The organism is Sulfurovum aggregans (genome assembly GCF_055385215.1).
In genome coordinates, this window is sequence record NZ_AP042387.1 from 1,838,736 (window position 1) to 1,896,406 (window position 57,671).

54 protein-coding genes and 2 riboswitches (2 of these 56 cut by a window edge) are annotated in these 57,671 nt (G+C 39.5%); of the genes, 44 read left to right on the forward strand and 10 right to left on the reverse strand.

What is annotated here, in order from left to right:
* The 3 genes in view from ACZ48W_RS09450 to ACZ48W_RS09460 are tightly spaced (at most 5 nt apart) and all read left to right on the forward strand, a layout consistent with a single transcriptional unit that may run on beyond the window.
* Nucleotides 1-163 carry the end of a thioredoxin family protein gene (locus ACZ48W_RS09450; RefSeq protein WP_464828162.1) on the forward strand. It extends 257 nt beyond the left edge of the window, so the window shows 163 of its 420 coding nt (coding positions 258-420); the start codon falls outside the window, past its left edge; its stop codon occupies nucleotides 161-163.
* Between the two features lie 5 nt (nucleotides 164-168).
* Nucleotides 169-660 (forward strand): thioredoxin family protein, encoded by a 492-nt coding sequence (locus ACZ48W_RS09455; RefSeq protein WP_464828163.1) that lies wholly within the window; start codon nucleotides 169-171, stop codon nucleotides 658-660.
* 2 nt (nucleotides 661-662) lie between these two features.
* Nucleotides 663-1,685 carry a sensor histidine kinase gene (locus tag ACZ48W_RS09460; protein WP_464828164.1) on the forward strand — a complete coding sequence of 341 codons (1,023 nt, stop codon included), beginning with the start codon at nucleotides 663-665 and terminating at the stop codon, nucleotides 1,683-1,685.
* On the opposite strand, the gene ACZ48W_RS09465 is transcribed toward ACZ48W_RS09460, so the two are convergent.
* Nucleotides 1,675-2,142, reverse strand: a complete 468-nt coding sequence (locus tag ACZ48W_RS09465) for a DsrE family protein (protein ID WP_464828165.1) — start codon at nucleotides 2,140-2,142, stop codon at nucleotides 1,675-1,677. The two genes, ACZ48W_RS09460 and ACZ48W_RS09465, sit on opposite strands and share 11 nt — an antisense overlap.
* 136 nt (nucleotides 2,143-2,278) lie before the next feature.
* On the opposite strand from ACZ48W_RS09465, the gene ACZ48W_RS09470 reads away from it, so the two are divergent.
* The 8 genes from ACZ48W_RS09470 to soxB all read left to right on the forward strand — a co-directional run bounded on the left by ACZ48W_RS09470 (nucleotide 2,279) and on the right by soxB (nucleotide 9,303).
* Nucleotides 2,279-3,385, forward strand: a complete 1,107-nt coding sequence (locus tag ACZ48W_RS09470; protein WP_464828166.1) for a hypothetical protein — start codon at nucleotides 2,279-2,281, stop codon at nucleotides 3,383-3,385.
* Complete coding sequence (locus tag ACZ48W_RS09475; protein WP_464828167.1) at nucleotides 3,382-4,041, forward strand: response regulator transcription factor; 660 nt, start codon at nucleotides 3,382-3,384, stop codon at nucleotides 4,039-4,041. Before ACZ48W_RS09470 ends, ACZ48W_RS09475 begins: the two co-directional genes overlap by 4 nt.
* Entirely contained in the window at nucleotides 4,031-5,185 is a 1,155-nt protein-coding gene (locus ACZ48W_RS09480; protein WP_464828168.1) for a sensor histidine kinase, read from the forward strand. The genes ACZ48W_RS09475 and ACZ48W_RS09480 overlap by 11 nt, the downstream gene beginning before the upstream one ends.
* 90 nt (nucleotides 5,186-5,275) lie before the next feature.
* On the forward strand, nucleotides 5,276-5,845 hold the full coding sequence (soxX, locus tag ACZ48W_RS09485; RefSeq protein WP_464828169.1) for a sulfur oxidation c-type cytochrome SoxX: 570 nt from the start codon (nucleotides 5,276-5,278) through the stop codon (nucleotides 5,843-5,845).
* Nucleotides 5,846-5,867: 22 nt separating this feature from the next.
* Nucleotides 5,868-6,344, forward strand: coding sequence for a thiosulfate oxidation carrier protein SoxY (gene soxY / locus ACZ48W_RS09490; protein WP_464828170.1), 477 nt, complete (start codon nucleotides 5,868-5,870; stop codon nucleotides 6,342-6,344).
* A 60-nt stretch (nucleotides 6,345-6,404) separates the two neighbouring features.
* Complete coding sequence (soxZ, locus tag ACZ48W_RS09495) at nucleotides 6,405-6,749, forward strand: thiosulfate oxidation carrier complex protein SoxZ (RefSeq protein WP_464828171.1); 345 nt, start codon at nucleotides 6,405-6,407, stop codon at nucleotides 6,747-6,749.
* A gap of 3 nt (nucleotides 6,750-6,752) precedes the next feature.
* Complete coding sequence (gene soxA / locus ACZ48W_RS09500) at nucleotides 6,753-7,517, forward strand: sulfur oxidation c-type cytochrome SoxA (RefSeq protein ID WP_464828172.1); 765 nt, start codon at nucleotides 6,753-6,755, stop codon at nucleotides 7,515-7,517.
* Between the two features lie 10 nt (nucleotides 7,518-7,527).
* Nucleotides 7,528-9,303, forward strand: coding sequence for a thiosulfohydrolase SoxB (gene soxB, locus ACZ48W_RS09505; RefSeq protein ID WP_464828173.1), 1,776 nt, complete (start codon nucleotides 7,528-7,530; stop codon nucleotides 9,301-9,303).
* Between the two features lie 330 nt (nucleotides 9,304-9,633).
* On the opposite strand, the gene ACZ48W_RS09510 is transcribed toward soxB, so the two are convergent.
* A complete protein-coding gene (locus tag ACZ48W_RS09510; RefSeq protein ID WP_464827685.1) occupies nucleotides 9,634-10,884 on the reverse strand; it encodes an IS110 family RNA-guided transposase in 1,251 nt (416 codons plus the stop codon).
* Between the two features lie 218 nt (nucleotides 10,885-11,102).
* Here ACZ48W_RS09510 and ACZ48W_RS09515 point away from each other — a divergent pair, with 218 nt between their 5' ends.
* From ACZ48W_RS09515 to ACZ48W_RS09580, 14 genes are all read left to right on the forward strand, one after another.
* Nucleotides 11,103-12,296, forward strand: coding sequence for a porin (locus tag ACZ48W_RS09515; protein ID WP_464828174.1), 1,194 nt, complete (start codon nucleotides 11,103-11,105; stop codon nucleotides 12,294-12,296).
* Nucleotides 12,297-12,416: 120 nt separating this feature from the next.
* On the forward strand, nucleotides 12,417-13,205 hold the full coding sequence (locus ACZ48W_RS09520) for a thioredoxin family protein (RefSeq protein WP_464828175.1): 789 nt from the start codon (nucleotides 12,417-12,419) through the stop codon (nucleotides 13,203-13,205).
* Nucleotides 13,202-13,648, forward strand: coding sequence for a DsrE family protein (locus tag ACZ48W_RS09525; RefSeq protein ID WP_464828176.1), 447 nt, complete (start codon nucleotides 13,202-13,204; stop codon nucleotides 13,646-13,648). The genes ACZ48W_RS09520 and ACZ48W_RS09525 overlap by 4 nt, the downstream gene beginning before the upstream one ends.
* A 26-nt stretch (nucleotides 13,649-13,674) precedes the next feature.
* Nucleotides 13,675-14,643 (forward strand): DUF302 domain-containing protein, encoded by a 969-nt coding sequence (locus ACZ48W_RS09530; protein WP_464828177.1) that lies wholly within the window; start codon nucleotides 13,675-13,677, stop codon nucleotides 14,641-14,643.
* Between the two features lie 255 nt (nucleotides 14,644-14,898).
* Nucleotides 14,899-15,657 (forward strand): 4Fe-4S dicluster domain-containing protein, encoded by a 759-nt coding sequence (locus ACZ48W_RS09535; RefSeq protein ID WP_464828178.1) that lies wholly within the window; start codon nucleotides 14,899-14,901, stop codon nucleotides 15,655-15,657.
* 1 nt (nucleotide 15,658) lies between these two features.
* Nucleotides 15,659-16,606, forward strand: a complete 948-nt coding sequence (gene nrfD / locus ACZ48W_RS09540; protein ID WP_464828179.1) for an NrfD/PsrC family molybdoenzyme membrane anchor subunit — start codon at nucleotides 15,659-15,661, stop codon at nucleotides 16,604-16,606.
* Between the two features lie 11 nt (nucleotides 16,607-16,617).
* Nucleotides 16,618-19,950, forward strand: a complete 3,333-nt coding sequence (locus ACZ48W_RS09545) for a molybdopterin-dependent oxidoreductase (protein WP_464828180.1) — start codon at nucleotides 16,618-16,620, stop codon at nucleotides 19,948-19,950.
* Between the two features lie 161 nt (nucleotides 19,951-20,111).
* Nucleotides 20,112-20,759 carry a TorD/DmsD family molecular chaperone gene (locus tag ACZ48W_RS09550; RefSeq protein ID WP_464828181.1) on the forward strand — a complete coding sequence of 216 codons (648 nt, stop codon included), beginning with the start codon at nucleotides 20,112-20,114 and terminating at the stop codon, nucleotides 20,757-20,759.
* A 3-nt stretch (nucleotides 20,760-20,762) separates the two neighbouring features.
* Nucleotides 20,763-21,920, forward strand: a complete 1,158-nt coding sequence (locus ACZ48W_RS09555) for a 4Fe-4S dicluster domain-containing protein (protein ID WP_464828182.1) — start codon at nucleotides 20,763-20,765, stop codon at nucleotides 21,918-21,920.
* Nucleotides 21,917-22,396 carry a hypothetical protein gene (locus ACZ48W_RS09560; protein WP_464828183.1) on the forward strand — a complete coding sequence of 160 codons (480 nt, stop codon included), beginning with the start codon at nucleotides 21,917-21,919 and terminating at the stop codon, nucleotides 22,394-22,396. Before ACZ48W_RS09555 ends, ACZ48W_RS09560 begins: the two co-directional genes overlap by 4 nt.
* Entirely contained in the window at nucleotides 22,389-22,850 is a 462-nt protein-coding gene (locus tag ACZ48W_RS09565) for a hypothetical protein (protein ID WP_464828184.1), read from the forward strand. Before ACZ48W_RS09560 ends, ACZ48W_RS09565 begins: the two co-directional genes overlap by 8 nt.
* A 65-nt stretch (nucleotides 22,851-22,915) precedes the next feature.
* Nucleotides 22,916-24,190 carry a malic enzyme-like NAD(P)-binding protein gene (locus tag ACZ48W_RS09570; protein WP_464828185.1) on the forward strand — a complete coding sequence of 425 codons (1,275 nt, stop codon included), beginning with the start codon at nucleotides 22,916-22,918 and terminating at the stop codon, nucleotides 24,188-24,190.
* A 12-nt stretch (nucleotides 24,191-24,202) separates the two neighbouring features.
* The gene (locus tag ACZ48W_RS09575; protein ID WP_464828186.1) at nucleotides 24,203-25,585 is read left to right on the forward strand and encodes a DUF2868 domain-containing protein; all 1,383 of its coding nucleotides are present in this window, start codon (nucleotides 24,203-24,205) and stop codon (nucleotides 25,583-25,585) included.
* Entirely contained in the window at nucleotides 25,570-26,979 is a 1,410-nt protein-coding gene (locus tag ACZ48W_RS09580; RefSeq protein WP_464828187.1) for a DUF3482 domain-containing protein, read from the forward strand. Before ACZ48W_RS09575 ends, ACZ48W_RS09580 begins: the two co-directional genes overlap by 16 nt.
* 146 nt (nucleotides 26,980-27,125) lie before the next feature.
* Here the strand turns inward: ACZ48W_RS09580 and ACZ48W_RS09585 are convergent, their stop codons facing one another.
* The 4 genes from ACZ48W_RS09585 to ACZ48W_RS09600 are packed head-to-tail and all read right to left on the reverse strand — an operon-like array spanning nucleotide 27,126 to nucleotide 30,802.
* A complete protein-coding gene (locus tag ACZ48W_RS09585) occupies nucleotides 27,126-27,617 on the reverse strand; it encodes a phosphatidylglycerophosphatase A family protein (protein WP_464828188.1) in 492 nt (163 codons plus the stop codon).
* Nucleotides 27,618-27,625: 8 nt separating this feature from the next.
* A complete protein-coding gene (locus tag ACZ48W_RS09590; RefSeq protein ID WP_464828189.1) occupies nucleotides 27,626-28,825 on the reverse strand; it encodes a sulfate adenylyltransferase in 1,200 nt (399 codons plus the stop codon).
* Nucleotides 28,803-29,684 (reverse strand): response regulator, encoded by an 882-nt coding sequence (locus ACZ48W_RS09595; RefSeq protein ID WP_464828190.1) that lies wholly within the window; start codon nucleotides 29,682-29,684, stop codon nucleotides 28,803-28,805. Before ACZ48W_RS09595 ends, ACZ48W_RS09590 begins: the two co-directional genes overlap by 23 nt.
* Nucleotides 29,681-30,802, reverse strand: coding sequence for a bifunctional 2-C-methyl-D-erythritol 4-phosphate cytidylyltransferase/2-C-methyl-D-erythritol 2,4-cyclodiphosphate synthase (locus ACZ48W_RS09600; protein ID WP_464828191.1), 1,122 nt, complete (start codon nucleotides 30,800-30,802; stop codon nucleotides 29,681-29,683). Before ACZ48W_RS09600 ends, ACZ48W_RS09595 begins: the two co-directional genes overlap by 4 nt.
* Nucleotides 30,803-30,970: 168 nt before the next feature.
* Between ACZ48W_RS09600 and ACZ48W_RS09605 the strand changes: the two genes are divergently transcribed.
* Nucleotides 30,971-32,152, forward strand: coding sequence for an Mrp/NBP35 family ATP-binding protein (locus tag ACZ48W_RS09605; protein ID WP_464828192.1), 1,182 nt, complete (start codon nucleotides 30,971-30,973; stop codon nucleotides 32,150-32,152).
* A gap of 162 nt (nucleotides 32,153-32,314) precedes the next feature.
* On the forward strand, nucleotides 32,315-32,569 hold the full coding sequence (locus ACZ48W_RS09610; RefSeq protein ID WP_464828193.1) for a hypothetical protein: 255 nt from the start codon (nucleotides 32,315-32,317) through the stop codon (nucleotides 32,567-32,569).
* 740 nt (nucleotides 32,570-33,309) lie between these two features.
* Here the strand turns inward: ACZ48W_RS09610 and ACZ48W_RS09615 are convergent.
* Entirely contained in the window at nucleotides 33,310-34,650 is a 1,341-nt protein-coding gene (locus tag ACZ48W_RS09615) for a KAP family P-loop NTPase fold protein (protein WP_464828194.1), read from the reverse strand.
* A gap of 175 nt (nucleotides 34,651-34,825) precedes the next feature.
* Nucleotides 34,826-35,305 carry an HNH endonuclease gene (locus ACZ48W_RS09620; protein WP_464828195.1) on the reverse strand — a complete coding sequence of 160 codons (480 nt, stop codon included), beginning with the start codon at nucleotides 35,303-35,305 and terminating at the stop codon, nucleotides 34,826-34,828.
* 630 nt (nucleotides 35,306-35,935) lie between these two features.
* Nucleotides 35,936-36,042, forward strand: a riboswitch (TPP riboswitch).
* A 98-nt stretch (nucleotides 36,043-36,140) separates the two neighbouring features.
* Between ACZ48W_RS09620 and thiC the strand changes: the two genes are divergently transcribed.
* The 11 genes from thiC (at nucleotide 36,141) to ACZ48W_RS09675 (ending at nucleotide 47,960) form a co-directional block, all read left to right on the forward strand.
* The gene (gene thiC / locus ACZ48W_RS09625; RefSeq protein ID WP_464828196.1) at nucleotides 36,141-38,021 is read left to right on the forward strand and encodes a phosphomethylpyrimidine synthase ThiC; all 1,881 of its coding nucleotides are present in this window, start codon (nucleotides 36,141-36,143) and stop codon (nucleotides 38,019-38,021) included.
* 40 nt (nucleotides 38,022-38,061) lie between these two features.
* Entirely contained in the window at nucleotides 38,062-39,162 is a 1,101-nt protein-coding gene (locus ACZ48W_RS09630; protein WP_464828197.1) for an FAD-dependent oxidoreductase, read from the forward strand.
* Nucleotides 39,159-39,362 carry a sulfur carrier protein ThiS gene (thiS, locus tag ACZ48W_RS09635; protein WP_464828198.1) on the forward strand — a complete coding sequence of 68 codons (204 nt, stop codon included), beginning with the start codon at nucleotides 39,159-39,161 and terminating at the stop codon, nucleotides 39,360-39,362. Before ACZ48W_RS09630 ends, thiS begins: the two co-directional genes overlap by 4 nt.
* Nucleotide 39,363: 1 nt before the next feature.
* Nucleotides 39,364-40,182 (forward strand): thiazole synthase, encoded by an 819-nt coding sequence (locus tag ACZ48W_RS09640; RefSeq protein WP_464828199.1) that lies wholly within the window; start codon nucleotides 39,364-39,366, stop codon nucleotides 40,180-40,182.
* Between the two features lie 109 nt (nucleotides 40,183-40,291).
* On the forward strand, nucleotides 40,292-40,927 hold the full coding sequence (locus ACZ48W_RS09645; protein ID WP_464828200.1) for a thiamine phosphate synthase: 636 nt from the start codon (nucleotides 40,292-40,294) through the stop codon (nucleotides 40,925-40,927).
* Complete coding sequence (thiD, locus tag ACZ48W_RS09650; RefSeq protein ID WP_464828201.1) at nucleotides 40,917-41,729, forward strand: bifunctional hydroxymethylpyrimidine kinase/phosphomethylpyrimidine kinase; 813 nt, start codon at nucleotides 40,917-40,919, stop codon at nucleotides 41,727-41,729. Before ACZ48W_RS09645 ends, thiD begins: the two co-directional genes overlap by 11 nt.
* 39 nt (nucleotides 41,730-41,768) lie before the next feature.
* A riboswitch (TPP riboswitch) is annotated at nucleotides 41,769-41,864 on the forward strand.
* 55 nt (nucleotides 41,865-41,919) lie between these two features.
* The gene (locus tag ACZ48W_RS09655; RefSeq protein WP_464828202.1) at nucleotides 41,920-43,980 is read left to right on the forward strand and encodes a TonB-dependent receptor; all 2,061 of its coding nucleotides are present in this window, start codon (nucleotides 41,920-41,922) and stop codon (nucleotides 43,978-43,980) included.
* Between the two features lie 18 nt (nucleotides 43,981-43,998).
* The gene (gene thiB / locus ACZ48W_RS09660; RefSeq protein WP_464828203.1) at nucleotides 43,999-45,003 is read left to right on the forward strand and encodes a thiamine ABC transporter substrate binding subunit; all 1,005 of its coding nucleotides are present in this window, start codon (nucleotides 43,999-44,001) and stop codon (nucleotides 45,001-45,003) included.
* Nucleotides 45,004-45,005: 2 nt separating this feature from the next.
* Nucleotides 45,006-46,637, forward strand: coding sequence for an ABC transporter permease subunit (locus tag ACZ48W_RS09665; protein WP_464828204.1), 1,632 nt, complete (start codon nucleotides 45,006-45,008; stop codon nucleotides 46,635-46,637).
* Nucleotides 46,621-47,262, forward strand: coding sequence for a thiamine ABC transporter ATP-binding protein (locus ACZ48W_RS09670; RefSeq protein WP_464828205.1), 642 nt, complete (start codon nucleotides 46,621-46,623; stop codon nucleotides 47,260-47,262). The genes ACZ48W_RS09665 and ACZ48W_RS09670 overlap by 17 nt, the downstream gene beginning before the upstream one ends.
* Nucleotides 47,259-47,960, forward strand: a complete 702-nt coding sequence (locus tag ACZ48W_RS09675) for a choline/ethanolamine kinase family protein (protein ID WP_464828206.1) — start codon at nucleotides 47,259-47,261, stop codon at nucleotides 47,958-47,960. Before ACZ48W_RS09670 ends, ACZ48W_RS09675 begins: the two co-directional genes overlap by 4 nt.
* 112 nt (nucleotides 47,961-48,072) lie before the next feature.
* Here ACZ48W_RS09675 and glmS read toward each other — a convergent pair whose 3' ends face one another.
* Nucleotides 48,073-49,881: a glutamine--fructose-6-phosphate transaminase (isomerizing) gene (gene glmS / locus ACZ48W_RS09680; protein ID WP_464828207.1), complete on the reverse strand. Its 1,809-nt coding sequence runs from the start codon at nucleotides 49,879-49,881 to the stop codon at nucleotides 48,073-48,075.
* A 1-nt stretch (nucleotide 49,882) separates the two neighbouring features.
* Nucleotides 49,883-52,348: a [protein-PII] uridylyltransferase family protein gene (locus ACZ48W_RS09685; protein ID WP_464828208.1), complete on the reverse strand. Its 2,466-nt coding sequence runs from the start codon at nucleotides 52,346-52,348 to the stop codon at nucleotides 49,883-49,885.
* A gap of 47 nt (nucleotides 52,349-52,395) precedes the next feature.
* On the opposite strand from ACZ48W_RS09685, the gene mqnE reads away from it, so the two are divergent.
* The 6 genes from mqnE to ACZ48W_RS09715 all read left to right on the forward strand — a co-directional run.
* On the forward strand, nucleotides 52,396-53,487 hold the full coding sequence (gene mqnE, locus ACZ48W_RS09690) for an aminofutalosine synthase MqnE (protein ID WP_464828209.1): 1,092 nt from the start codon (nucleotides 52,396-52,398) through the stop codon (nucleotides 53,485-53,487).
* A complete protein-coding gene (locus ACZ48W_RS09695) occupies nucleotides 53,487-53,951 on the forward strand; it encodes a phosphoribosyltransferase (RefSeq protein WP_464828210.1) in 465 nt (154 codons plus the stop codon). Before mqnE ends, ACZ48W_RS09695 begins: the two co-directional genes overlap by 1 nt.
* Nucleotides 53,952-53,954: 3 nt before the next feature.
* Nucleotides 53,955-54,524 carry an anthranilate synthase component II gene (locus ACZ48W_RS09700; protein ID WP_464828211.1) on the forward strand — a complete coding sequence of 190 codons (570 nt, stop codon included), beginning with the start codon at nucleotides 53,955-53,957 and terminating at the stop codon, nucleotides 54,522-54,524.
* Nucleotides 54,525-54,543: 19 nt separating this feature from the next.
* A complete protein-coding gene (locus tag ACZ48W_RS09705) occupies nucleotides 54,544-55,635 on the forward strand; it encodes a hypothetical protein (RefSeq protein ID WP_464828212.1) in 1,092 nt (363 codons plus the stop codon).
* Between the two features lie 123 nt (nucleotides 55,636-55,758).
* A complete protein-coding gene (locus ACZ48W_RS09710; RefSeq protein WP_464828213.1) occupies nucleotides 55,759-57,099 on the forward strand; it encodes an ATP citrate lyase citrate-binding domain-containing protein in 1,341 nt (446 codons plus the stop codon).
* 10 nt (nucleotides 57,100-57,109) lie between these two features.
* Nucleotides 57,110-57,671, forward strand: partial view of a citrate/2-methylcitrate synthase gene (locus ACZ48W_RS09715; protein ID WP_464828214.1) — the start only. It continues 1,253 nt past the right edge of the window; 562 of the gene's 1,815 nt are visible here — the first part of the coding sequence; it begins with the start codon at nucleotides 57,110-57,112; its stop codon lies beyond the right edge, outside the window.

Here is a 57,671-nt window from a genome sequence, read left to right on the forward strand (position 1 = left end):
AGATGCTGTAAAAGATCTTCCTATCATCGACGGTGTACCGACGATCTTCTTTATGACACCTCAAAAAGAGCTGATCGAGACCGTGGTCGGATATTTTAATGTTGAAGATTTCTTAAGTTATATCAGTGATGTAGAAAAGAAAAAAGAAAAAAGTAAAAAATAAATAAGATGAAAAATATTTTTTTGAGTATATTGCTTAGTATCCTGGTGGTATCATTAAGTGCTTATGGTGATTCAAAAAAAAGTGTCCGTGAAAATTCAAAAACAGAGAAGAGTAAGCTAAAAGAAGCTGTGAAGCCAAATACTCAAAAACTGGAACTTGTATGGCTGGATGATGTTCAAGCTGCTTTTCCATTGGCAAAGAAAGAGAAAAAAAGTGTGTTGGTGATGGTTGAAGACCCCAATTGTAGATGGTGTGTCAAGATGAAAGAAGAAGCACTTTCCAATGAAAGAGTGCAAAAGTATCTCCGTGAATATATATTGCTAAAGATAGAAAGAAGTGACAACAAAAGTATGGAAAGTCTACCCGGACTCAGAGGTCCGATCCCCAGTTTTCATTTTTTCACAGCCGACAAAAAGTTCATAGAGAAAGTGGCTGGATATTATAAAACAGAAGACTTTTTGGATTATATTAAAGAAATAGCAGAGGATGGTCTGTAAATATGATATTCAACCGTCCGCATTTTACAGAATATGTCATGGCAAGACTGGTAACGATAGCCATACTTCTGTTTATCATTTTTGCTGTACTTCTGGTCGTTGTTACTTCTGATAAAGAGGATGCGTTCCTACCCATCGGGCTGCTTGCGTTGGCTTTTTCTGTTTTTATTTTTTTTATCAATCGTGGTGCAAAACGTATGGAAAATGAGTTGTCCACGGTCAATAAATATCTCTCAAAGATCGAAGAGATAGATCAGATAGACTATCAGGCACATTTTTTTACACAAGAGTTTGAAGAGATCAACAAGAATCTTATCAAAGTACTGAAGAAATCTAAAAAAAGAGAAGATATCAAACAGCGGTATAATGCAAAACTCAAACTTAAGAACAGACAGCGTGCCGATATGCTTTCAGCTATCGCACATGAATTTCGAAATCCTATAGCATCGATCATGGGATATTCCCAAACCCTGCAGGATGATCCGGATATCCCCAAGCCTCTTCAGGAGAAATTTTTAGGCAAGATCTACAACAACGGCAATAAGATAGAATCACTTCTCAGCCGTCTCATACTCTGGAACAAGTTTGAGAGCGGTGAAGCAACGTTGCATAAAAGTTCTTTTGATATCTATACGTTGGCACAAGAGGTCAGACTGGCACTGGAAGAAGCATACAGGAACAGGGAGATACGTATAGAAGGAAGCCCGCGTATGGTGGATGCTGATCGTACACTTATAGAGATCATACTGAAAAATCTCATCGAAAATGCACTGAAGTATTCCAAAGATGCAGTGATCGTACAGATCGGCCCTGAGACTATATCTGTAACAGATAAAGGAGTAGGGATCAGTCAAAAAGACCTGGATAATGTGACGAAAAAGTTTTACCGTTCAGGTACCCACAGCTGGGATAACTCCATGGGACTCGGCCTTTCCATTGTTAAAACCATTCTTACACTGCATCAAAGCAGACTTGAGATCCAAAGCAAAGAAAATGAGGGATCGACTTTTTCATTCAATCTCTAATAGGAATATAGGCATATCCCTCATTTTGTTTGTCAATAAGCCCGATGGTTGAGTTGGGTATGATCTTTACAAAACTATACACATCTTTCGCTTTAAGTTCATTTTTAGGCATGGCTGCACCACACATGAGAAACTCTACATCATAGGTTTTGACCATGGACTCGATGCGTTTTGCCAGTGTTTTATGTGTCTCTATGAGTACTTTGTCCTTTTTGAACTTGGAGTGTGCAGGGTCTTTGGTAAAGAACCTGTATGCACCACCATGAATGACCACCACTACGTCTAACTCTCTTAAAGTACCTTCATAATGTGCTTTATTTGCTACGATACCTTTTAAAATCCTGAGTTCAAAACTTGTTAAATCTTTGGTAGTCAGATCATAGACCACCTTGGCTGATGCTTCTTCTGCCTGTGCCATGCCTAGACTTATCAGTAGGATGATGATATATTTTTTCATAAATGTCCTTTTATTTTATATTATAATTTCACATAATAGCATTACTATGTAAAAAAAATGTAAAAAATGATAATAATAAATTATTTATAGATAATACTTAAGCAAAAATATAGTGTTTGTTCCGTAGGATTCATGTATGAAACGATTTAATCAACTCTCTCTCTGGATCACTTTTTTTGTACTGGCTATGCTCCTTGTCTCAATTTTTTTCTTTAATAAACAGAGTAAGGAAGACAAATTGGAAAGTTTGGGTGACCACGTAGTGAGTAACTTTAGGGCCGGTCTTGCTTATGAGATGGCAGATTTGCTCTCTTTTTCGTTGGCACTTTCTGAAGATGGTGAGCTTAAAAATGCATTGATATCTGATGATGAGTCAAAAGGATATAGCATCCTAAGTAATATCACGCAGCGTTTTAAAAAATATACGCATCTGAAATCACTGCGTATTCAAGTCCTTACACCAGATTTTTTTATCTTTGCACGTAGCTGGAATGAAGGTTTTGAGGGAATGCCTATCTGGTGGTTTAGGGATGACCTTCAAAGGCTCAAACGGAATAAACAGCCTAAAGTAGGTATGGAAATAGGCAGATTACTTACATTCAAAGCAACGATCCCTATACGAAGTGGGAGGAAGTTGTTGGGATATCTGGAAGTGATTAAATTTGTAGATGAACTTGCATCTAAACTGCATAAAAAAGGAATAGAACTTTTTGCATTGATGGATGAACGTTATTTGAAGCAGGCAGAGTTAATGCGTGATTTCCCCCTTTTGCATGAACATGTGATAGCCAATCAGAATTTTAATCAGCAATTCAAAAAAGAGATCGAGGCAATAGACTGGGATATCCTTACTGCTAAAAGCTATGTATACAAAAATGACAGGCTGTATCTTTTGGAACCCATGTACAATGGAGAGGGAGAGAAGATAGGAGTTTATCTGATCACGCTTTCTGATGAAGCATTGAAAAGATATGAAGGATCGAATCAGAGTGTTTCGTTTTTCACCCAATTCTCAGATGCAGATATAGAACAGGTAGTTTCATCCTGGGAATATCCCTATGGGAGTTTCCGAAGCGGATATGACAAGGATCTGATAGGGCTTCTTTCCAAACTCAAGAAAGAGGATAAGGTAGAGTTGGAATCTGAGGCGAAAGAGATACTGGAAGAGTATAGTAAGGATGAGTTGATAGATATCATCCTCTCGAATGTGCATAATGAAAAGAAGATCGGGGTTATAGAATGAAAATACTTATCTTGGAAGATGAATCCATGCTTGCATTAAGCATACAGGAATTTTTAGAGGATTGCGGATATGAAGTAAACTGCTATTCCAGCTCGGAAGAAGCCTATGATGCCATCTATGACAGAGTGTATGACCTGTTACTTCTGGATGTAAAAGTATTAGGTGAAAAGAACGGGTTTGAAATGCTTGAAATGTTACGTAAAGAGGGTGTGATGATACCCGCGATCTTTATTACCTCTTTAACGGATATAGATGATCTGAGCCGAGGATATGAGTGTGGTGCCTGTGATTATATACGTAAGCCGTTTGATCTGGCAGAATTAAAGTTGCGTGTTGAGCAGGTGATCAAAATGCATTGTTTTTCTTCTGTGGATGAATGTCTAGCCCTTCCGTTCGGTTATAGTTACAATATTAAAAATATGAAGCTTACATTTGAGAATGAAGATACAGTACTTACAAAAACGGAAGCCAGGATCCTGGAATTGCTTATCAAACAAAGAGGGTGTGTCGTAAGTTATGAAATGTTTTGGGAAGAGGTATGGGGAGAGTGGATAGACCCGACCAATATAAGGGTACAGGTCGGTACTTTACGTAAAAAACTTAAACAGGATTTTATTAAAAATATTCGCGGTGTAGGATACAGTATTGATCTTTGATCCTAAAAAATTCGCCCGTAAATATGCATTGATCTATACTGCTGTACTGGCTGTACTGCTTATTGTTCCTCTTGTCACCTATGTGTTGCTTCTTTTGCAGATAGATGAAGCAAAAGTGAAACTCTCTCTTGAAGAACAGGCTAAAAAGGTCATTGTTTCTATGCAACGGTATAAAAACAGTGACAAAGTATATCATTTCCCAAGATATAAAGAGTATAAAGCGGCTCTTTACAATGATAAGTATCAAACGATCTTTTCCACCTTGGATTTCAAGCCTGATACTTTTACGGAGGGGTTTCATCATTCCGGTAACCGATATTATTATATCTATCCGCTTCCTGATGGTTATTATTTTGGTGCAAAGTATCTTTTGGTCGGGACGATCCATACATCAAGTGATATTTACCTTTTTGCTTTCTCTGTGATGATAGGTATTGTGATCGCATTATTCATTTTTTCACTTTTATTGCTGCGAAACTTCTCTGCACCTTTTGAAAAACTCAATACACAGTTGGATAACTTCATAAAAGATTCTATGCATGAGATCAATACACCATTGAGCATTATCAATCTCAATGTAGATCTTTTTGCCAACAAATATGGTGAAAATAAATATCTAAGGCGTATCAAATCTGCTTCCAAGACACTAGCGACCATCTATAATGATATGGATTATCTTATTAAACAGGGACGGGTGGAACATAAAAAAGAGATGATAGATTTTGGAAAATTCATTCAGAGCAGGGTAGATTATTTTCAAGAGGTTGCCAATCTCAAGAGTATTACACTGAATACCCATATTGAAGATGGATTAAAACACTATTGCTCGAAAACAAAACTGCAGCGTATTGTAGATAATACACTTTCAAATGCGATTAAATACAGTTACGACAATAGTGATGTTGATATTATGCTGCAAGTTGAATATGGGAATATTGTCTTTAAAGTGAAAGACCATGGTATTGGCATAGAGAATGTCCATAAAATATTTTCCCGATATTATCGGGAAAATGAAGCCAAAGGAGGTTTCGGTATAGGACTCAATATTGTTAAACAGATCACAGATGAAGAGGGTATCGGGCTTGAGGTTTCCTCTATTTTGGGCAAAGGAACAACCTTCCGATATACTTTTTTTACAAAATAATAAAATTTTATAACTACTTATTCATATTTTTACACTTTCTTTACACTTCTTTGTTAATATCGCTCTTGAAACTATATTAAAGGAGTGTGAATGCAAAGAAAAATCAAACTTTTAACTTTTGCAGCGATGTTGGTATCGACATCATCATTAGTGAATGCAGCAGATTTGACCAAAGCATACGAGATGCCAAATGCAAGTAAACTAATTGAGAAAGATCTACTTGCACCAGCAAAAACATATACCATGCCCAAAGGGTGTATTTCTTCAGATGCAACATCTATTGCAAGAGGAGAGTTTATTTTCCATAATCTTAATGGTAAAAAGGCCAAACAAACACCACCAAAAGGGTTGGCTAGATTCATTGAGGTAAAAGGTAAAGACGGCAAAGTAAAAAAGAAACCTAAACAGTATGGTAACTGTGTTGCCTGTCATAACATTGAGGGTGCCAAAGGTGCTGGAAACATTGGTCCGGATTTGACTGGATATAAGGTAATGTTTATCGATACGAAAGTAAGAGATAATCAGTTTGTATATCAAAAAATTGCAGATCCGAGAGTAGATAACCCTAAGACACATATGACAGTAAATCTTACAACAAAACTCTTTAATGAGCAAGAAATATGTGATCTTGCATCATATGTTGTTTCAGTAAAAAAGTAAAAAGTAAAAAGGAAAATAGAGAATGAAAAGAAGAAATTTTATTAAAAGTATGGTGGCAGTATCAGCAGTAGTTGCAACACCTATGGCATTAATTGCGAAAGAAGAAGCAGCTAAAGCCAAGAGAAAAGGTCCAAACGACTTAACATATGCAGCAGCAGTCGAAGCTATTACCGGTGGCAAAGAAGTGAAAGATAGCCAGAAAGTAAAACTCACTGTACCTGAGATCGCAGAAAATGGTGCAGTTGTACCCGTAAAAGTAGAGATAGATCATCCTATGGAAGAGTCAAACTATGTCAAAGCAATCCATGTACTCAGTACAAAAAATGGAAATGTAAGATGTGTGGATGTGATGTTGACCCCGGCAAACGGTAAAGGATACTTTGCAACAAGAATCAAACTCAGTACTACACAAGAAGTTGTAGCTTTAGCTGAGTTAAGTGATGGAACATTCATTAAAGCAGGCAAAAGTGTCAAAGTAACGATCGGTGGATGTGGTTGATTTTCGTCAATCCGGTAACCTAAGCAATATAAATAATTAAAAGTATAAAAAGGATAACAGATGGCAGAAAAAGAAGCACGAAAATCAATGATAAAAATCAAACCTAAAAAGTACAAAGTAGGTGATATCGTAAAGGTAGACTTTATTGTAATTCACCCTATGGAGACGGGTTTGTTAAAAGACAAAAAAACTGGAAAGATCAAGCCGGCACATTACATAGATAACATTACATTTAGTTTTGACGGTAAACCATTTACTACTATGAAGGTATGGGAAACAGTTTCTACGAACCCTTACTTTTCAGTGAACTATAAAGTAACTGGCAAAGGAAAGATCACTGTAGATTATACAGACAATACCGGTGAAAAAAACAGCAAAAGCAAGAAACTTAAGCCTAAAGGATAAGGGATGAAAAGAGTAATACTTCCAATGGTTCTCTTGCTGACGATGGCAACTGCAGGTGAGCAGTTTGCCATGAGTGATGCAGACAGAGCTATGTATAAAGAGATGTTAGAAAACAACCCTGCTGATATTTATGTAGAAGAGGGTGGTGAATTGCTTGAAGAACAATTGGGTGGTGAAGCAGCACTTGCTAAGTTTTTAGGTGTGAGTGAAAAAGAGTTACCTAAATATATTGCCGGTTTTCCAAGATATATCAAAAAACTGGGAAATGTTGTAGGGATTGACCAGGTACTTCAGGCAATGCAGGTAGAACAAGGTAAAGAGAAAGATAAACTTAAAAGCGAAAAAATGTTCTCTATGTTGGCATATGTAAAATCACTTGCCAATGATGAACAGATTGCTATCGATATCAATGCGGACAAGTATATTAAAGCATCTTATGATCTTGGTAAAAAAACATTTGAAACCGCAAGAGGCGGAAGAGGGCTTTCCTGTTTAAGTTGTCATAGTAAAGATATCGTAGGGATGGTGCTTAGAACACAGCCTCTTCCAGACCTGGGTGAAGCAGGAGCAGGTGCTACATGGCCTGCATATCGTATGACAAAATCCAGTCTTAGAACACTGCAAAGAAGATTTCAGGGATGTATGAAAAATGCATTGCTTAAAGTGATCCCTATAGGTTCTAAAGAGATGGTAGGGCTTGAAGTCTATGTTTCAACACTTGCACAAGACAAGAAACAACCTATCGCTATCCCCGGTTTAAAAAGATAAGGGGTAACAGATGGATATTAACAGACGAGACTTCCTTCAGATAGCAGCAGCACTTGGTCTGCTTGGTGCAACTGGAGGGACAAATCTTTTTGCAGGTGAAGCTGGGAAAGAACGTATTAAAAAGCTTAGCTTTTCTGATATAGTTGATTTTGAAGAAAAGGGTAAAGCTACCATATTGCATATTTGTGATCTGCATGCACATATCAAGCCGCTTTATTGGCGTGAGCCTTCTACGCTGATCTCTGCAAAAAACCTGGTTGGAACACCAGGGTTTATCTGCGGGGATAGTTTTGAGAGTTATTATGGTATCGAGTCCGGTTCGTTAGACCAGTATTTTGATACACATAACAATTTTGAAACATTGGCAGAGAAGTTTGGTAAGATGGGTGGTATCGCCCATATGAAACCTATTATAGACCACGTTAAAAAAGAGAGAGGTGAGAAAAATGTACTTCTCTTGGACAGTGGTGATACTTGGCAGGGAACAGCAGTAGCACTTAAAACAGATGGTGCGGCTATCGTTGAAGCGCAAAACTATCTAGGTGTGGATGTGATGGTCGGACACTGGGAATTTACCTATGGTAAAGAACGTGTGATGGAACTCATCAAGATGCTTGACGGTGAGTTCATCTCTCAAAATGTGATCGATAATGATCCTTTTTCAGATGAGTTTGAAGAGCTTATCTTCCCTCCATATACCATTAAAGAGATAGGTGGTGCGAAGATCGGTATTATCGGACAGTCTTTCCCGTTCACCTCTACAGCAAACCCTAAAAAGTTTACAGAGGGTTGGAGTTTTGCTCTGAGACATGAGTCACTTCAAGGATTTATAGATGAGCTTCGTAAAGAGAAAAAAGTAGACTGTATCGTTGTACTCAGTCATGATGGTTTCTCTGTGGATCAGGAGTTGGCTAAAAAGGTAACAGGTGTTGACTTTATTTTAAGCGGACATACACATGACCCAAGTCCTAAACCGATCATCGTGAATGATACAGTGATTTTGATCGCTGGAAGTCATGGTAAGTATGTAGGCAGATTGGATCTGGATATCAAAGATAAAAAAGTAGTTGATTACAGCTTTAAGCTTATGCCTGTAGCTTCAAATCTTATCCCTGCCGATAAAGAGGGTGAAGATCTGGTAGCCAAAGCCTATAAACCGTTTGACAAAGAGCTCAATGAAGTACTCGGTACAACCAAGGGACTTCTGTATAAGAGAGATACATTCTACTCTACATTTGATGCACTCATAGGTCAGGCGATCCAGGCCGAAATGGGAAGTGATATTGTCTTTACTCCCGGGTATAGATGGGGAACTACACTTCTACCGGGGGATAAGATACTCAAAGACAATGTCTATGAGATGACAGCGATCACTTATCCTGAAGTGTATACGTTTGATCTTAAAGGTGAAGTGATAGCCAATCTTATGGAAGATATCGCTGATAATGTTTTTAATGAGAATCCACTGCTTCAGCAGGGTGGGGATATGAGTCGTTTGACTGGTGCAAGTTATAGCATTAAAGTTGCGGCACCGTCAGGGAAACGTATTTTAGATTTCAAAATAGGAGGTAAACCCATTGATCTTAAAAAGACCTACAAAGTATCTTCATGGGGTGGAAACTTGCAAAATGCAGGTGAAAACCTGGATGAAAAGAAGATACGAGCTGTCTATGAAGTGGTCAGTGATTATATTCGTAAACAAAAAGTTGTGGATATCAGCATGACATCGAATGTAAAAGTATTGGATTATGATTGCGGATGCCCATCCAAAGGTGCCAAGTGCTAACGCTAAATTAAAACCGTGCCTCGTCTTTTTTAGTCCAAAGATCGTTGTAAGTCTCCTTTAAAGCAGACGGGGCACTCAAGGTTGTGATGAAATATCACAAAGAAATTATAGCAAAATATTATCTTTTAAAAAGATAGATAAAGATTAAAAAACCATCCTATAAAGAATAGCTTAAACCAATAGCTGTTTTTTATAGACAGAGGTATCCTGTTGGATTATTTGAGTATTTGAAAAGAATATTCAAATGATCAAATAGATACTAAAACAATATTTGGTCAATGTTCATTAAAAACTCATTGTTTTCACAAGTGCTAAAACTAACGGGAATATTTACCTGTTGGGGATAAATACTCTATGGGCTTGATAAGGTTCATTGTGTTTGACTATGGAATACATGATCGCTGCTATTTTCTTGGAGATAATGATTAAAGCTTCTTTCTTGGATTTACCCGAAGAGACTTTGTCTCGAAAGATCTTGTTTAGCTGAGGATTGTGCAATACAGATCCTACTGCAGCCATATAAAGTGCATGTTTGGCAATAGGTATGCCTCTTTTTGCAAGCCTGCCTATAGAATTGGAGTTGCCAGATTGATACTGTGTAGGATAAAGACCAAGATAGCCAATAAAAGCTTTGGCTGAATCAAATCGCCTGAGATCTCCACATTCTCCTAATATGGCAGAAATGGTTTTATCTGAGATACCGGGTATACTTTGGAGATTTTCAATAGAATTGTCAATTGTATTTATTTCTTCGGTAATAAGTTGTTTGATTTGTTCTTCAATATGCTTCTTTTCTTGACATAAAAGCTCTAATATCCTAATATTAGTAGTGATCATTAGAGATCTGGCTTCATAGGCACGACCAGCATATACTGAAGTATTGGCAAGATCGATCAGGAACTTGGCTTTATCTTCAGAGAAGTTGTTACCTTTGATATGACGGAATAGACGAGTCAGCTTCTTTGGCGTAGCTTTTTGCATATCTATTGCAGTAGGGTAGACTTTGATGATCGCAAGTGCTGTCTTGGTAAAGATATTTGGAAATACTCTGCCAATCTCAGGATTGACAGTCGCCATTACAGTAGAGATTTCCCTCTTGATGGTTTTTATCTTCTTCTCCAGTGAACGTTTGGTTCTGCCTAATACCTTGACTGAATGATAGGCATCATTGGAGATATGACTCTCTTTGTATTTACCGGTAGATAAAAGTTCCGCAATGACATAGGCATCAATCGCATCATTCTTTACTTTTCGTATGGTACGGAAATCACGAAACTTGGCAGTCTGATAAGCGTTTAGCAAAACGGCTTGGTAGTCATTGTCTGTAATATATTCATACAAATTCTCAGAAAAAGCTCCTGTTGATTCTATACCAATAATAAAATCATCATTGTCTAATGACAGGTTGGCAAACTGTTCAATCAGCCTTCTTAACCCAAGAATATCCGTATAGATCCAAAATGGTTTTACAGCAAATTCACCAGCATCATCCAGGATGCACACATAATGTTTTTTTTCAGCAACATCAATTCCAACATAATACATTTTAAACCCCTTGAGTGTTAGTTTTAAAGTTCTCATAGCTTCGTGTTATACAAGGTAGAAGTTCTTACACTCCTCCTTAGCATCCTATAGATGATTTTATAAAGCTAACACAAGACGTTTTATGTGCTGGTACCAAAGTCCAAAAAGGAAAAAAACTTGTTTACTGTTAGCTTTTGTGAAAACTATGAGTCTTTATTGAACTCAACCTTATTTTATCGATTTGGTTGATAAATAGATTATACGAAGGAAAGAGAATGAATAAGGGAACAATTAAAATAGGTACTGTAACAGCAGCAGTCATCCTTATGGGTACAGCAGTAATGGCTGGCGGTGATATCATGGAGCCGGTTGTACATACGGAAGAACCGGTAAAAGTAGTGGATTGGACAAGTAAACATAAATTTTTCGGTTTTTCACAGATCGGTGTCAAGTTTGGTGATGGGGCTAAATTAGGTGATGATGCTGAAATAGGGTTTGAAGCAGATCGTATTCGTTTAGGGTGGAAATACTTTTCCGGACCATTAGCAGCTAAAGTATTTTTGGATTTTGCAAAAGAGGGTACGGACAATGGTGGAATTGGTGTTCCGGACTTGGTAAAAGATGCATTTATCTCTTATAAATTTGATGATGCTGCTGTACTTAAAGCAGGTGTGATCAAAACTCCGGTAGGTATGGGTTTTACGATTCCTGGATGGAATCTTGATGTCATCAAGCGTGGTTTTGACAAAAAACTGGCATTTGAACGTGCATTTGGTCTTATGCTATCAGGTCGTGACATTGGATATGGAAACAACGGAAAAGTTGACGGTCTTGAAATGGGTCACGAGAGACCTTGGAAAGGGTTTGGATATGATTTGATGGTTTCTGGTGCAACTGGTAGATCCGGTGCAGTTAATGATCCCGGAAAAGCAAATCAAAGTAATGCGTATATGGGTCGTTTAATGTATGACTGGGGTCAAGAGTTGCATGCAGAAGTATCTTACGGTGTTACAGGAAATGCGGATGGTGACAATGATAGTACAACCGGTGAAGATTATAAAGTATTCAATGCAGGTATTGATTCCCACTTTGATAGAGCCAATGTAAAAGCGGAGTATTATGATGCTGAAAATATCAGAGGTGTGAAAGGTTGGGATATGCAAACTTTAGCATTAACAGGTACATATTATCTAACGGATACTCTTGAAGCAGCAGTTAAATATATTGGTGGTTCCGGAGACAAAGGTACTTTAAGTGCGGATGCTAGTAACACATACCTTGGGCTTAACTACTATATCAATCCTAAAAATAATAAAATGGACAGAAAAAGCAGAAGAGCTAGAAACAGACACCGTATTCAGGTTAACTACGTATTGGCAAGTGGTGATACCTCAGACTTTGATGATCTAGATGTTAGTGCTTTCTATGCAGAAGATGCTGTTCTTCTTCAGTACCAATTTAAATTTTAGAATCAAATCTTGTCAACAGCATTGTGCTGTTGGCATAGTTTGTAGAAGATATTTTGTTGATAGAATGTATAAGGCTATGAAAAAAGTATCTACACATTTGGGTAGAGAGAAAGAGGAAAGATGATAAAAAAGATCGTATTACTGTTTTTGTTCAGTATCATTTCAGTTCTTGGAAGCGAAGGAGAAGAAGTGTATCAAAAAAAGTGTGCCTCTTGTCATGAAGCATTTATTCCAGTAGAGACATTAATGGAAAATTTTATGGAAAAGAATAACACACTTTTGCATCTTAAAGCACTTTCACTCAATCAAATTTCGTTTAGACTCAAACAGCAAATCGGTGACCCTAAAGGCGATGAAGATATGCATCGTATGGAAGTAGGAGCATTTATTGCAGAGTATCTTGTGTATCCGGATAAACAAAAGAGTATCTGTATACCAGAAGTGATTCAATATTTTGAAACGATGCCAAGTATGAAAGGTCAGCTAAGTAAGGATGAGATAGAAGCGGTAAGTGAATTTTTATATGATTATGAAAATCAATTGATAAAAGAGAAGAGTATTAAGTATGAAGCGTTTGATGTAGCCCTGAAAAGGGCAGCTGAAGAGAATAAAATCATTATGATCAAAGCCACTTCTGCACATTGTCATTTCTGTATAAAAATGGATAGAGAAGTATTGGTAGAAGATGAAGTAGTTCAAGCACTTCAAAAAGATTTTATTTCTGTTTCTGTTGATGTAGGAAAAGAAAAGTTACCTTTGGGACTTAAAGCAAGTATGACACCTACGTTCTTTTTTATCTTTCCCAATAAAGATAAAACAAAGGTAAAGCGTGTACCCGGCGCCTGGAACAAAGAGGACTTTTTAGAGATACTCAAAGAGGCAAAAACAGTAAAAAGGAGACACAATTGAAAAGAGTAGTATTAAGCATTTTATTTATATGTAGTTTTATGGCAGCAGATACCCAATTTGCAGATCCAAAACCTAGCTTAGAGAATCCAAGACAGTTTATTTTTCCTATTACCTCAGGAGATGAACATGAAATCTCACATGTGCTTTCATCAGCAAGTAACGTAATGAAGTTTTATGGACCGGAGAAATGTGAAATAGTCATTGTATGTTACTCTCAAGGAATAAAAACGCTTTTAAAAAAGGCGTATTTTTTTGATAAGGATATTCAAAAAAGAGTGCGTTCATTGATGACATATGATGTAGAATTCATTGCATGTGGCAATACAATGGTCACCTATAAAATAGATAAGAAAGAGTTACTCGGAGGAGTAGAAGTAGTGACGGCCGGTATCGTAGAGTTGATAGAGCGTCAAAAGAGTGGTTGGACGTATATACGCCCATAAGCCAAATTTAACACAAAGGAATAAAAATGAAACATATAATAAAAGGATTGCTTGTAACCTCTTTACTTGCAACAGGATTGTTGGCAAAAGAAGAGAGTAAGGCAAAAGTAGTTGCTTCTGCAGCAGTAACGCAAGATATTCAGATATTTACTTCGCCCAATGCAGATGGAAAGATCACTCCGGCGACGATTGAAGAAGCGTTTAAAAAAGCAGGTTTTTTTATCTCTGCGAACAGAGATATGAATGGTCCATTTAAAAAACAGTTTAAAGAAACAACATTTGATGTCTATAATCTTTTTACTTTTTATAGTAAAAAACAAACTTTGGCATTGGTGAAAGAGTATCCCAATATAGGGCTGTTTTCACCGATGAGTATGTCTATCTATACGAAAAAAGGAGATAAGAAAATATCAATTGCATCACTTACCACTGAAGCAATGGCAAAGATCCTAAAGATTCCTGCAGATAATAAGGCATTAGTTAAAGTAGGAAAGATGGTAAAAGAAGCACTTAAAAGTGCAATGCCTGAAGGTAAGTTTGAAACATTAGCATATACGGTACAAAAACCAATAGGTCCATTGGTGTCAAGTTATGAAATGGAGATGGATCCTGAAGCGTGGGAAGACGAGAAAGAGGAGTTCCAAATGGAATTTGAGGGAACACTCGCTCCAAATGGTTTTGTCATGGCAGGGTTTAATGATCTGAACTATGATTTTGACGAGAGTAAGTATGAAGCCTATGATTTTTATGATGTCTATTCTATCTGTAAGCTCCCTGTGATCTATACTGTTGCCAAAGTACATCCGGAAGCAGGTGCTTATGCTCCTTGTTCCCTTTATATGTATAAAAAGAAAGGTGATAAAAATATGCATTTAGCCTTTCCTTCTGTTTATAACTGGATCTCTTCAATGGCAATAAAAGATAAGGATTCATTAGAGGTGCTTAATGAGGCACAGGAAAGTATGCATAAAATTTTAACGGGTCTTATTGAATAAATTATAAGATATATCATCCTGTAGAGGGTGATATTGATATAAACATTCATTTCTTTTATCAGAGCTATGAGAATGATTGAAGTATTATATTTGATTTAAATAAAATTACTCATTTCTACCCATTATTGTATAAAAAATAGTATTTATTCTAAAAATCATTTGAAGTTAACAGTTTATATAATACAATTAAGACGTATTCAAAAAACTTATTTAATACAATAAGTATATACTGATAATTAATATCAAGGAGGAAATATGAAACTAGGTTTCTTAGTTGACCTTAACCTGTGTATGGGTTGTAAAGGTTGTGAAATCGCTTGTAAAGTGGAAAATGAAGTTCCGCTTAGTTCTTGGCGTTTGCGTGTAAAATATATTGATATAGGGACATTCCCCGATGCAAGTAGAAGTTTTACACCATTACGTTGTAACCACTGTGAATCTGCACCGTGTGAACGGATCTGTCCGGTATCTGCATTACATTATCTTGAAAACGGGATTGTGAATATAGACAGTGCAAGATGTATCGGTTGTGCAGGCTGTATGATGGCCTGTCCTTATGGAGCAATCTATATGGATCCGGAAACGAATACAGCAGATAAATGTACATACTGCGCACACCGTATCGAGAGTGGTATGATGCCGGCATGTGTCGTTGCATGTCCTGTTGAAGCGAATATCTTTGGTGATGTGGAAGATGATACAAGTCATATCTCTCAATACATCATGGAGCATCAGGGTGGAGTTCAGGTAAGAAAACCTGAAAAACATACAAACCCTAAACACTATTATGTAGGCGGAGGTACACAAACACTTGATCCTTTGGCACATGAAAGAATCGAAGGGTACAGTCTCTTTAACAACATTACACATCTTGATGCAGTAGGTGACAAGAACCATGGTGTCCTGGATAGATTTTTGGCACCGTTTACATCACATGGTGAACATGACAATAAAAGTTTTATGAATTTTGACAATAACGCACATGAATCTCATGAAGAAGAGGGAGGTCACTAAGATGGTAGAAAATACAATACATGCAACACAAGCTGTTGTAACATTGGATGTTGCACTTCCGGGTATAATCTGGGGTTGGATGATCACACTCAATATGTGGGCAAAAAGTATCGGTACCGGGGTTATCCTGGTAGGAGCATTCCTGCTTTATAGACATAAAAAAGAGGAAATGCCGAACCTTAGATGGATCATGCCTCTTATCTCATTCATTGCTTTGAATGTGTTCCTACTCTTTACATTGGTGGATCTTCACCAACCGTACAGAATGATCAATATTTTCTTGCATCCGCACTGGACTTCAGCGATCACAGTTGGTGCCTGGATGGCTTCACTCTTTACAGGACTTGTAACAGTGATGATGCTTATCGGCGGTTTCGATGCCTTCCCTGATTTCAGAAAAAATTGCGGTATTGCAAAAACAGTAAGAGGTATCTCTCCTTTTTATGAGAAGATCTTCCCGTTCGTTGTTTTCCTTGCAATTCCTGTAACGCTTTATACAGCGATCATTATGGCTGAATCAAGTGCAAGGGAATTGTGGCAGGCACCTACAGAAGTCATGCAAATGATGTGGGCAGCGTTATTGGCTGGTTCGGCAGCATTGATCTTGGTATCTGACTCTTGGAGTAGAGATACAAGAAAAGATCTTGCACTTGTATTGGCGATCGCTACTTTCTTCTCTTTCATGATGTATATAGGTGAGTATTTCTTCTCATTCAAATCAGCAGAAGCAGAAGCAACACTGGCATATGTACATGCAGGCGGTGAATATAATGTAGAGTTCTGGTTCGGTATGGTTCTTGGATTTATCATTCCGTTCTTCCTGGCTGTAAGCAACATGAAGAGTGACAATAAAACGCTGCTGAGATTTGCAGCTATTTTAGCATTGGTAGGGCTGTATCTTGCAAAAGATGTATGGCTTAAAATTCCACAAATGCTACCGTTGAGTTAAGGAGTATATGTATGACAAAATCAATGAATAATGAACAACCTGCTTTCGTAGAGAGCAGAAGAACTTTTCTGAAAGGTACAGCCTATTCTGTAGCAGGTGCAACACTTGCTGCAGGTGTATTCAAGACGATAGCGGATACACCGGCAGTGGCAGACAGCAAATTTACCCCTACACCTGAGACACTTTCATTCTACCCGCCGCTTGAAGAGTGGGACAGTTTTACAGAGTTGGATGGAAATGACTGGAAAAGAGGTGGTACGAGCAGAAATGGTGTTGAGAGTGAAGGAAATCCGGAAGGTATCAAAGCCACTGAATATATGCTTGTACCAACAGCATGTTCAAACTGTGAAGCTTCCTGTGGTCTGACTGCATGGGTTGACCTCTCTACGTATAAAAAAGGGGGACAGCTTGCTGTACGTAAATACATGGGTAACCCGCTTCATGCCGGTTCTCGTGGTAGAAACTGTGCAAAGGGTTATGCGACTCAGTCACAAATGTATGATCCGGATAGAATCCCTTTCCCTCTTATGAGAGCACCAGGCTCCAAAAGAGGTGAAGGTAAGTGGGTAAGAACCACTTGGGATGAAGCAATGGCGAAGATCGGTAAGAAGATGCATGATACACTTAAAACAGGTGATGAAATGTCTAAAAAGCTCTTCATGCTTCACGTCGGTCGTCCAAACGAAAATGGATTTGGTCACCGTGTACCACACTCTTTAGGATGTGACGGATATGATTCTCATACTAACATCTGTTCAGCAGGTGCAAGACAAGGTACGATCCAGTGGTCAAACGATGACAGAAACTCTCCGGATTGGTCTAATGCGAAGTTGATCTTCCTTCAGTCTTCTCACGCCGCAGATGCAGGTCACTACTTCCAACAGGCAGCAGGGCGTATCGCTGATGCACGTAAAAAAGGTGCAAAACTTGTTGTTATGGATCCAAGACTTTCTAACTCTGCCGGTATGGCAGACCTATGGGTACCTTGTTGGCCAGGGACCGAGACAGCACTCTATCTCTACCTTGCAAACAGGATCCTGAATGAAAAAGGTCTTAATGGCGAAGACCTGGTGAACCACGAGTTTGTGAAAAACTGGGTGAACTGGGACAGACTTATGGCAGACAAAGAGTATCTTGCATACCTTGTAGAGAAAAAGTATATCAAATCTGTGCCACAGGGTGATACATATGAAGATTTCATTACGATGATCGCTGAGATGTATAGTCCTTATACACTTGATTTTGTAGCTGAAGAGTGTCGTATTGAGAAAAGAATCGTAGAGAAACTTTATGACATGTTCATCGATGCAGGTGCCAGAGTAGCAACATACATCTGGAGAGCAGGACCGATTGGTCACAAAGGCGGATGGATGATAGCCAGAGCAGGATTCTTACCATTTGTTCTTCGTGGTGCAATGGCTGGGGATAAAGGTGGAGTAGGCTTACACCACTGGCATGTTATTTCTGTCAACGGTAAAGGTGATGCAGCAACAGTAAATGGTGCAAGACCTCCAAAAGTAGATGTATGGAATGAGATCGCCTGGCCGCCTGAGTATCCGTTAAGTTCTTATGAGATGAGTCATATCATGCCACACCTGCTGCTTGACGATGAGTGGAGAAACAAGTGGAATGCAAAAGGGCTTAATGTACCTGAGAAACTCTCTATCTGGGTTCCTCGTATGTATAACCCTGTCTGGATCAATCCGGACGGATTCAGATGGATCGAAGCACTTAAAAGAGAAGATAAAATTGAACTCTCATTTAACCTTTCACCTACATGGTCTGAGACGAACTGGTATTGTGACTTTATCCTTCCTGTAGGTCTTGCAGGTGAGAGACATGACCAACACTCGGAAGCAACACAGCCGTCAAGATGGTTAAGTTTCCGTAACCCGGCACTTAGAGTTGCATTGGAAAAAATGGGCTGGAAACCAAAAGATCCAACCAGAGCAACACTTGAAGCACACATTAAAGCCGGTCTTGGTGAAGTGTGGGAAGAGGTAGAGTTCTGGGCGAATATCATGGTACATTATGTTGATCCTGACGGAAGTCTGGGTGTGAAAAAATTCTGGGCTTCAAAAGAGGATCCAAGTCGTGCTGTAACGATCCCTGAGTGGTATCAGGCAGCATTTGACAAGCTTCCAAACTTAAGAAAAGCGGCAAAAGCGGCATACCCTGACTCTAAGTATCCTAACTATGAGATGATGAGAGACAGAGGTACATGGCTGGAAGAAGATAACATCTATAAACCACAAGAGAGACCACTTAGAAAAGAGGGAACTAAATACATTGCTCATGGTCATGAATATGATGAAAGTGAAGTAGAAAAAGATGCGTTTGGTACACTTCTTGTTGAGCATGAACATGGAGAGAAAAAAGCGATCGGTATTGAGATCGATGGTGAGATCATGCAGGGATTCCATACACTAAGTAAGAAACTTGAGTTCTACTGTGAGTGGTTCAAAGAGTGGAAATGGCCTGAGTATGCTATACCTATTTATCCGACAACGGCAGAAGACAGAAAGAAAATGACGCATATCGTTACACAGGTACACCATGACTTTATGCAGAAAGATAATGAGTTCGCACTTAACACTGTATTTAGATTGCCATACAATATTCATACACGTTCAGTGAATTCAAAACACCTTATGGAGATCTCTCAGAACCACAACCCAGTCTGGATCTATACCGAGGATGCAAAACGTCTTGGTATTAAAAGAGGAGATGCGATCAAAGTAACGATCACAGATACGGTTTCCGGTCTTGATTCCGGTTACTTCATCGCTATGGCTGTACCAACTGAAGGTACGATGCCGGGTGTACTTGCCTGTTCACACCACGCAGGTAGATGGAAATTGAAAAATGCTGTAGAGATCCCAGGGTTTGAGCATAAACTTGGAGTAATGGGTCTTGGTGCACCTCTTTATGATATGACCATGGACGGCAAAGTGGGAACACTTAAGCCGACACAAGGTCTGAATGAAGGTATGCAGGCACGTAGAGATACATGGCAGTTCAAAGAGTACAACAAAGACCTCGATAACATCTGGTGGGATGGGTTGAGTGGTTCATGGCAGAATGCTGTAGCACCTTCACATCCGGATCCGATCGCAGGAAACCATGCTTGGCACCAAAAAGTTGTGATAGAAAAAGCAGCTGCCGGTGATAAGATTGGTGATATCTATGTGAACTATGAGAACAATATGAAAGTCTATCAGGCATGGAGAGACAAATTGACTCGTCCGCTTGACAGTAGTGATACACTAAGAAGACCTAAGCACATTAAGCGTCCTGCTGTACCATTGTCTCATCAAGCTTATTCTGTAAAAATAAACGGATAAGATCTGATAAATCCAAGGGCAGACATGAAGTCTGCCCCTGCAGCACAATACAATTTCCCAGATAACTAATTTTCTTATTACTTATTTATCTTGAAAGTGGTATAGTCACAAAATAAAACTCGTTCCCAACGTTCCGTTGGGAACGAGACCTAAGGGTAGAAATGGAACAGATGAAACAGGATATAGAAAACCGTATTGCACTTTATGCATTAATCTCAAGATTGATGTTGGTAGAAGTAGATGAAAAATTTTTAGAGAATATTGAAAAAGATGAGGCACTGCTTTCATTTTTTCCCAACTATAGAGACTGGTCCAAACGTAAAGAGCTTTCACAAAAACAGTTGATAGAAGAGTACTATAATGTAGATTTCACCAATCTCTTTTTAATGCACCTTGTACCGTATGAGAGTTTCTATACAAGAGATGACCAGATGATAGAGAGTGGGGGAGACAATCCTGTCATTGAACTCTATAATGACCTTGATTTCCGTGTAGAGTTGGACAGTGCAAGAGTAGTGAGTGCAGACCATATCGGTGTAGAGCTTGAGTTCATGTATATGCTCTGCACTGCGATGAAAAAAGCCTTGGAAGCAGAGGATAAAGAGGGAGTCTGTGAACTGCTTGAAGTTCAGAGAGCTTTTCTTAAAGAGCATCTTCTTGAATGGGCACCAATGTTCCTCATCAATGCAAAAAGAGAATCCCGTACACCGCTTTATCATGACGGAAGCGAGCTTACTTTGGAATTCCTGCTTAGTGATTTTGAGTATGTCAATGAAAAGCTCAATGAACATTGTGTGAGTGCCGAGTAGTCAATGAAGCTGCATTTTGATGTTGCTTCCTGTGTAAGGGCAACGAGCAAATTTTCCCAATGTACCAAGTGTGTGGATGCCTGTCCTGAGAGTATACAGATAGTAGAAAACCTGCCAAGTTTCGCACTCTCTACAGGCGTAGAAGCAGCTGCTTGTGTAGGCGTGTGTCCTACTGAAGCTTTTTCGCTATCAGACTTTTCTGTAACGGAGTTCTTTTTTACCTTTCTTGAGTCAAAAGTAAGACTGATCTCCGCAAAGATCAATGTACCTTGTATTTCTGTTCTGAGTGTAGAGCATCTACTCTCTTTGGCTTTGGCAAGCGATGAGCCTATTACTATTGATATGAACGGCTATGAGAAAGGTACACACCTTTTTGAACAGATCGAGAACCGTATAGAAGAGGCAAACTTTGTACTCTCAAGCTTTTGTGACAAGGTACTTTTGACCAACCATGTAGAAGAAGAGACAACTGATACAAAAGTCTCTGAAGAGAAAACGGTCAGCAGTAGACGAGATTTTTTAAGTGCTGCCTCTGTAAAAGGTGTAGTCAAACATAAAAAAGCCTTTGATGATGCAGTAGATGCAGAAGAATTGCAACACTTTGAGATAGATGCTTCTGTCATTTCCAAGATCAAAGACAAACATCTGCCTGATAAAAGAAAGATACTTTTTACTACATTGAAACGTGTAGGAGTACCAGATGCTTTTGAAGTATTGCCTCAGGAAGAGGTGAGCTTTGTCTCTCAAAAGTTTGTAGATGACAGTTGTACGAACTGTCAGATCTGTTACCGTATCTGTCCGACAGGAGCACTGAGTTCAAATGGTAAATTTTCACTTATCAACTTTGATGCGATGCTTTGCGTGAAGTGTCATCTTTGTCATGATGTATGTGAACCAAACTCCATACAACTTCAAAGTGGATTTGAAATAAAAGAGTTTTTTGAACCGACACAGAGAACACTGGCAACTTTCAACATCAAACGCTGTAATGAGTGTGGTAATAACTTTACTTACACAGGTGGAGAACAGACCTGTCCGCGTTGTCTTGCAGAAGAGGAAGAGGCGATGTTCCTGCATGATAATGCAAAACGTATGAAATCAGTGAGCAGTGAGCAGGTAGCAGGTAGCAGTGAAGATGAGGTAATGAAGGATGAAATATGAAACCTGAAGAGATAAAACCTGATACAGGTCTTTGTACTATCCTTGGGCATAATGCACAAACAGGGTATATGCGCAGGTATTTTAACAAGATCATGAAGCATAACAGTATTAATGCCACAGCTATTGCTTTAAACATCAGCGATGAGCATTTTGATTTTACGATGACCAATGTAGGTCAGTCAAAAGTCGATAAGATGATGATAGAAAGAGAGTTCGCACAAAAAGCCATTGGGTACTGTGACAGTTTGGATGAGGTAAGTCAAAGAGAAGGGCGTGTGGACTTTGTAGAGGTAGAAGCAGGTAAAGTCAAAGGGTTCTGTTTGGAGGATGAAGCGAAAGCATTGTTTGATAAACCGGAGTTCCTGGATGACCAGATACTGTTTGTAGCAAAAATGATGCTTATAGCTCACAGATGGTTTGATGCAAAAATAGATGTGGATGATATTCCACTATTGATAGGAGATAAAAATGAATAATCAAGATATGGAAGAATTAAGAAAAGAATTTGAGAACTTTAAAGCAAATGAGGCTTTGTGTACTGACGGAAGTTGTGAGAGTGAAGAGGGAGGGGATCTTAAAGATTATCCATCCTATACCGAAGTCCTCTATGCAAAACTCATTGCTCCTCATGTAAGCGGTATCTATATTTCACGCTGGGATATTAAAGATATCGCTCTTGAAGCAGGTGATTCTATGGCGATCCATCCTCGTAAACGTATGTTTGAACTTCTTATGAAGTTTGCAACAAGCAAAGAGAATATGCAGTTGGTTCTTGATGCCCTGGAAAAACATATAGAAGAGAAGATCGCTATCTACACAGAGTTGATGCAAAGTTTTCCCCACTCTGTTGAAGTCTTCCAGCCCAAGATCGATAAAGCCAGAAAAACGATGAAACTTTTCCCTCAGATCATTGAAGAGTATTTTGCATAGAATATAGAGTTTCCCTTAACATAGTTGCAGTATAATATTTTATATCAGTATTACAAAGGTTGACTATGTCAGAAATAACCAAAAAAAAAGTATTAGCATATCATAAACAGGGGAAAATAGGTATTGAATTGACCAAACCCTGTGACTCCCAACATGAACTCTCTCTTGCGTACACTCCCGGGGTAGCCATCCCCTGTCTTGAAATAGCCAGAGACGAGAATCTCTCTTTTGAATATACCAACCGTGCGAACCTTGTTGCTGTTGTCTCTGACGGTACAGCAGTACTGGGTCTTGGAGACATCGGTCCGCTTGCTTCCAAACCTGTGATGGAAGGGAAATCGGTACTCTTTAAAAAGTTTGCCAATGTGGATGCCTTTGACATTGAACTGGATGTACACAGTGTAGAGGAGATCGTTGCAACCTGTAAGGCCATCGCCCCTACATTCGGGGGTATCAACCTTGAAGATATAAAAGCACCCAAATGTTTTGAGATAGAACGCATACTTAAAGAAGAACTGGATATCCCTGTATTTCATGATGACCAGCATGGTACAGCTATTATTACTACGGCCGGACTGATGAATGTACTGGAGCTTACAGGTAAAACAGTGGATGAGATCAAAATAGTGATCAATGGAGCAGGTGCAGCAGGTATTTCATGTGCGAAGATGTATCAGGATTTAGGGGTAAAACATATTATCATGTGTGACTCCAAAGGGGTCATCAATACAAACAGAACAGATCTTAACAAGTATAAAATGCCTTTTGCTGTTGAGACGGCAGCAACTAATCTTTATGAAGCGATCGAAGGGGCAGATATGTTCCTGGGACTGAGTGTCGCAGGAGCACTCACAAAAGAGATGGTAGTAAAGATGGCACCCCGTCCGGTAATATTTGCTTTGGCAAACCCTGTACCGGAGATACTCCCGGAGGAGATCAAGGAGGTAAGGGATGATGCCATTATTGCAACAGGGCGTTCGGATTATCCTAATCAAACGAATAATGTACTTGGTTTTCCTTTTATCTTCAGAGGGGCTTTGGATGTCAGAGCCAAAAAGATCACTGAGGGTATGAAAATGGCAGCAGCCAAAGCACTTGCAGCTTTGGCAAAAGAACCTGTACCATATTATGTCAAAGCTGCGTATCATAATGACCATATCGCGTATGGGACAGAACATATCATCCCTCTTCCGTTCAATAAAGAGGCACTGATCTGGGTAGCTTCTGCAGTTGCGAAAACAGCATTTGAAGAAGGTGTGGCACGTGTGGAAAGCTATGATGATAAAGCCTATAAAGAGAAGTTGAGATGTATCATTTATGGTTGTCCTGAAGAGGAATAATATTAAGAAAATATGAATTTTAAATCTTATTTGAATCTTTATGAGCTGTTACAAGATGATACTTCTTCCCGAGAAGAGAGACGTGCCTTTGGTTTATCTCATATCATGGTGAAAAACAGACCCCTAGAGCAACTTTGTGTATGGACCGATACCTATAAGAATAGATTGAAAAAACCTCTCCTCAGTGAAATTTTTTCTTCCTATCTCTATGGTATAACATTGAGTCTGGTACTTGTTTCTTTTATTTTCGGTATCGTATCCGGAGTGATCCTGCTAAGCTATAGCGGACATGAACCTGTGAATGTTGTCTATTTTATGGCTATGGTCATTTTCTTCCCGCTTTTAACGATGGCACTGGCACTGGTCTCTATGTTCAAAGCACATAGTGCCCGGAGTGTTTTGGTCCATCTTTCTCCGGCATACTGGATGGAGAAGATCATAAGGCTGTTGCCGGGTAAAGTACAGGAGCATATAAAGAGACTCAAGATAAACCCTTTGCTTTCCAATTGGATCATCATTAAGCGTTCACAACTTATTGCTTTGTTTTTTTCGATAGGTCTATTGACAGCACTTTTGGCTATGGTCATAACAAAAGATATTGCTTTTTCCTGGAGTACTACACTCCATATCATGCCCGAGTCATTTCATAGTTTTTTAAATACTTTGGCTTTCCCCTGGAGAGAGTGGTTCCCTTCAGCGGTCCCCTCTTTGGAACTTATAGAACAGAGCCACTATTTCAGATTGGGAGATAAGCTTAGTGAAGAGATGATACAACATGCTTCAAAGCTTGGAGAGTGGTGGAAGTTCTTGGCTTTTGCAACACTTTTTTATGCCATTATTTTGCGTCTGTTGATGTATTTTATAGCTTCTGTCGGGTTGAAGTATGCTCTTAAAAAATCATTTTTGACATTAAAAGGTGTCCGTCAACTGCTTCGTGATATGAATGAACCTATGATCTCTACACATGCCTGCAGCAGTGAAGAGCGTTTTGTATCTTCTTCTGATGATACAATACAAACAACAGATAAACTGGATGCTTCCTATGATACGGTACAAGGTTGGGCCATACCGAAAAGAGAGTTGTCTGTACTGAATGACGGTATGCAGATCATTACTCCAAACCTTTTTGAAGTCGGTGGAGGAAATACCCTGGAAGAAGACAGAGAGATCATCAATAAAAGTTATGGTGAAGTGTTGCTGTATGTAAAAGCATGGGAACCGCCTACAATGGATTTCATGGATTATCTCGAATGGCTTCTGGCAAAGGTGGATAAAGTGGTCGTTGCTCCTGTCGGTACACAGAAAGAGGGGTATAAAGCTTCAGCTAAAGCTGTTGAGATATGGAAAAATAAGCTATCACTTTTAAAAGAGGATAGAGTATGGCTGAAAAAATGACACATACGTATCCGAAATTTGCTGTGGTCGGACATCCGAACAAAGGAAAAAGTTCCATTGTCTCATCACTGGCCCTTGATGATTCTGTACAGATATCAGATACACCGGGAACTACAATAAAAAAACGAAGTTTTCCTTTAAAAGTGGATGGGAAAGTACTTTACGAACTTTTTGATACACCGGGTTTCCAACGTGCCAGAGGGGTATTGGCTTGGCTGGAACAGCATGATGTCAGTGCTCACAGGAAACATGAAGTAGTACAAATGTTCATCAATGAACATAAAGACAATCCGCGTTTCAATGATGAGATAGAACTGCTTGAGCCTATTATGGCCGGTGCCGGTATCATCTATGTTGTAGATGGGTCCAAGCCATATGGTGAAGAGTATGAAACTGAGATGGAGATACTGCGATGGACAGGTCAACCCTCTATGGCGCTCATCAACCATATTGATGAGGATGACTATAGCGAAGAGTGGAAGCGGGCATTGGAACACTATTTTAAAATGGTACGTACCTATAATCCCATGCATCCGAGCCTGGAGCAGCATATAGGTATATTGGAGAGTATGGCACAGTTGAAAGAGGAGTGGATAAAACCTGTAAAAGCATCTATTAAACTTTTTGAACGTTATCAGGAACAGAGGCTGGAACAAAGCAGTAGAATTATTGCAAAACTCCTGTATGATGCTTTAAGCTATATAGAGAATCTCTCTTTTTTATCAGAAAAAGCGACGACTGATGATGAGGAAATATTGGAACAGAATTACAAGAATCGACTTCGTCAATTTGAAATAAGAGCACAAAAAGAGATAGAGAAAATATGGAATCATGATCACCTGAAAAAAGAAGAAGTGCTTCTGACCTTTGAAGGCATGGACCTTTTTTCCAAAGAGTCTGCATCCGTGTTCGGACTTACACGTAAAGAACTTATCGTTACCGGTGCAACAAGCGGTGCTGTGACAGGTGCAGGAGTGGATCTTCTTCTGGCTGGTACTACATTGCTCATAGGAGGTGCTATAGGTGCCTTGGTAGGCGGAGTAGGTGCATGCGTTGGATTTAATGAACTTTCAGAGGTAAAAGTACTGGGCCAGACACTGGGTAAACGATATTTGGAAATGGGGCCGATGAAGAACAGGAACTTTCCCTATATTCTGCTTGGACGGATCCTTTATCATACGACTCAGGTGGCTGCACTTTCACATGCAGCAAGAGAACGTATGAAAATAGCTGTGGATAGTACTTTTAAAAAGAAATGGCTGGATGATGACTTGAAAAAGTCTCTGGAAAAGTATCATAGCAAATTCCGTTCCGGTGATGAGGTAAAGATAGAGGACATGCAAGACTATGAAGCATATATCAAATCTGTTTTAAAGCATCTGTTGCATGTCTAAACGTAATCGGTTTAGATATCTGTATAGAGACGGTGAAGACAGAAAACAGGTATTACACGCTTTGTGGCATATCTGATCATGATCGTATCAGTGATAGGGATGATCTTTGATCTGTTTTCAGATCAAAGAAAAAAAATATAAAAATATTAAAAAAGTTTTGCTATACCCATAAGGATAACAACAGTTAAAAGCCCACCCGCGATCCCAGCAAGTACATCATCAAGCATGACTCCCAGACCACCTTTAAGCTCTCTGTCTATCCAACCTATAGTAGAAGGCTTCCAGATATCAAAGAGACGGAATGCCGCAAAGCTGAATACTATAGCAAGTATTTCTGTATAAGGGTAGTTCATGGTAACAGCGGTGGAATAGGCTATCATAAGACTGAGCCACATACCTGCTGCTTCGTCGATGACGATCTCTTGTTGGTCGTGGATGCCGGTGGCTTTTTCATATTTGTTTATCTCAAAGATACCGATGATGGTGATGGCAAGGGTAAGCATGAAGAGTGACTCCATACCGAGATAATAAAGGACAGCAAGTCCAACAGGTAGTGAAGCGAGTGTACCTACAGTACCGGGTGCTTTGGGGCTGAGTCCTGCTCCGAAAAAAGTTAAAAAAAGTTTTTGAATAGTCATAGGTGTCCTTATGTCAGGGATGATGTCTGGTAAAGTTCTATTAACTTCAAGTAGAACTGTTCTTCACTCTGTTGTTCAAGCAGACCGGAACCAGGCATAAGAGAGTAATGCATCTCCTGCAGATTTTCAAATCTTTCCGGGAAAAGGGCAGCAAGGATATTCGCCGATACTTCTTTTCTTACTAAAATAGGAGGAGGAATAAGCCCGCTTTGGATGAGTTTCATAATGGATTCAGAGTGATAGTGTACATGATGATGCTGTCCATGCGGACAGGTTTGTGTACTCACAAGTGTTCTGCAGGTATCACAGTAGACATACTCATCGATAGTTTTAATATCTATATCAATGTTCTTACAGTGGTCAAAAACAGAATTGAGTCGGTTTTTATCATAATAGAGCCCCAGACCACCATGGTTCTTCCCTACGATAAGCTGACTGCAACCATAGTTTTTTGCCAAAATAGCATCCAGAATAAGTTCATTATATCCTGCAAAGATATAAGAGTTCTCGAAAGGGATGATCAGGACCTTGTTTCGTGGTAGAAAGTTATCTACAAAAGTGGATAAAGCATTATGGCGTATGTCATAACGTAAACCTTCAGAGGTGAAAGGTTTACGTAAAAAGATGATCAGCAGATCAGAAGTACTGATGGCTTGACGGATCATTCTTTCATGGGCACGGTTGAAGGGATTGGCAGCCAGCATCAGGGAAGAGATGAATTTGGCACCGGTCTTGGTGATCATATTCTTAATACGTTTTATATTGTCAGTAATAAGAGGATATTCTACCGTGTATTCTCCACATACGGCAATATCTCCGAGTCTGGCAATTGTATTCTTTACTCCGGGATGGGAAAGGTCACTGCTGCCATAGATATTGTAAAGACGTTGTTGAGGATCTATGGGAAATGTTTCATCCACAATGAGTTCACCGACTTTTTTATGGCCATTGATGAGCTCAACTTTGTCACCTTTTTTCAGGGTCTTAAGTATTTTCCTGTTTCGTTCACCCTTTGGAGCAAGAATAAAAGCAAAAGGAAAAGGAACACCTTTGTAGAACTTGGTTCTATCCACCTCTTTGGCTTCTTCCTCATTCATAAGCTTGTCGACAGGAGTGATCAGACCGGCTTTGACAAGTGCCAGTGTAGAGAGAGCTTCTGTATCGATATAGAGAGAGAAGTTATCTTTATTTCTTTTTGAAGAGTCCATACTTTTTCCTTTTTTCCCATAAACTTTTTCTTGAGATACCTAATTTTTTAGAGAGTTCCGTATCAGGGAATTTATACTGAAAACTGTTGACGATGAATTTGACATAATCATCTATGGTCAATATCTCATTTTGATCATAGAGTTTGGAATCGGTATTGAGTGTGATCGTTGTGAAATCTGTCTCCAGCTCAGAGGTAGTGCATAAAATAAAGTCATAACCGTTCAGCAGGAGTAAAAGGTGTTCCCTCTCTGTCTTTTTGAGAGTATGGATTTCAGTGATATAGAGTAGTGACCTTGCACCGGCGTTAGCTATTTTCTCCCTCCACTCTTTATCTCCCAATGGTACAAAAGTCAATAATTTGTTGTTGTTCTGTGCATATTCAAAGACTATTTTATCAACAAGTCTTTGGTAATTGGTTTGGATCACAAGAGGGGTAGTGAGTTTTTCTGAATTGAAATCTGTTTTTATCTCTTGAAGTAGATTTTTCATATATTCCTGATAAAGCAGTGTATGCTTTTTAAGATCCTGGTACTCCTGATAGTGCTCGATCTTACGTAATAATTCTTCTATCATAAATGGCTTAACGATGTAGTCTTTTGCCCCAAGCTTTAAGGGTTCACCTACAGTATCATTATTGATGTAACTTACCATTAAAATAATAATTTTGTCTTTAAATTGTGTGATGAGTGGTGCAGTGTTCTGTCCCGGCAGGTTTGTTGAGAGCAGATAGACATCACCATTACTGTTCATTGACTCTTTTATAGAGCTGAAGATTTCTGTTTCAAATCCGTTTTCGCCAAGTTTAGATGCGATACTTTGTGCCAGGTAGAGTTCGTTTTCTACAATGATGATTTTCATATGTGTTTCCAGTTAAAATAAGTTAAATTTGCTACGGCGTGAACGGTTACACCCTCTTTCCTCCCTACAAATCCGAGTTTTTCGGCAGTAGTGGCTTTGATGTTCACAAAGTTCTGTCTGATACCCAGTAAAGAAGCGATCGTTTTACGCATTTCTTTTTTATAAGGAAGTATCCTGGGTGCCTGTGCCAGAATAGTAAGATCGATATTACCGATCTCATATCCATGTGTTTTGAGTTTGTTGACGGTATCTGTGAGCAGTTTTTTGGAGTCGATGCCTTCATAACTTTCATCTGTATCAGGATAGAGTTCACCAATATCCCCCATGCCGGCCGCCCCAAGTAAAGCATCGATCAGTGCATGGATGGCGACATCACCGTCACTATGTGCTTTAAATCCATAGCCAACGTCGATCTTTATTCCACAGAGGAACATCTCTTTATTCTCCTCAAAAGGATGGATATCCAGACCAAAACCGGTAAGTGTCCTGGCGGAAGGCGCCTGGATACAGGAGAGTTTTTGCAGATCCGCAATGGTAGTAAGTTTATGGGCCCCTACAGAACCCTCTACAAAATGTACTTTTCCACCTATAGCTGCAACTGCTGAACTGTCGTCTGTAAAGAGTTGTTCAGTTTCCAATGCCTTTTTGAGTGTTTTGGTAACACTCAGTTGAGGTGTCTGAATGATCTTTGCTTTTTCCCTGTCTATGGGAGAATCATCCAAATAGAGTGTATCTGTAACAGAAAGTACGGGAACAATGCAGCTTGCTTTTTCCTTTGCAGCCAGGATACGTTCTATCATATCTCCAGGTACACAACATCTGGCAATGTCACTTACCAGTACATGGTCTGAAGTCACATGCCGTAGAGCATTACTCAGAGAAGCCTGTCTGGAATCTCCGCCTTCAACATAGGTATAGTCGGCAAATTTTTTCATAAGTGTGATATCTTCGGCAGAAGAGACAATAATAACCTGTGTAAAATCGGCAATCTTTTCAAAGTGTTCAGATACATATAACCATAAAGGTGTATCGTTCGTATAGAGCCACTGTTTCTTAACATTGCATTTAAATCGTGTAGAGTTACCTGCTCCTAAAAGTATTAAAGTTATGTCTAACAAGATGGACCCCTGTGTGTATCATATAGTAACGGATTATACATTCAGCTAGCTTGATAGTTTCTTTAATCAGATAAATCTACTCCTATTTGAAAGAAAATAGAGAATTTAAATTTAATTTAAGATTTGAGTGGTATAACTCTTATACAAATCATATTTAGGAACAATATTATGACAGAAGAAAATGTATTAGAAGCACTGAAAAATGTAACGTATCCGGGATTTACGAAAGATATCGTAACTTTCGGATTTGTAAAAGATGTGACAGTAGACGGATTAAATGTATCTTTGACCATTGATATTACATCGTCAGCAGATGAGGTAAAAGCACAGCTTACAGATGAAGCGACAACCGAACTTAAAAAGCTTGGATTCACAAATGTGAATATTAATGTAACTGCTCCTCAGGCACCAAAGCAAATGTCCAACTCAATGAGTGGTAAAAATATCGCTCCTCATGTAAAGAACTTTGTAATGGTAAGTTCAGGAAAAGGTGGGGTTGGTAAATCAACCACATCAGTAAACTTGGCAATTGCAATGGCAATGCAGGGTAAAAAAGTAGGTCTTCTTGATGCGGATATCTATGGACCGAATATCCCTCGGATGATGGGTGTAGCAGATCAAAAACCAGAGATCCAAGGAAATAAAGTACTTCCTCTTAAAGCGTATGGTGTTGAGATTATGTCTATGGGGTCATTGATGGAGCCGGGGCAATCTCTTATCTGGAGAGGTTCGATGATCATGAAAGCGATCGAGCAGTTCCTTAGAGATATTCTTTGGTCTGAGCTGGATGTATTGGTGATCGATATGCCTCCCGGAACAGGTGATGCACAGCTCACACTTGCACAATCTGTACCTGTAACAGCAGGTATTACGGTAACAACGCCTCAGGAAGTATCTCTTGATGACAGTAGAAGATCTTTGGATATGTTCCAAAAACTTCACATTCCTACTGCAGGTATCATTGAGAACATGAGTGGATTTATCTGCCCTTCATGTGATACTGAGTCTGACATTTTTGGTATGGGAACAACTGAACCTGTAGCAAAAGAGTATGATACAAACGTGATCGCTCGTATACCGATAGAACCGGCAATTAGAGTAGGTGGTGATACAGGAATGCCGGTAACTTACCATAAACCGGATTCTGAGACAGCTAAACGTTACCAGAAAGCTGCATCTGATCTTCTTGCCTTTATAGATAAGGTCAATGCAGAAGGCGGAGCAGACAATCAGGCGATCCAGCCAACCACACCTCCGGGCGTAAGTGCCTGCAGTACAGGTGCAGGTGCTGCTTCAGCTCCGGCACAGGAAGGACATTCCCATTCAGGTGGAGGATGTGGCTGTAGCTAAGAGACTAATTATAAGTTGACTTTTCATCATCCTCGGGTTTGCACCCAAGGGTAATTCCTCCCTGTGGTCACGGCACCCGGGGATCCACAATTCAATTCCCCTATTCACTCATAATCCCAATTTAGATACAATACAAAAAATATTACATATTAGGATATCCTTATGACATCAGCAGACAAATTAAAAAATCTTTTAGAATTAGAAATTATTCCAGACCTGGAAGCAGCAATAGATGAACTATTTGCAGTTATTGACAAGGCAAAATCAGCATCCAAAGAGCAGAAAGATGATCTTGAAGAGATGCGTGAGATGCGTACAGAGTGCTTTGCTATTGTTGAAGAGCTTAAACGCGGAGAGCTGGAAGAAGATGAAGTCGAAGAGCTTTTAGCTGAACTTGTAGAGATGAAAAGCGTATAATAAACGATAACTTCTTATCGTTTATAGCTTTGAAACCGAAATGGTCGGAGCGTATGCGTAGCCATGCAGGCGAAACAGAAGAGTGATCCTTTCCTCGTTCCCATCGTCTGAGACTGTGAAAGAACCCATGGAAGTGGAGACTTCAGTCCCACCAAAAAGCTTTTTTGCCTAAAAAAGTTTGTATTTAATGGAAAATATTACTTTTTCTGTCAAAATAACCTAATAATATGCAAATATTTGGGTGAGGCTGAAGCCTTCACTTCCGAGGTACCTAGTTCTTTCACAGTCTCAGACGATGGGAACGAGGAAACTTTTTTGTTATGTGTTTGATTTACGATATGAATAACTGCCAGATGTGATTGACGAATGCAGATAGATCAAACTTTTTTGACTCATTAATAGTAAACCAGAGGAAAACCAAGAAACCTACCACTACTATGGCAAAGTTAATAATTGAGGCAAGCTCTTTAGTATTTGCAAATAGTTTGGTTACCTTAGCTCTAAACCAAAGCTCAATTGCCTTATTGATGACTGGGGACACAAACAAGATTACGGTAGCGAGAAATATTAGGGTGCCACCCGTTGTTTCAACTCCCCCATTTCGAGCACTCCACAATAAAAGGCCATAGAAAAGTAAAAACACGAGTGCAAGAATCAGGAATACTTCAAATATTATCTTTAGCTTCATCAGTAAATGTATCTTTCTTTATACATATTGGCTCCTACGTTTTGTTAAACACTTATTTGTTTTCCATGGTTTTTAGCATATTAGCAACTTTTACTAATAAGCCTGTACTATCGTAAGAATGTCTATTTCTCTCAATTTGTTTTTCTTCTATCATTTGCTTACGTGTGTCCTCATCAGCAAAATCAAACTTTATAACTTTATTCATATACTCAATGTATCCGTAGTTGCTTGTAATGTCTTTCTTGACTTCAAGCCCAGTTTCTTTCAATAAATCTGCATAATTAATATTATTATTTGAAACTTCATTGAAAATATTTGGTGAAGATACTTTCAAGTAACAAATAAATGCAATTGCAATTTGGTAATCGAAAGAATATTCAGACTTTTCTATCATATTGTGTATAATTGCGACATATGACAAAATTCTTTCCATTTCTCTATAGGAAGGTTTTTTTAATTTAATGAGTTCTATTAACAGTTTGAATAATTCCTTATTTTGGAATTTTTCATCATCTTCGAGCATAGAGTATAATGCATACTTAAAGTATTTTTCCCCATGATCATCATAATCAGTTGTTTCTCTAGGAATCGACAACCATAAGTTGACAAATTTCTGCAAATATAAAGATGCATTCACATCATTGCCATATCTGGCTTTGACAGAAGCTTCTAGCTGATTTCTATTTAATACAAGAAGAAAGGTAATTCCTTTAACTGAAAATATATGTTTTATTTGTTCAATAAGTTCAAGTGCAAAGTCAGGTCTACATCGGTCTAGCTCATCAATAATAAAAATTATTGGATTTCCATTGCCTTGCTCTTCTGCTATTACTTGCAAGTACGATTTAAAGTGCTGAAGTGCTGACTTGTCTTTTTTATTATTCTCTAATCTATCTGCAATGATATTATCGACTTGATCAGCTATTAATGTTGAAACTTCTTTGTCTACTGAATCTATAATTGAACCATTAAGTAAACCTCCAGTTGCAGCACGTATACCTATTTTTAATGCCCCTCTAGTCATTGATTTAATAGCATCGCCTGCTTTTTCTTTAAACTCTTTTTTCTTTTCGTCATCTTCTTCACTGAGTAAGTCATACATTTCTGCTGTTAGAGCTAGAAAAGGATCTTTCTGATAATCATTGGCAAATGCATCGAAGTAAATAGTTTTAAATTTCTTTTCTCTATGACTTTCTACATGACCTTGCCACATTTTTATAAATGTACTTTTGCCCTCACCCCATGGAGCATCTAAGGCAATGACTATATCATCTTGTGAATTTTCAAATAGATTTGCTAATCTTTCACCAAAGTTTATACGATTGAAAATATCTTTTTCAGATGAAAAACCTTCTTCTCTTGATATTTCAATTTGTGGTGCTGTAAGTCTCATGTATATCCTTTGGTTTTAGCATATTTAATTGATGTATAATGTTTGTCTTGAGAAATAGGAATCCCTGCTAGGGTTCCTATTTCTTTCCAAGTACTTGTTAGCTTTGTTAGTCAAGTATGTTCTTTCTTAACTTGTCAGCTAAAATATCTGCTTGTTTCATCAAGTCAAAAATCTCTTATTTTACTTTTAAAAATGCTTTGTATTCATTAGGTGTTTTTTCTTCTAAAAGGTCTAACTCAATCTCTTTTGCAAATTTCATTTGATATTTGGAAAGTAACTCAATTAATTCATTTTTATCAAAATATATATTGTCATGCTGATTGATGAATTTGTCAAATTCTTTACTGCCTTTTTTGGAATTACATTTTTTACAACATGGTACCAAATTGCCAATTTGGTGCCCAAAACCTCTAAGCTCTCCATTCTTTACTAATCCAACAAGATGATCCCATGTTTCAGCTTCATCATTGCAGAATACACATTTTAAATTTTCGTTTGGATTTTGCCCTAAAAATTCTAATGCTTCATTTATCTTTTTTTCATCATAATCATCACTTGGTGCGATTGCTGATGCAAATGCATGATTTATTGTTGTACGTCTTTTTCTATAAACTGAATAAGTGTGTAAATGGCGTTTGATATCTTCTTTTTTCATTATGCTCCAATGTTCAGCCCGCGTCCCCCGTTGTCTCGGTAAGCGTAGTATCCGAGACAACTATTTATTAGAGGAACACTTTGTTCCACTATTGCTTTCTTCTTCATATTAGCAGTATATCAAAAATGTCTTGCTATTTTTAAAAATATGTCAATTTGAAAGATTTTAACTCTATTTTTACAAATTGTATACAATCATAAAAATTGCTTATGTGCTTTTAGCCGGAAATAAGCCAATATTTGGACAAAGTATTCCTCTATTTGTCAATTTCTGGCAATAGAGGACATAATGTCCTGCTATTTTTTAGGAGTAAATCATGGAAGTCAAGAAAAAACTGTTACGAGTAGAGAAAGTAGAGAATAGAGTGTCTGAGTATAGTGGTGACAATAAGAACTCCTTTCCTCTTGTTTTATGCTTTCTATGTTTCGAACTTGTAGAGATGAAAAGCGTATAATAAACGATAACTGCTTATCGTTTATAGCTTTGAAACCGGAATGGTCGGAGCGTATGCGTAGCCATGCAGGCGAAACTGAGGAGTGATTTTTTATCATTTTAACACATGATGAATGGAAAATTTCCATTCTTTAGTTAATTAAGGTATTTTTTATCCTATTTGACATATAGTGCAATATCAACCTCTCGGGGTGCTACACGAAAGTAGCTGAGAAGGCCAAAAAAGCCTACCCGTTGAACTTGAACCGGATCATACCGGCGTAAGGAAGAGACTTGTATATAACTACTTTGATGATCCGTAATGTATTTCATTATAGAATCCATCGCTACTTATCTACACCTCTTCCCAACGAAATTACATCATTAATTTTAAGGGAAAAAGATGACAAAACCATTTAAAGATACATTAACAACATCCAACGAGCTTTTGACAAGAGAGCCACTACCTGCTTCACAGAAGATCTATCTTCAAGGCGAGATACATAAAGATATCCGTGTACCAGTACGTGAAATATCACTAAGCAATGATACAAAACTGGGCGTTTATGACACTTCCGGACCCTATACAGATCCATCCGTAGAGATAGATGTAGGCAAAGGTATCCCTGCTATCCGTAAAGAGTGGATAGAAAAAAGAGGTGATGTAGAGGAGTATGAAGGCCGTATCATGGAGCCTGAAGACAACGGGTACAATACCGACGAGCAGTTGGAGTTTGTAACAGCCGGTGCAAAAGGACTTGTGAGAACACCGCTTAGAGCAAAAAAAGGGCAAAATGTATCACAACTTCACTATGCCAGACAAGGTATCATTACTCCGGAGATGGAGTTTGTAGCCATTAGAGAGAACCAAAACCTGGCGATGAGTGAAGCATATCTTCAAGAGGAAGAAAGAGAAGCCAGACTGAAAGGTAATAGTTTTGGTGCGAACTTGCCTGAAAAAATTACAGCAGAATTTGTAAGACAAGAGATAGCTGAGGGTAGAGCAGTCATCCCTTGTAACATTAATCACCCGGAAGTAGAGCCTATGATCATCGGCCGTAATTTCCTGGTAAAAGTAAATGCAAACATTGGTAATTCTGCTACGACATCTTCTATTGCCGAAGAAGTTGAAAAGATGGTTTGGTCAACCAGATGGGGTGGAGATACTGTAATGGATCTTTCCACAGGGAAGAACATTCACACGACACGTGACTGGATACTGAGAAACTCTCCTGTGCCTATCGGGACGGTGCCTATCTATCAGGCGTTGGAAAAAGTAAACGGTATTGCAGAAGACTTGACCTGGGAAGTCTTTAGAGATACACTCATAGAGCAAGCCGAGCAGGGAGTAGACTACTTTACTATTCATGCAGGGCTTTTACTTCATCATGTACCTATGACAGCGAAAAGAGTAACAGGTATCGTCTCTCGCGGCGGGTCTATCATGGCGAAATGGATGATCGCACACCATCAGGAGAACTTCCTCTATACACACTTTGAAGATATTTGTGAAATTATGAAAACATATGATGTGACATTCTCTCTTGGGGATGGACTTAGACCGGGTTCTGTAGCCGATGCCAATGATGAAGCACAGTTTGCAGAGCTTAAAGTGCTTGGAGAACTTACAAAGATCGCTTGGAAACATGATATTCAAACTATCATTGAAGGTCCGGGGCATGTACCGATGCATATGATCAAGGAGAATATGGAGAAGCAGCTTGAGTGGTGTGATGAGGCTCCATTTTATACACTTGGGCCATTGACTACCGATATTGCTCCGGGATATGACCATATCACTTCAGGGATAGGTGCTGCGATGATCGGTTGGTATGGTTGTGCGATGCTTTGTTACGTCACACCTAAAGAACACCTGGGTCTTCCAAACAGAGAAGATGTCAAAGAGGGACTTATCACGTATAAACTTGCAGCTCACGCAGCAGATATTGCCAAAGGTCACCCAGGTGCAAGAGCAAGAGATGATGCAATGAGTTTGGCACGGTTCGAGTTCAGATGGGTAGATCAGTTCAATATCGGTCTTGACCCTGAAAAAGCTAGAGAATACCATGATGAGACCATGCCGATGGAAGCAGCAAAAGTAGCACACTTTTGTTCCATGTGCGGACCTAAGTTCTGCTCCATGAAAATATCCCAGGAAGTACGTGATTATGCGGATGCTTTGGAGATGGATCTGGAAGAGGCAAAACAAAAAGGTATGGATGAAATGTCTGAAGTCTTTAAAGAGAAGGGCAGTGAAGTGTATATTGAGGCAGATAAAATATAACACACAATGTTATATAAAATAAGTCAGAAAAAGGGAAATAATGAACATAGCAATTGTAGGAGCCGGTCTGGTAGGTAGAGTTTTGGCACTCAACCTGCTTAGAGATGGACATACCTTAACACTTTTTGACAAAAGCAGCAAAGAGGGAACCGATGCAGCAGGATTTACCGCTGCGGGGATGTTGGCACCTTTTGCGGAACTGGAAACAGCGGAGTCGGTTATTTTTGAACATGGCAGACGCTCTATGGAACTTTGGCCTGATTTGTTGAAAGAGGCAGGTGTGTATGATGGTTGTCAGTTTAAAGGGACGATCATTACGGCACACCCTCAAGATATGTCAGAGCTTGAACATTTTATTGGCTCACTTCGATATAAAGTAGAAGAAGCCAAAGAGATAGAGATGCTCAGCAGTCAAGAATTGGCAGAGTTGGAGCCTGATCTTGCCCATCACAGTAAAGCCTTTTATCTGAAAGATGAGGGGCAAGTGGATTCACAAAGATTCATGGCATTCTCTACTACCACTTTGGATATGGATCCGAATATTACCTGGATGGAATATACTAAAGTAGATAAGATCGAGTCCGGAAAGGTGTATTATGGTGATAAAGAGCAAAGTTTTGATTGGGTATTTGACTCCAGAGGTTTGGGAGCCAAAGAGCATTTTGATGATCTGCGCGGGGTAAGAGGTGAAGTTTTCTGGCTTGAATCATCAGAGATCAATATTACACGTTCGACCAGACTGCTTCATCCTCGTTACAAAATATACATTGTGCCTCGTGAGAATGGATGTGAGGGTATGGATCTGGAGTATTGTAAAGAGTGTAAAATATCACAAAGACCGGGAACTAAACGTTATGTGGTGGGCGCAACAGAGCTGGAGAGTGAAGATACCAGTCCAATGTCTGTACGCTCCAGTCTGGAACTTCTCTCAGCGGTTTTTTCTGTTAATTCAGGTTTTGGAGAGGCACGCATCGTCAACACAGAAACAAACTGCCGTCCTGCTTTTAAAGACAATTTACCACGCATAGAGAATTCTGAGAAATTAACACGAATCAACGGACTCTACAGACATGGGTACTTGCTTGCTCCTGCTATCGTTGAAAAGGCATTAAATGAAGGTATTAATAAGGAGTTAAAATGATAGAAATTATTGTCAATGGTGAGAAACAGACTGTCAGTGATGGTATAAATATCAAAGAGATGATCAAAGAACTCAACTATACGAAAGAAGGATTTGCAGTGGCACTTAACGGTACATTTGTAGCTTTGAAATCGTATGAATCAACAACCATTCAAGCCAATGACAGCATAGAAATACTCGCTCCGGTACAAGGTGGATAGTATGACAAAAAAGTTACATACAATAGAAGAAAACAACACATGGGAAATAGGTGGAAAGACGTTAAGAAGCAGACTGCTCATTGGCTCTGCACTCTATCCTTCTCCTGCCAATATGGAAGAAGCGATTAAAACCTCTGAAGCACAGATCGTGACTGTGGCACTTCGCCGTCAAGCAGCCGGAGACAAAGCTGGCGGGGACTTTTGGGAGATTATTAAATCTTTAAATATTCATGTCCTGCCCAATACAGCTGGTTGTCACTCTGCTAAAGAAGCGATTACCACGGCCCAAATGGCAAGAGAGGTCTTTGGAACCAACTGGATAAAACTCGAAGTCATTGGAGACCAGTACAACTTGCAGCCGGATCCGTTTGAAACAGTAAAAGCAGCAGAAGTACTTATAAAAGAGGGATTTGAAGTCTTCCCTTATACGACTGATGACCTGGTGGTTGCAAAAAAATTGGCAGATATCGGTTGTAAGATCATCATGCCGTGGGGGTCAATGATAGGTTCAGGAAAAGGTTTGATGAATCCTTCCAACCTGAAGGCGATCAGAGAGAAGTTCCCGGAGCTGAAACTGATTATAGATGCAGGTATAGGAAAACCGTCACATGCTGCGCAGGCGATGGAGTTGGGTTATGATGGAGTATTGCTGAACTCTGCTATTGCCTTGGCACAAGATCCGGTAAAGATGGCAAATGCATTTAAATATGCTGTGGAAGCCGGGCGTTTAGGCTATGAGTCGGGTGCAATGCAACAAAGGGAGTTTGCCTCTCCTTCTACACCTACGGTTGGAACGCCTTTTTGGCACCAGTTCTCCTAGGGTGCGTTTGCCGACGCACCATGTGATAAAAGTTGTATAAAATAAAAAGTTTACTAAAAGGCATAATGTATAAAAGGTGCGTTGACAAACGCACCCTACAAGGATAAATATGAAATTCCCAAAATGTGACGAAACACCACTAGGCATCTACCCCGTAGTAGACAGAGCCTACAAATTAAGACCTCTGTATGAGTGTGGTATCACCACAGCCCAACTGCGAACCAAAGATGCATTTTCCGGTCAAGCACTCGAAGATGAAGTAGTAGAAGCCATTAAAATCTCAGAAGCCTATAATGCACGTTTTTTCCTCAATGATTTTTGGGAACTTGGCATCAAACATAAAGCCTATGGTATTCATTTAGGACAAGAAGACATCCAAGAGGCAGATGTAGAGGCTATTTTAGAAGCAGGCATAAGGTTAGGCATTAGTACCCACACCCCTAAAGAGATAGAGATTGCTTTAGGGTTTGAACCTTCCTACTTAGCGATAGGTCCAATTTATGAACCTATCTCTAAAAAGCTCACATATGATCCTGTAGGTATTGAAGATTTAAAACGCTGGGCTAAAAATGTAGAGTATCCTATAGTAGCGATTGGCGGGATAACCATTGAGAATATTCAAGCAGTGGTCAAGACCAAAGCAGCCTCGGGGATAGCGATGATTTCAGATGTTTTGGAAAACGGTGAGATATCCAAGGAGAGAGTAGTGGCACTAATAGAGGCTTTTGAAACCTATGGTAACTAGCTATACTCCGACAGTACTCACTATAGCAGGGTCAGATAATTACGGTGGTGCGGGTATCCAGATAGATGCTAAGACCATACATGCTTTAGGCGCGTATGCCTTTACAGCTATTACAGCGCTTACCGCTCAGAACTCTACAGGAGTGAAAGCGGTCAGTACCACAGCAAAAGAGATATTCAAAGCACAACTGGAGAGTATACTGGATGATGTGCAGGTAGATGCCGTGAAGATCGGTATGTTGGCAAGTACAGAGATGATCTCTGTACTTGCAGATACTATAGAGAAGTATAAACTCAAAAATATTGTACTTGATACCGTACTGATAAGTTCAAGCGGTAGAGTACTGTTGGAATCGGATGCTATAGTCTGTATGATAGAGAGGCTTTTCCCTTTAGTTGATCTGATTACTCCAAATCTTCCTGAAATCAATAGCCTTTTAGAGGGTAATTATATGGGTAAAGAAGATGAGGTGGTAAAGGTAGCAGAGGCGTTTTTTGAGTTGGGTGCAAATAATGTACTGATCAAAGGAGGCCATAGTCAAGAGAAACAAGCCATAGATTATTTGGTTGAGAAATCATTGATATATCAAAGTTTTAGCAGTCCAAGAGTAGAAACTACTCATACTCACGGTACAGGGTGTCTGCTCTCGTCAGCTATTGCGACCTATCTGGCAAAAGGTTTCAGTATGCCTCAAAGTGTAGAGTATGCTAAAAAGTTCCTTTATAAAAAGCTACAGGACAGCGTACATTTTCAGTTACCGTATCATCACGACCAGGTAAGTCGAAAAGAGCCTATTTTTTAATTAAGGCAAAATTTATCTTATTTAAGTATATTTTTCTTCTCAATACTCTCGGGGTGCTGAATTCTCAGCTGAGATAATAAACCCGTTGAACTTGATCTGGTTAATGCCGGCGTAGGGAAGAGCATTATATATAAGATTTTACTTTTATATACCTTCTTCCCCTTATTACAAAATATTTAAGGGAAATAAAATGACATCCAAACACTTAACATTATCATGTATGGCTGCATATGCAGTTTTGAACATGCCTGCTGTTGCAGATGAAGTGACACTTGATCCTATTGTAGTCAGTTCTGACTTTAGGGAGAAAAAGCTTTCACAAACAAGTAACAGTGTGACTGTTATAGGTGAAGAAGAGATTGCTGACAAAGCTTCAGAACCTTTTATTGAAGTATTATCAAGTACACCAAATGTAAACTTTACAGCAGGTGCCTCTAAAGCAAAATATATCCAGATCAGAGGAATAGGGGAGAGAAGCCAGTTTGAAACCCCAATTAACCCGTCAGTAGGGATCATGATAGATGGTATTGATTTTTCTCATGCCACTTTGGGTGCTACACTCTTTGATGTGAAGCAAGTTGAGGTACTTAAAGGACCGCAAGGGACAACATTCGGAGCAAACGGACTCGCAGGGGTTGTAACCCTGCAAAGCAATGAACCGACCAAAGAGACAGAGGGACACATAGAAGCAACCGTTGGAAACTATAATACAAAGGCATTTGGTGCTGCTGTAGGAGGTACACTCATAGATGATACACTTTTAGGAAGGTTTTCGATCTATAAGAACAGCAGTGACGGTTTTATGAAAAACAGTTATTTAGACCGTGACGATACAAATAATATAGACGAGCTTACAGCAAAAGCACACTTAAAGTGGTTTGCCGGTGATAAGCACACGATCGATCTGAATTTAATACATGTCGATATAGATAACGGCTATGATGCATTTACACTGGATAACAGTTGGGATTCTCATTCAGACCAACCCGGACAAGATACACAAAAAACCGATGCTTTTGCACTCAAGTCAACGTATGAGTTTGATAAAATGAGACTGATCTCAAAGATCAGTCACTCAAACTCAGACATGACTTACAGTTATGATGAAGATTGGAGCTATGTAGGTGAGTTTGATGATTCATTGTGGCCATATATGGGCTTTGATGAGTATAAAAGAGAGCAAAAACAGACAGATATAGATGTTCGTCTGGTCTCAAATGAAAATGGCCGTATCTTTGGTGGTAAAACAGATTGGACTATAGGCGCATATGCTAAAAAGTTTGATGAGAAGCTAGACAGATACCACCCGACAGACTATGGTGCAGAGCTTTACTTTGACAGCAGTTATGAGTCAAAGAATATCGCACTCTATACACAGTTGGATACGCATATTGATGAGAAGCTTACATTTGTCAGTGGTCTTAGAGTTGAAAAATGGGATGCAGAGTATAGTGATTCGCATGATGTGAACATAGACAATGATGAAGTGATGGTAGGTGGAAAAATAGGAGTGAACTATCAATACACCGATACACAACTTTACTATGCAACACTCTCCAGAGGCTATAAACCGGGAGGGGTCAATGCCGGTACGACACTCAGTGAAGAGGATAAGACATTTGCTACAGAGACATTATGGAACCTTGATGCAGGGTTAAACTCTTCTCACTTTGATAACAGGTTAAAAAGCAGACTAAATCTTTTCTACGGAAAACGCAAAGATATGCAGGTCAAACTCTACCAGGAAGATACACACAGTTTTACAGACTATCTTTCCAATGCTGCTAAAGGCAGCTATTATGGGCTTGAATCTCAACTGGACTACTATCCGAATGATGTACTGCATCTTTTCTCAAGTATTGGATTGCTCAGGGCTGAGTTTGATGAGTATACTGCAGAGCTGGAAGGAAGAACTCCTGCTCAATCACCTGAATATCAGTATAATGTAGGGTTGGATTATACTTTTCTTGAGAATTGGATGTTTAAAACCAATGTAGAAGGAAAAGGAAGTTACTACTTTTCCAATACACATGATCAAAAATCCGATGCTTATGCTTTATGGAATGCAAGTTTATCCTATAACACCGATAATTGGGTAGCATCATTATGGGTAAGGAATATCACAGATGAGGAGTATTATGTAAGAGGATTCTACTTCCCTAACGATCCTGGAAATGGTTATGTCCCGGAACTATACACCCAAAAAGGTGCACCACGAACCATAGGACTTACAGTCTCATATGACTTTTAATCTATGATATAATCCTGTATGTTTAAAACAGTACAACTATTACTCTTCACCTTTATTCTCAGTATCCCTGCATTTGCAGGGGGTACGAAACCCATACTCACCATCTATACCTATGATTCCTTCACTGCATCATGGGGAGCAGCTCCCAGGATAAAAGAGGCGTTTGAAAAAGAGTGCAACTGTACACTGAAATTCGTTTCTGCGTCCAGTTCCATAGGGGCATTGAGGAAGATACAGCTTGAAGGCAGACATACCGAAGCGGATATACTTTTAGGGCTTGATACAAGTATTGCCCAAGTAGCGAACAAAACGGATCTTTTTGAAAAGCATGATCTCAATACATCAATGCCGGAGCTTCCCGTAGCCTATGCCGATGAGAATTTTGTACCCTATGATTACAGCTATTTTGCTTTTGTTTACGATGCGGATAAACTTAAAACAGTCCCAGACTCCTTTGAAGCTTTGGCAGCCATGCCCAAAGATTTCAAGATCGTAATCCAGGATCCGCGTTCATCCACTTCCGGACTCGGATTGCTCTTATGGATCAAGACGATCTACGGTGATAAAGCAGGGGAGTACTGGAAACGCCTTGCTCCCCACATTCTGACCATTACCAAAGGTTGGTCGGAATCTTACGGACTTTTTCTCAAAGGTGAGGCAGACATGGTGCTCTCTTATACCACTTCACCTGCATATCATATGATAGAAGAGAACAGGACAAATATTCAAAGTGCGAGTTTCAAAGAGGGACATTACGGACAGATAGAAGTGGCAGCCATGCTGAGATCTTCCAGGCACAAAGCGCTGGCAAAACAGTTTTTGGCATTCATGCACTCTCAGACCTTTGCAGATATCATTCCTGCGACCAACTGGGCATACCCTGTAGTAAAAACAGAACAGGGACTTCCCAAAGCCTTTGAACTGCTGCATACACCTTCCAAAATGCTTCTGCTGGATGGCAGAACGGTAGAAGAAAATAGAAAGGCATACATAAACGAATGGCTTGATGCCATACGGAAGTGATCATGTTCAAGCATCTGTCCAGATTTAAAAGCGCATTGCTGCCGGGACTTCTTGTCTCCATGCTTTTGCTGGGTTTTGCTTTTGTACTCTTTTTCACGCTTTTTCTGGCAGAGGACCCTGCGTCGGTAACACAGCTTGATGTACGGGTTTACAGTCTCCTGGAATTCACGCTCTACCAGGCTTTTTTATCTACGCTGCTCTCTTTGGCTGTAGGCATTGCACTGGCATGGAGTCTGGCACATCAATCACAGTTTAAAGGCCGTTCTGTTCTGGTTGCGCTCTTCTCTTCATCTCTGGTCCTGCCTACGCTCATCGTTGCATTCGGGCTCATAGGTGTATATGGGCGTAACGGATGGATCAACCAGTTTAGTCTCTCTCTTTTTGAACACTCTTTTGGCTCTTACCTGTATGGCCTGTTCGGTATACTGCTGGCACATACCTACCTGAATGCTTCTTTTGCTGCACGCGCTTTGCTGCATAGTTTTGAGAGTATCCCCAAAGAGAAGTACAAACTTGCAAAAAGCCTGAATTTTACGATATTCCAAAGGTTCATCTATATTGAACTGCCGGCACTGAGATCCACACTGTTGAGTACAGGCTCGACCATATTTCTTCTGTGCTTTACCTCCTTTGCCATTGTGCTGATCCTGGGAGGTTCCCCTTCCTACAACACGCTGGAAGTAGCCATTTACGAAGCGGTGAGACTTGATTTTGACATTGCCATGGCCCTGAAACTGGCATTGATACAGCTTGCCGTCTCCACGTTGCTTGTGGTATTTTCTTCAAGTTTCAGAACAGGTTTAAGCAACCTGAAGACCGGTGAACTGCATATTCCGTGGAAAGAGAAAAAACATATCACTGCCGTTCAGAGAACGGTTATCGTACTCTTTGCACTCTTCTTCATTTTACCTTTGCTGGTGATCATCGTTGACGGTATGGGAGCGGATTTCGGACGCATTGTGAAAGAGGAACTTTTCATCAAGTCTTTTGTTACCAGTCTGATCCTGGCGACGGTTTCCAGTCTGATCACTGTTGTTCTCGCACTGCTTTTAAGTGATGCCAAACGCCATTTTGTATTGCAAACCCGTTTGGCAGACAATGTATTTTCAAAATTTTTCAGTATCCTTGTCTCTTTTTCCGGCAATCTCTATCTTGCTGTTCCTTCTCTTGTTATGGGCCTGGGCTTTTTTCTGCTCTCCCAAAATTATGAAGCTCCCATGCTGTTTTGGCCTACGGCAGCCGTGCTTACAGCAAATGTACTGATGTCCATGCCTTTTGCTCTCTCCGTACTTGCCCCTGTCATGCAGAAAACGGCACAACGTTACGACAAGCTGGCATTCTCGCTCAACCTTACGTCTTTACAGCGATGGGTCTATTGCGAGTATCCCTATCTGAAGTCGCCACTGGGGTATGTTTTTGCTCTGGCTTTTTGTTTTTCACTGGGAGATTTGGGTATCATAGCACTTTTCGGTTCGGATGAATTCTCTACGCTGCCCTGGTATCTTTACCAGCTGATGGGTTCCTACCGGACCAGTGATGCAGCAGGTGTTGCCCTTATACTTCTTGCGATCACTTTGAGTGTATTCATCCTCTTGCCAAAACTATTTAGGAGTCGTGTTGCTGAAAATAACTGATCTGAAGTACCGATACAAAAGCATTGATGATGTCTATACTTATGCACTCTCCGTAAAGCCGCAGGAGATCGTAGCGATACTGGGCGAAAGCGGAAGCGGGAAATCTACGCTGCTTGAGCTCATTGCAGGTTTTCTTGCTGCTTCAGGCGGAAGTATCGAACTGGATGAAAAAGAGTTGACGGCTCTGCCTGTAGAAAAAAGACCTGTCAGTATACTCTTCCAGCAGCATAATCTCTTTGAACATCTCTCTGTACAGAAGAACATCCTTCTGGGAGTGAGCAGGACACTTAAAAGCAGTAGAGAAGATGTTGCAAAAGTACAGGAGATACTCAAAGAGGTAGGCTTGGAAAAATACGAACATACTTTAGTCTCATTACTCTCGGGAGGACAGCAGCAGAGGGTTGCACTGGCACGTGTCCTGCTGAGACGGGAGCCTATACTTCTGCTGGACGAGCCTTTTACCGGCCTGGATGCGAAAACAAGGATGGAGATGCTGGATCTGGTACAAAAGATCAGCAGAGAGAATGATCTGCATACGGTCATGGTCACACACGAAGTGCAGGATTGTGAACGTATTGCCGACAGGATCTACCTCATGAAAGACCATCAACTGACAGAACAATGATAGAAACGCTTAAATACTATGACCTTTTTGAAGATCAGAAGTTACTCTCCTGCAGACTTTTGGAAGATCAGGGCTATTGTAATGAAAACCATCTCCTCCATTCAGACAAAGCAAGCTATATCATACGAAAGTTCAAACGAACGGACATAGACAGAAAGTTTGAGTTCAGGATACAGGCCTTAGCATACGAAAAGGGTATAACGGCCCAGCCTCTGCTTTTGGATGAAGCAAACAGTTTGATGGTAAGCGGGTTTTTGGAAGGTGTGCATAAAGAGAGCCTGGAAGAGAGTGATATTAACGATCTTGCAGAGGTACTGCAGAGTCTGCATTCAATTCATATAGATGTAGAGCCTATAGATCTTGAAACACTGATAGAATCAAAAACAGATGAAATTCTCAGAGCATTTAAAACTGTCAAAAAATATCCTTCTGACTATGTTTTGTGCCATAATGACCCTAATCCCCGGAATATCCTCTTTGCCAATGATATAAAACTTATAGACTGGGAATATGCAGGAGTCAATGACAGATATTTTGACCTGGCTGCTGTATGTGTGGAGTTTGGGTTGGAAGGTAAGATGCGAGATTTCTTTTTGAATAGTTATTTTTCTGGAAATCGTTTTATTTTAAAAAAACTAGAGGCTTATAAAGTTATTTATAGGTTTTTATGTGAAGAGTGGTTTTTAAATAACAATTAACGTAGGGTGCGTTTGCCAACGCACCAATTAAATAGAAGCAAAGTGAAAATAAAATCACATACTAAAAGTATACATTACCGTACAACGTGGTAACGAGTCAAGAAGTAGTGGTCTACTCCACCGTTACAGACTTAGCCAAATTCCTGGGCATATCCACATCATTTCCAAGTCTTATAGAAATTTCAAGTGCAAAGAGCTGGGTAACTACCATCATTTCAAAAAACTCTAACATAGGATGAGAATCATACGCAGTCTGTATGAAATCATCAGCCAATTCAAAAGGTTTTGGAGAGATAGCTAAGATAGTAGCATCTCTGGCAGATAGTTCTTCTACATTTGATTTGATTTTGTCATAATGCATGCTTTTTGGCATTAGTGCGATGGTAAAGAGTTCACTATCCGCAAGTGCTATAGGTCCGTGTTTCATCTCTCCTGCCGGGTATCCTTCTGCATGGAGATAGCTTATCTCTTTAAGTTTGAGTGCACCTTCTAGTGCAAGAGGGAAGAAGATATCTCTACCTATGAAGAAGAAACCATGTCCATGCAAGTAACGTTTGGACAGTCTATAGAGTTTTGCATGCAGCTTCTCGGTTACTCTTAATACTTTGGGAGTCTGAAGCATCGCATCTATCTCTCGTTTGAGTATCTCATCCGAAATAGTTTTTTGCTTTTGACCCACATAGAGTGCCAGCATCCAAAGCACCATGGTTTGTGTGGCAAAAGCTTTTGTGCTTGCAACACCTTTTTCTATGCCTGCACGGGTAAGGATGGCAGCATCGCTTTCACGTACGATGGAAGAGTTGTCAACATTACAGATACTAAGACTTTTTAGTCCGGCTCTTTTTGCCATTTTTAGGGCTTCAAGCGTATCGGCTGTTTCACCACTTTGGGAGATAGTGATAAACAGTGTATCATCCGTAAGAAGAGGCTCTTTATATCTAAACTCTGAAGCTATTTCAACGTCACATCTCACTTTAGCTATACGTTCAAAAAGATAAGCAGAAGTAAGTGCAGAATGGTAACTTGTTCCACAAGCACATATTTTGATGGCAGAGATGCCATCAAAAAAGTTTGCATCCAGCTCATTGAATTCTATACTGTTATCGAGTACGCGTCCCATCATAGTTTCACTCATGACATGGTTTTGTTCATAAATCTCTTTTTCCATGAAGAATCTATAACCATCTTTTTGAGCGGAGATTTTATCTGTAGTAAGTGCTTGCTTAGTAAAGCTTTTTTTGCCTTGACCATCAAAAAGTTTTACTTCACCTTCTTTTGCATAGCCGTACTCACCATCTTCAAGATAATAAACCTCAGTTGCTTTACCGATGATAGGTGTATCTGAAGAGGCAAAATAGATATCATCGCCATTGAAGCCAATGAGCATAGGTGAACCATTTTTGGCAAAGAAGATAGTGTCTGGTGCTGACTCTGTGATAAGGAGTGTTGCGTATGCCCCCTTAAGCCTTTGAATCGTTTTTTCAAATGCTGCAAATGCAGAATTTTCATATTTATTGTTCTTTTCAAAGAGATGTACGATGGTCTCTGTATCGGTTTGACTTAAAAAGTTGACACCATCTGCCTGCAACTCCTCTTTAATCTCCTGATAGTTTTCAATGATACCATTGTGTACTACATAAGAGTAGGCACCCAAGTGTGGATGGGCGTTCAGCTCCGTAGGTTTCCCGTGTGTTGCCCATCTGGTATGGCCAATAGAGATCCCAAAGCCTTCACTCTTAAAAGCTTTGGTTTTTCTCCGTAGGTTCTCCAGTTTCCCAATCGCTTTGAAGTGATGAAGTTTCTCTCCTTCTATAACAGCGATACCTGCAGAGTCATATCCTCTGTATTCAAGCTCCTGAAGACCTTCAAGCAGTATTTCTTTTTTCTCTTTTGGACCGATATATCCAACAATTCCACACATATTAGTTTTCCCTAGTAAGTTTATCTATGATTTTATCTGTATTATGACAAAAGTTTCCATTCTTTTCGATGAGAAATATATCCCTGACCCTGTTTTTCAGTGTATGTATTTTCGCACTTACGATGTCGATACCCATCTCATCAAACATATTGATAATATAAGCGAGTAAGCCTTTTTGGTTTTTACTTCTCAAATGCATAATGGCATATGTTTGTGAATGCTCACAGTTTATCTCTATCTCATTTTTTTTAATTACAGGTCTGTAAGGGATGGATTCGTATTTGTCTTCAAATGAGTCATGAATAAAAGTTTCTATAAAGCCTATTTCTTCTGCTCCGACATTCTGTGCAAAATCAATTTTAAAATATTTAAGATCATTGAATAGTTTGCATATATCCATATTGACAACTTCAAGATTGGCAAGTTTGTTAAGAAGATAGCCCAGATTAAAAGGATCGACCCTGATGATCTCGATCGTGAGATTTTCTTCATTATTGATCGTGTATTCATAGGTCTTTGTTTCAAAAGCCTTTTGGCTGATGGCCAGTATCTGTTCCGGATGGTATCGTAAAAAAAGAAGATCAGACGGGATCTGAAGGATCTTTTTCTGTTCCATGCGGGTCAGTGATCTGAATACTGGATTCCTTTTTAATGCCTGTTCTTTTTTTAAACGTTTTGAAGCTTCATCAAGCATAGTGGTTTGACTTAAGACCTCTAAAGACTGTTTGTAAAGTGTTTTGATCAGGCGGCTGTTGAATGCATTATATATTCCTCCTCCTACGCCGTTCATATCGGCATAGGTAAGGATATAGATCATATCCAGAAGTTTTTTTGTTTTAAAATGTGAAGCAAATGACAGGATCACTTTTTCATTATAGAGATCCTCTCTTTGGGCAATGTTGCTCATGAGCGTATGATAAAGAATAAGTGTTTCTCCTTGTTTGATGAGTATCTCATCCATGTTGAGTTTTCCTGCAAAGACTTTAAAGAGGGATGCACCTACAAAGTGGTGGTCACGTTTACGTCCTTTTCCTGCATCATGTAAGAAAGTAACAAGTTTCAACATGGCTTTTTCATCATTGTTCAAAGAGGTAAAGAGCTCTTGTATAAAGGTGTCTCTGATATGTTCCAAATGGTACACACAACGTATGGAATGTATATCGACAGCATATTGATGATACCCGTCGAACTGAGGTAGATCGACTACTTTTTTAATAGGAGAGATCGCATATTTTAAAAGTCGTGCATAAGAGAGTGTACTTAAAATAGAATAACTGTACGGTTGGTAAAAAATGGTTGAGATCGTTTGATAAAGTACTTCATCCGGCCGTTCCGGTCTGCTTGCAGTAATGAGCTTCTGAAGAAATGTCGGGTGTGCATGAAAAGATTTGTCAGCATGATCACAGAGTTGTGTAAGTAGTCCGTTGAAGTCTTCAGCTTCCGGGTAGATAAAATTCTTTTCAGGATTGTCCACGATGTAGGTTCCGGTTAATTTATCAAGCCAAATGCAGCTGTAAAGTCTGATGATCTTCAGACTCTCTGTGACTTTTTTGGCAAATTTCATATGTCCCTGTTTACTCTCTTCATATTTAAGCAGTTTGGCTATCACCGGAATGAGATCAAGACGCAGCTTATCCTCTTTTTTATGGGTAGCCAGATGCAGTGCGGAACGTATACGAAAGAGAAACTCCAGAGCAATACGAAAAGAACGGTATTCTTTTTCATCTACTACTTCTGAAGGAAGATCTCCAATAAGGTTTACATTATAAAGTACTTTGCCTATCCAGAAAACAAGATTTGCATCACGGAAACCGCCTACACCTTCTTTGAGATTCGGCTCCATTGTAAGCGGGAACTTATGGTGTTTTATTTCCTGTTCCTCCAGTTTAAGTTCTATGAATTCTTTGATATTGTCATGACGTATATGGTTGATGATATTTTGTGTCTCTGTCCAAATGAAATGTGAACCTTCTATAAAACGGGATTCTATGAGTGCTGTTTTGATAGTAATATCTGTTTTGGAAACTTCATACAGTTCGTCGACCGTATGTACACGGTGTCCAAGTTTCAATCCTGTATCCCAAAGGATGTAAAGTATTTTCTCTATCATCTCTTTGAGGTTGTAACCGGGGATCTCTTTGTAAACGATCATCAGATCTATATCTGAATGGACACAGAGCTGTTCACGACCATAGCTTCCCAGTGCAACAAGCCCGAGAGGAAGAGAATTCTTCATCGGAGCATAATCCTCGAACATCGATCTTTTGGCCACCCTGTAGACTATCTTGAGAATACTGTCTATCTTCTTGGTATGTTTTACCAGAAAATCTTTGCCTCCTGAAGTAGCAAAAGTCTCCTCAAGTGTATCAAAATAGGTTTTGATCTCCTGTTTAAGGACTTTAGCTATCTCAAAATCCGGGGCTTTATGATAGAGTAGTTCTTCGATCTGCGCTTTTACATTATCCAACACTAACTTCCTAATCTTTTATTGGTATAATAACAAAAATTTACCAAATGGATGGTTTGATGGACTTGACAGAAGAGCACGATTTAATAAAAAAAGTACGTGATAAAGAACGCCTTAGCCAGGAAGAGGGAGAAGCTCTTTATGATCTGGACCTGTATACTTTGGGTGAACTTGCAGATGAGATACGTCGGGAAAAGTATGGAAAGAAAAGTTATTTTAACATCAACCGTCATATCAACCCTACCAATGTATGTGCTGATGTTTGTAAGTTCTGTGCCTATTCAGCAAGCAGGAAAAACCCCAATCAGTATACGATGAGTCATGAAGAGATTTTGGAAATAGTCAGAAACTCAGTCAAGAACGGTGCCAAGGAAATGCATATCGTTTCTGCACATAATCCTAATGACGGAGTCGAATGGTATATGGGAGCTTTCAGAAAGATCAAAGAGCAGTTTCCAGACCTGCATGTCAAAGCGATGACAGCTGCAGAAATTGATTTTTTGACCAGAGAATACGGCTACAGTTATGATGAAGTACTCGATATGATGATAGAAAGCGGTGTGGATTCCATGCCGGGTGGCGGTGCTGAGATATTTGATGAGAAAGTAAGAGAGTATCTGTGTAAAGGCAAAGTTACTTCAGACCAGTGGATAGAGATACATCAAAAGTGGCATGAAAGAGGCAGACAGAGCAATGCTACGATGCTTTTTGGACATGTAGAGACAAGGGCGCACCGCATAGACCATATGATACGTCTGCGTGATCTGCAGGACAGAACAGGCGGATTTAATGCCTTTATCCCTCTTGTGTACCAAAGAGACAACAACTTTCTGAAAGTCAAAGAATTCCCTTCGGGACAGGAAATACTCAAAACCTATGCCATCAGCCGTATTATATTAGATAATATTCCGCATATTAAAGCCTATTGGGTAACTGCTTCTGTCAACCTTGCATTGATTGCACAGGAGTTCGGTGCAGATGACCTTGACGGGACCATAGAAAAAGAGTCTATTCAGTCAGCTGCAGGTGCTGCAAGTTCACATGGTATGAATTTGAATGATTTTGTTGCACTGATCAAGAATTCTGGTTTTCGGCCTATAGAGAGAGACAGTCTCTACAATGAATTAAAAGAGTACTGATGCAGAAGCTGTATTATCCTTATGGTGATTTCCTGGCAGATACCAAACAGTTGGTAGAAAAAATTGACTGGAAATTTGATGCGATCATTGCTATAGCAAGAGGTGGTCTGAGTCTGGCACAGCTTTTGGGTGAGTATTATGATCTGCGTTCCGTGTATAGTATCAATACCATAGGTTATGATGATACAAAAAAATTAGAAGATGTTAAGGTCTTCAATATACCTCAATTAAATGATGCAAAAGATGTTCTTATCGTGGATGATATTGTAGATTCAGGTGATACAATTGTAGAAGTGATAAAAGTATTGAATCAGGTATACCCTGATGTTACATTTAAAGTGGCATCACTTTTTTATAAGAAAAGTGCTAAAATAGCTCCAAGCTGGTATGTCAAAGAAGCCAAAGGATGGATAGACTTTTTTTGGGCGGTTGATATGCATAAAAATGATAATGTAACAGGATAATAAATGGTATTAATGATAGATAACTACGACAGCTTTACCTATAATGTCGTACAGTACTGTAGAGAATTGGGTGCTGATCTAAAGGTGATCCGTAATGATGAACTTACGATCGAGGAGATCAAGGCACTCAACCCTGAAAAGATCATCCTCTCTCCCGGTCCTTCTACACCAGATGAGGCAGGAGTTACACTTGATGTGATCAGGGAGTTTTCTGATACAACACCTATTTTCGGTATCTGTCTGGGGCATCAGAGTATTGCCCAGGCATTTGGAGGAGATGTTATTAGAGCCAAGAATATGATGCACGGTAAAACTTCTCAGGTTGAGGTAGATGCGCAGACACCTATCTTTCAGGGACTGCCTAAAGAGTTCAGGGCTACACGTTATCACTCTTTGACCGTAAAAAAAGAGACACTTCCAGAGTGTATCATTGCAACATCCTACAGTAAAGATGATAATGAGATTATGTCTCTTCAGATCAAGGATAAGCCTGTGTATGGTGTACAGTTCCATCCTGAGTCCATCATGAGCGAATATGGACATGAAATGCTGGATAATTTTTTAAAGCTCTGATCTCTATTAAGGCTTGGCAATGAAAAAACAATATTTCCTTTCAGCATTTTTTTTCTATGCCATAGCTGTTCTTTATCTTGCCGCTACGACTCCTATAAGCCCTCATGAGGCAAAGATCTTCTATACTTCACAGGATATTGTCGGAGTATTGATGCGCTGGAGTACGAACGTTATTCCCGGTTTTATAGGGTTAAGGATCTTTTTCCTTCTCTTCGGTTTTCTGACCATCGCACTTTTTTACGAATTGAGCAAGCGTTATTTCCCCAAACGTGAAGAAGCATATCTTTCCACGTTTATTTTTATGTTCCTGCCGGGCATTCTTACCGCCACAATGTTAGCCAATATAGCTATTATTGTATTACCGTTGGTGCTGCTTTTTGTCCTGCTCTATGAAAAAGGCTACTTTATTGCCCTGCCTTTTATCATGCTTGCACTTTTTTTCATCCATGAAGCTTCCATCATCTTTTTTGTCGGAGTATTGTTGTATGCTGTAGTGCATAAAGATAAAAAACTGGTCATCACTGCATCAGCATTTCTCATCGCTTTTATCTATTTGGCAAAAGGCATTGAAATAGGAGGAAGGCCTTCAGGACATTTTTTAGAGATATTCGGCCTTTATGCAACAGTTTTTTCTCCCTTGTTGTTTCTCTACTTCTTTTATGCGATGTATCGTATTCTACTCAGAGAGAAAAAAACACTTATCTGGTATATCTCTTTTACTGCATTTGCCTTTTCTTTACTTCTCTCTATCCGGCAACGGGTCTATATTACGGATTTTGCTCCCTATGTGATGATCGCCATCATCCTGATGCTGGATCTCTTTAAACACAGTGTAAGTGTACGTTTGCCTGAATTTCAAAAACATTATAAACAGGGTTTTGCAGTAGTGATGTCATTTTTGGCACTGAGTATCTTTGTAATTGTTTTTCATCAGATATTGTTTTATCTCTCTTCGGATAAAAGCAGACATTTTGCAAATCGTATCTACAAACCATATCTTTTGTCACAACAATTGAAAGCCGAGGGGCGTGACTGTTATGACAATGTACGGGGGCGTGAAGGTTTTCAGTTAATGTACTATGGTATCCACCCTTGTACAAACAAAAAATAAAACCTTTCCAACTTGTTTCTAAAATACACAATCTACACTTTCTTCTTATAGTTTAGATTACTTACACAAAAGATAAATCTATCTAATGCTAAAATAATGGGAACTTAATAAAAGGAGAACTCGATGGCTCAAAAGGCGATTAGAGAATATGACGCAAAGTCAATCTTGGCAAAGCACTGGGATAAGTACTTCCCGGGCTTTACATATGCATATGAAACAGTACTGGTTCAAAATGGAACAGAACTTAAAGAAACTGCAAAAACACATAAATGGTTAACTGAAAAACCTTTGGTTGCAAAACCGGATATGCTTTTTGGTAAAAGAGGTAAAAATGATCTGGTACTTTTTAAAGATGCTAAACCAGGTGATGTTTCTTTAGATAAAGCTGTGTCTTGGATCGATGAAAAATCTAGTTCTGAGCAAAAAGTCTATTTTTCATTCGATGGTGACACACCGACAGGTGAGCCGTCTGTAGATATGCTGACACACTTTATTGTTGAGCCGTTCACTCCTCATACACAGGAAGAAGAGTATTATATCTCTGCGACATGTGTTGGTGATGACGATATGCTTTATATGTCTGCGGAAGGCGGAATGGAAGTAGAAGAGGGTTGGGACGAGAAAGTAACAGAAGTTGCATTCAAGATCACTGACAGTGAAGAAGAGATCGAAGCAAAGATCAGAGCAAATATCCCTGCAGATGTAGCAGATAAAGATAAAGAAGCATTCGCTGAATTCGCGATCGGTTTCTTCAAAGCATACAGAGAACTTAACTTTGCATACCTTGAGATCAATCCGTTCGTACTTCAAGGTAAGAAGGTAGAGCTTCTTGATATGGTTGCTAAACTTGATGATACTGCCGGATTCATGATGGTGGACGAGTGGGGTGATGTAGAATATCCAACTGCATTCGGTATGGAATCGAAATCTCCGGAAGTAGAAGCAATCGAAGAAGCAGATTCAAAAACAGGTGCATCACTTAAATTGACACTGCTTAAACCGGAAGCTCGTATCTGGACAATGGTTGCCGGTGGTGGTGCTTCAGTTGTTTATGCTGATACTATTGCTGACTTTGCCGGTATTGAAGATCTCGCGAACTATGGTGAGTATTCAGGTGGACCGACAACAGGTGAGACGAAGTTCTATGCAGAGACTATTTTAGATCTTATGACAAGAGAGAAAGATCCTCAAGGACGTAATAAGATCATGATCATCGGTGGTGCGATCGCTAACTTTACTGATGTTGCAAAAACATTTACAGGGATCATTCAGGCATTCGAAGTGTATGCAGATAAGATGAAAGAAGTAGGTGTGAAAATCTATGTAAGACGTGGAGGACCGAACTATGAAAAAGGTCTTAAAGATATCAAAGAAGCAGCTGATAGACTAGGTCTTTCCATTGAAGTATATGGCCCAGAAACACACGTAACAGATATCGTACGTATGGCACTAGAAGAGAAGTAGGGAGAAGAGAATGTCAAAATTATTTACTAGAGATACACAAGCCATTTTTTGGAATAACAATAAAACTGCTATCCAAAGAATGCTGGATTATGATTATACGATCAAAAGAGAAACACCATCAGTAGCGGGAATCGTTGCTCCTACAAGTGGTAATAAGTTCGAAAAATTCTTTTGGGGTGCTGATGAGATCATGGTGCCGCTTTACAAAAGTACAGCTGAAGCAAAAGCAGCTCAGCCTCAGGCAGATGTTCTTCTTAACTTTGCATCATTCAGAACAGCATATGATGTAACGATGGAAGCGTTGAACCTTGGTGGATTCAAAACGATCATGATCACAGCAGAAGGTATCCCTGAGAGACTTGCACGTGGTATGAATGCATTCGCAAGAGAAAAGAATGTAACAGTGATCGGACCGGCAACTGTTGGTGCTATTGCTCCGGGTGCATTTAAGATTGCTAACATCGGTGGTACTATCGATAACATTATCAACTCTAAACTCCATAGAGCAGGTTCTTGTGGTCTTGTAACAAGATCGGGAGGTCTTTTCAATGAGCTTTCAAATATCATTGCTA

Coding starts and splice junctions, on each gene's coding strand:
- ACZ48W_RS09455 (WP_464828163.1), top strand. CDS start 169: ATGAAAAATATTTTTTTGAGTATATTGCTTAGTATCCTGGTGGTATCA.
- ACZ48W_RS09460 (WP_464828164.1), top strand. CDS start 663: ATGATATTCAACCGTCCGCATTTTACAGAATATGTCATGGCAAGACTG.
- ACZ48W_RS09465 (WP_464828165.1), bottom strand. CDS start 2,142: ATGAAAAAATATATCATCATCCTACTGATAAGTCTAGGCATGGCACAG.
- ACZ48W_RS09470 (WP_464828166.1), top strand. CDS start 2,279: ATGAAACGATTTAATCAACTCTCTCTCTGGATCACTTTTTTTGTACTG.
- ACZ48W_RS09475 (WP_464828167.1), top strand. CDS start 3,382: ATGAAAATACTTATCTTGGAAGATGAATCCATGCTTGCATTAAGCATA.
- soxX (WP_464828169.1), top strand. CDS start 5,276: ATGCAAAGAAAAATCAAACTTTTAACTTTTGCAGCGATGTTGGTATCG.
- soxY (WP_464828170.1), top strand. CDS start 5,868: ATGAAAAGAAGAAATTTTATTAAAAGTATGGTGGCAGTATCAGCAGTA.
- soxZ (WP_464828171.1), top strand. CDS start 6,405: ATGGCAGAAAAAGAAGCACGAAAATCAATGATAAAAATCAAACCTAAA.
- soxA (WP_464828172.1), top strand. CDS start 6,753: ATGAAAAGAGTAATACTTCCAATGGTTCTCTTGCTGACGATGGCAACT.
- soxB (WP_464828173.1), top strand. CDS start 7,528: ATGGATATTAACAGACGAGACTTCCTTCAGATAGCAGCAGCACTTGGT.
- ACZ48W_RS09510 (WP_464827685.1), bottom strand. CDS start 10,884: ATGAGAACTTTAAAACTAACACTCAAGGGGTTTAAAATGTATTATGTT.
- ACZ48W_RS09515 (WP_464828174.1), top strand. CDS start 11,103: ATGAATAAGGGAACAATTAAAATAGGTACTGTAACAGCAGCAGTCATC.
- ACZ48W_RS09520 (WP_464828175.1), top strand. CDS start 12,417: ATGATAAAAAAGATCGTATTACTGTTTTTGTTCAGTATCATTTCAGTT.
- ACZ48W_RS09530 (WP_464828177.1), top strand. CDS start 13,675: ATGAAACATATAATAAAAGGATTGCTTGTAACCTCTTTACTTGCAACA.
- ACZ48W_RS09535 (WP_464828178.1), top strand. CDS start 14,899: ATGAAACTAGGTTTCTTAGTTGACCTTAACCTGTGTATGGGTTGTAAA.
- nrfD (WP_464828179.1), top strand. CDS start 15,659: ATGGTAGAAAATACAATACATGCAACACAAGCTGTTGTAACATTGGAT.
- ACZ48W_RS09545 (WP_464828180.1), top strand. CDS start 16,618: ATGACAAAATCAATGAATAATGAACAACCTGCTTTCGTAGAGAGCAGA.
- ACZ48W_RS09550 (WP_464828181.1), top strand. CDS start 20,112: ATGGAACAGATGAAACAGGATATAGAAAACCGTATTGCACTTTATGCA.
- ACZ48W_RS09555 (WP_464828182.1), top strand. CDS start 20,763: ATGAAGCTGCATTTTGATGTTGCTTCCTGTGTAAGGGCAACGAGCAAA.
- ACZ48W_RS09560 (WP_464828183.1), top strand. CDS start 21,917: ATGAAACCTGAAGAGATAAAACCTGATACAGGTCTTTGTACTATCCTT.
- ACZ48W_RS09565 (WP_464828184.1), top strand. CDS start 22,389: ATGAATAATCAAGATATGGAAGAATTAAGAAAAGAATTTGAGAACTTT.
- ACZ48W_RS09570 (WP_464828185.1), top strand. CDS start 22,916: ATGTCAGAAATAACCAAAAAAAAAGTATTAGCATATCATAAACAGGGG.
- ACZ48W_RS09575 (WP_464828186.1), top strand. CDS start 24,203: ATGAATTTTAAATCTTATTTGAATCTTTATGAGCTGTTACAAGATGAT.
- ACZ48W_RS09580 (WP_464828187.1), top strand. CDS start 25,570: ATGGCTGAAAAAATGACACATACGTATCCGAAATTTGCTGTGGTCGGA.
- ACZ48W_RS09585 (WP_464828188.1), bottom strand. CDS start 27,617: ATGACTATTCAAAAACTTTTTTTAACTTTTTTCGGAGCAGGACTCAGC.
- ACZ48W_RS09590 (WP_464828189.1), bottom strand. CDS start 28,825: ATGGACTCTTCAAAAAGAAATAAAGATAACTTCTCTCTCTATATCGAT.
- ACZ48W_RS09595 (WP_464828190.1), bottom strand. CDS start 29,684: ATGAAAATCATCATTGTAGAAAACGAACTCTACCTGGCACAAAGTATC.
- ACZ48W_RS09605 (WP_464828192.1), top strand. CDS start 30,971: ATGACAGAAGAAAATGTATTAGAAGCACTGAAAAATGTAACGTATCCG.
- ACZ48W_RS09610 (WP_464828193.1), top strand. CDS start 32,315: ATGACATCAGCAGACAAATTAAAAAATCTTTTAGAATTAGAAATTATT.
- ACZ48W_RS09615 (WP_464828194.1), bottom strand. CDS start 34,650: ATGAGACTTACAGCACCACAAATTGAAATATCAAGAGAAGAAGGTTTT.
- ACZ48W_RS09620 (WP_464828195.1), bottom strand. CDS start 35,305: ATGAAAAAAGAAGATATCAAACGCCATTTACACACTTATTCAGTTTAT.
- thiC (WP_464828196.1), top strand. CDS start 36,141: ATGACAAAACCATTTAAAGATACATTAACAACATCCAACGAGCTTTTG.
- ACZ48W_RS09630 (WP_464828197.1), top strand. CDS start 38,062: ATGAACATAGCAATTGTAGGAGCCGGTCTGGTAGGTAGAGTTTTGGCA.
- thiS (WP_464828198.1), top strand. CDS start 39,159: ATGATAGAAATTATTGTCAATGGTGAGAAACAGACTGTCAGTGATGGT.
- ACZ48W_RS09640 (WP_464828199.1), top strand. CDS start 39,364: ATGACAAAAAAGTTACATACAATAGAAGAAAACAACACATGGGAAATA.
- ACZ48W_RS09645 (WP_464828200.1), top strand. CDS start 40,292: ATGAAATTCCCAAAATGTGACGAAACACCACTAGGCATCTACCCCGTA.
- thiD (WP_464828201.1), top strand. CDS start 40,917: ATGGTAACTAGCTATACTCCGACAGTACTCACTATAGCAGGGTCAGAT.
- ACZ48W_RS09655 (WP_464828202.1), top strand. CDS start 41,920: ATGACATCCAAACACTTAACATTATCATGTATGGCTGCATATGCAGTT.
- thiB (WP_464828203.1), top strand. CDS start 43,999: ATGTTTAAAACAGTACAACTATTACTCTTCACCTTTATTCTCAGTATC.
- ACZ48W_RS09665 (WP_464828204.1), top strand. CDS start 45,006: ATGTTCAAGCATCTGTCCAGATTTAAAAGCGCATTGCTGCCGGGACTT.
- ACZ48W_RS09675 (WP_464828206.1), top strand. CDS start 47,259: ATGATAGAAACGCTTAAATACTATGACCTTTTTGAAGATCAGAAGTTA.
- glmS (WP_464828207.1), bottom strand. CDS start 49,881: ATGTGTGGAATTGTTGGATATATCGGTCCAAAAGAGAAAAAAGAAATA.
- mqnE (WP_464828209.1), top strand. CDS start 52,396: ATGGATGGTTTGATGGACTTGACAGAAGAGCACGATTTAATAAAAAAA.
- ACZ48W_RS09695 (WP_464828210.1), top strand. CDS start 53,487: ATGCAGAAGCTGTATTATCCTTATGGTGATTTCCTGGCAGATACCAAA.
- ACZ48W_RS09700 (WP_464828211.1), top strand. CDS start 53,955: ATGGTATTAATGATAGATAACTACGACAGCTTTACCTATAATGTCGTA.
- ACZ48W_RS09705 (WP_464828212.1), top strand. CDS start 54,544: ATGAAAAAACAATATTTCCTTTCAGCATTTTTTTTCTATGCCATAGCT.
- ACZ48W_RS09710 (WP_464828213.1), top strand. CDS start 55,759: ATGGCTCAAAAGGCGATTAGAGAATATGACGCAAAGTCAATCTTGGCA.